General features: G+C 69.6%; 58 protein-coding genes and 2 pseudogenes (2 of these 60 cut by a window edge). 30 read left to right on the plus strand and 30 right to left on the minus strand.

Annotated elements, in window-relative coordinates; translation table 11 throughout:
* From LX14_RS04025 to deoC, 4 genes are all read left to right on the plus strand, one after another.
* Positions 1–1185 carry the 3' portion of a cryptochrome/photolyase family protein gene (locus tag LX14_RS04025; RefSeq protein ID WP_253645979.1) on the plus strand. 339 nt of this gene lie to the left of the window's left edge, so only the last 1185 of its 1524 coding nucleotides appear in the window; its start codon lies off the left edge, out of view; the stop codon is at positions 1183–1185.
* Between the two features lie 87 nt (positions 1186–1272).
* Positions 1273–1524, plus strand: a complete 252-nt coding sequence (locus tag LX14_RS04030; RefSeq protein WP_253645980.1) for a hypothetical protein — start codon at positions 1273–1275, stop codon at positions 1522–1524.
* A 78-nt stretch (positions 1525–1602) separates the two neighbouring features.
* Complete coding sequence (locus LX14_RS04035) at positions 1603–2949, plus strand: MFS transporter (protein ID WP_253645981.1); 1347 nt, start codon at positions 1603–1605, stop codon at positions 2947–2949.
* A 48-nt stretch (positions 2950–2997) separates the two neighbouring features.
* Positions 2998–3639, plus strand: a complete 642-nt coding sequence (deoC, locus tag LX14_RS04040; protein WP_253647878.1) for a deoxyribose-phosphate aldolase — start codon at positions 2998–3000, stop codon at positions 3637–3639.
* A 13-nt stretch (positions 3640–3652) separates the two neighbouring features.
* Here the strand turns inward: deoC and LX14_RS04045 are convergent, their stop codons facing one another.
* The 6 genes from LX14_RS04045 to LX14_RS04070 all read right to left on the minus strand — a co-directional run bounded on the left by LX14_RS04045 (position 3653) and on the right by LX14_RS04070 (position 8232).
* Complete coding sequence (locus LX14_RS04045) at positions 3653–4723, minus strand: alpha/beta fold hydrolase (RefSeq protein ID WP_253645982.1); 1071 nt, start codon at positions 4721–4723, stop codon at positions 3653–3655.
* A gap of 28 nt (positions 4724–4751) precedes the next feature.
* Positions 4752–5486, minus strand: coding sequence for a MerR family transcriptional regulator (locus LX14_RS04050; RefSeq protein WP_253645983.1), 735 nt, complete (start codon positions 5484–5486; stop codon positions 4752–4754).
* Between the two features lie 54 nt (positions 5487–5540).
* Positions 5541–6461, minus strand: a complete 921-nt coding sequence (locus LX14_RS04055; RefSeq protein ID WP_253645984.1) for an AurF N-oxygenase family protein — start codon at positions 6459–6461, stop codon at positions 5541–5543.
* Between the two features lie 145 nt (positions 6462–6606).
* The gene (locus LX14_RS04060) at positions 6607–6918 is read right to left on the minus strand and encodes a DUF2516 family protein (protein WP_253645985.1); all 312 of its coding nucleotides are present in this window, start codon (positions 6916–6918) and stop codon (positions 6607–6609) included.
* 112 nt (positions 6919–7030) lie between these two features.
* Positions 7031–7747, minus strand: coding sequence for a heparin-binding hemagglutinin (locus LX14_RS04065; protein ID WP_253645986.1), 717 nt, complete (start codon positions 7745–7747; stop codon positions 7031–7033).
* Positions 7748–7797: 50 nt separating this feature from the next.
* Positions 7798–8232, minus strand: a complete 435-nt coding sequence (locus LX14_RS04070; RefSeq protein WP_253645987.1) for a helix-turn-helix domain-containing protein — start codon at positions 8230–8232, stop codon at positions 7798–7800.
* Positions 8233–8305: 73 nt separating this feature from the next.
* Between LX14_RS04070 and LX14_RS04075 the strand changes: the two genes are divergently transcribed.
* Positions 8306–8803, plus strand: a complete 498-nt coding sequence (locus LX14_RS04075; protein WP_253645988.1) for an acyl-CoA-like ligand-binding transcription factor — start codon at positions 8306–8308, stop codon at positions 8801–8803.
* Here LX14_RS04075 and LX14_RS04080 read toward each other — a convergent pair.
* Positions 8773–9990: a DUF445 domain-containing protein gene (locus LX14_RS04080; protein ID WP_253647879.1), complete on the minus strand. Its 1218-nt coding sequence runs from the start codon at positions 9988–9990 to the stop codon at positions 8773–8775. The genes LX14_RS04075 and LX14_RS04080 overlap by 31 nt on opposite strands.
* A 226-nt stretch (positions 9991–10216) precedes the next feature.
* Here LX14_RS04080 and LX14_RS04085 point away from each other — a divergent pair, with 226 nt between their 5' ends.
* Genes LX14_RS04085 through LX14_RS04100 form a run of 4 tightly spaced genes read left to right on the plus strand, consistent with a single transcriptional unit; the run spans position 10217 to position 13045 of the window.
* Entirely contained in the window at positions 10217–11014 is a 798-nt protein-coding gene (locus LX14_RS04085; protein WP_253645989.1) for a TetR/AcrR family transcriptional regulator, read from the plus strand.
* Positions 11014–11325, plus strand: coding sequence for a DUF4873 domain-containing protein (locus LX14_RS04090; RefSeq protein WP_253645990.1), 312 nt, complete (start codon positions 11014–11016; stop codon positions 11323–11325). Before LX14_RS04085 ends, LX14_RS04090 begins: the two co-directional genes overlap by 1 nt.
* 3 nt (positions 11326–11328) lie before the next feature.
* On the plus strand, positions 11329–12192 hold the full coding sequence (locus LX14_RS04095) for an SDR family NAD(P)-dependent oxidoreductase (RefSeq protein ID WP_253645991.1): 864 nt from the start codon (positions 11329–11331) through the stop codon (positions 12190–12192).
* 4 nt (positions 12193–12196) lie between these two features.
* A complete protein-coding gene (locus LX14_RS04100; RefSeq protein ID WP_253645992.1) occupies positions 12197–13045 on the plus strand; it encodes a polyphosphate kinase 2 family protein in 849 nt (282 codons plus the stop codon).
* Between the two features lie 23 nt (positions 13046–13068).
* On the opposite strand, the pseudogene LX14_RS20855 reads toward LX14_RS04100, so the two are convergent.
* From LX14_RS20855 to aceA, 4 genes and pseudogenes are all read right to left on the minus strand, one after another.
* A pseudogene (locus tag LX14_RS20855) lies at positions 13069–13641 on the minus strand (rhomboid-like protein); the annotation flags it as partial.
* A 59-nt stretch (positions 13642–13700) separates the two neighbouring features.
* Positions 13701–16013 (minus strand): 5-methyltetrahydropteroyltriglutamate--homocysteine S-methyltransferase, encoded by a 2313-nt coding sequence (gene metE, locus LX14_RS04105; RefSeq protein WP_253645993.1) that lies wholly within the window; start codon positions 16011–16013, stop codon positions 13701–13703.
* A 6-nt stretch (positions 16014–16019) separates the two neighbouring features.
* Positions 16020–16907 (minus strand): 3-hydroxybutyryl-CoA dehydrogenase, encoded by an 888-nt coding sequence (locus LX14_RS04110; RefSeq protein WP_253645994.1) that lies wholly within the window; start codon positions 16905–16907, stop codon positions 16020–16022.
* 158 nt (positions 16908–17065) lie between these two features.
* Positions 17066–18361, minus strand: a complete 1296-nt coding sequence (gene aceA / locus LX14_RS04115; RefSeq protein ID WP_253645995.1) for an isocitrate lyase — start codon at positions 18359–18361, stop codon at positions 17066–17068.
* A gap of 503 nt (positions 18362–18864) precedes the next feature.
* On the opposite strand from aceA, the gene ramB reads away from it, so the two are divergent.
* The 5 genes from ramB (at position 18865) to LX14_RS04140 (ending at position 23845) form a co-directional block, all read left to right on the plus strand.
* Complete coding sequence (gene ramB / locus LX14_RS04120) at positions 18865–20277, plus strand: acetate metabolism transcriptional regulator RamB (protein ID WP_253645996.1); 1413 nt, start codon at positions 18865–18867, stop codon at positions 20275–20277.
* A 44-nt stretch (positions 20278–20321) separates the two neighbouring features.
* On the plus strand, positions 20322–20852 hold the full coding sequence (locus tag LX14_RS04125; protein WP_253645997.1) for a carboxymuconolactone decarboxylase family protein: 531 nt from the start codon (positions 20322–20324) through the stop codon (positions 20850–20852).
* Positions 20853–20974: 122 nt separating this feature from the next.
* Positions 20975–21601 (plus strand): class I SAM-dependent methyltransferase, encoded by a 627-nt coding sequence (locus LX14_RS04130; protein WP_253647880.1) that lies wholly within the window; start codon positions 20975–20977, stop codon positions 21599–21601.
* 107 nt (positions 21602–21708) lie between these two features.
* On the plus strand, positions 21709–22932 hold the full coding sequence (locus LX14_RS04135) for a PucR family transcriptional regulator (protein WP_253645998.1): 1224 nt from the start codon (positions 21709–21711) through the stop codon (positions 22930–22932).
* Between the two features lie 46 nt (positions 22933–22978).
* On the plus strand, positions 22979–23845 hold the full coding sequence (locus LX14_RS04140) for a glycosyltransferase family 2 protein (RefSeq protein ID WP_253645999.1): 867 nt from the start codon (positions 22979–22981) through the stop codon (positions 23843–23845).
* 4 nt (positions 23846–23849) lie between these two features.
* Here the strand turns inward: LX14_RS04140 and LX14_RS04145 are convergent, their stop codons facing one another.
* Together LX14_RS04145 and lpdA are read right to left on the minus strand one after the other, a co-directional pair.
* Positions 23850–24734, minus strand: coding sequence for a DNA-3-methyladenine glycosylase family protein (locus LX14_RS04145; protein WP_253647881.1), 885 nt, complete (start codon positions 24732–24734; stop codon positions 23850–23852).
* Positions 24735–24760: 26 nt separating this feature from the next.
* Positions 24761–26182 (minus strand): dihydrolipoyl dehydrogenase, encoded by a 1422-nt coding sequence (gene lpdA / locus LX14_RS04150; protein ID WP_253646000.1) that lies wholly within the window; start codon positions 26180–26182, stop codon positions 24761–24763.
* A gap of 114 nt (positions 26183–26296) precedes the next feature.
* Here lpdA and LX14_RS04155 point away from each other — a divergent pair, with 114 nt between their 5' ends.
* From LX14_RS04155 to LX14_RS04165, 3 genes are read left to right on the plus strand one after another with little or no spacing between them, the layout of a single operon-like run.
* Complete coding sequence (locus tag LX14_RS04155; RefSeq protein ID WP_253646001.1) at positions 26297–27517, plus strand: NADH:flavin oxidoreductase; 1221 nt, start codon at positions 26297–26299, stop codon at positions 27515–27517.
* 49 nt (positions 27518–27566) lie between these two features.
* Positions 27567–28502: a cytochrome c oxidase assembly protein gene (locus tag LX14_RS04160; RefSeq protein ID WP_253646002.1), complete on the plus strand. Its 936-nt coding sequence runs from the start codon at positions 27567–27569 to the stop codon at positions 28500–28502.
* 16 nt (positions 28503–28518) lie between these two features.
* Positions 28519–30645 (plus strand): prolyl oligopeptidase family serine peptidase, encoded by a 2127-nt coding sequence (locus tag LX14_RS04165; protein WP_301283156.1) that lies wholly within the window; start codon positions 28519–28521, stop codon positions 30643–30645.
* On the opposite strand, the gene LX14_RS04170 is transcribed toward LX14_RS04165, so the two are convergent.
* The 3 genes from LX14_RS04170 to LX14_RS20860 all read right to left on the minus strand — a co-directional run bounded on the left by LX14_RS04170 (position 30616) and on the right by LX14_RS20860 (position 32916).
* A complete protein-coding gene (locus tag LX14_RS04170; protein WP_253646004.1) occupies positions 30616–31443 on the minus strand; it encodes an O-antigen ligase family protein in 828 nt (275 codons plus the stop codon). The genes LX14_RS04165 and LX14_RS04170 overlap by 30 nt on opposite strands.
* A gap of 33 nt (positions 31444–31476) precedes the next feature.
* The gene (locus LX14_RS04175; RefSeq protein WP_308214068.1) at positions 31477–32658 is read right to left on the minus strand and encodes an HNH endonuclease signature motif containing protein; all 1182 of its coding nucleotides are present in this window, start codon (positions 32656–32658) and stop codon (positions 31477–31479) included.
* Between the two features lie 81 nt (positions 32659–32739).
* Positions 32740–32916 carry a hypothetical protein gene (locus tag LX14_RS20860; RefSeq protein ID WP_308214069.1) on the minus strand — a complete coding sequence of 59 codons (177 nt, stop codon included), beginning with the start codon at positions 32914–32916 and terminating at the stop codon, positions 32740–32742.
* A 175-nt stretch (positions 32917–33091) separates the two neighbouring features.
* On the opposite strand from LX14_RS20860, the gene LX14_RS04180 reads away from it, so the two are divergent.
* Positions 33092–34828 (plus strand): PQQ-binding-like beta-propeller repeat protein, encoded by a 1737-nt coding sequence (locus tag LX14_RS04180; protein WP_253646005.1) that lies wholly within the window; start codon positions 33092–33094, stop codon positions 34826–34828.
* 19 nt (positions 34829–34847) lie between these two features.
* Here the strand turns inward: LX14_RS04180 and ppk2 are convergent, their stop codons facing one another.
* From ppk2 to LX14_RS04200, 4 genes are all read right to left on the minus strand, one after another.
* Positions 34848–35798: a polyphosphate kinase 2 gene (gene ppk2 / locus LX14_RS04185; RefSeq protein WP_372505246.1), complete on the minus strand. Its 951-nt coding sequence runs from the start codon at positions 35796–35798 to the stop codon at positions 34848–34850.
* Between the two features lie 67 nt (positions 35799–35865).
* Positions 35866–36420, minus strand: a complete 555-nt coding sequence (locus LX14_RS04190) for a DUF6764 family protein (RefSeq protein ID WP_253646006.1) — start codon at positions 36418–36420, stop codon at positions 35866–35868.
* A 133-nt stretch (positions 36421–36553) separates the two neighbouring features.
* Complete coding sequence (locus LX14_RS04195) at positions 36554–36994, minus strand: SRPBCC family protein (protein ID WP_253646007.1); 441 nt, start codon at positions 36992–36994, stop codon at positions 36554–36556.
* 63 nt (positions 36995–37057) lie between these two features.
* Positions 37058–37732, minus strand: a complete 675-nt coding sequence (locus LX14_RS04200; protein WP_253646008.1) for a DUF4166 domain-containing protein — start codon at positions 37730–37732, stop codon at positions 37058–37060.
* Between the two features lie 146 nt (positions 37733–37878).
* Between LX14_RS04200 and LX14_RS04205 the strand changes: the two genes are divergently transcribed.
* From LX14_RS04205 to LX14_RS04225, 5 genes are all read left to right on the plus strand, one after another.
* Positions 37879–38817 (plus strand): quinone oxidoreductase family protein, encoded by a 939-nt coding sequence (locus tag LX14_RS04205; protein ID WP_253646009.1) that lies wholly within the window; start codon positions 37879–37881, stop codon positions 38815–38817.
* Positions 38818–38919: 102 nt separating this feature from the next.
* Positions 38920–39669: an acyl-[acyl-carrier-protein] thioesterase gene (locus LX14_RS04210; protein WP_253646010.1), complete on the plus strand. Its 750-nt coding sequence runs from the start codon at positions 38920–38922 to the stop codon at positions 39667–39669.
* A 6-nt stretch (positions 39670–39675) separates the two neighbouring features.
* Complete coding sequence (locus tag LX14_RS04215; RefSeq protein ID WP_253646011.1) at positions 39676–40458, plus strand: acyl-[acyl-carrier-protein] thioesterase; 783 nt, start codon at positions 39676–39678, stop codon at positions 40456–40458.
* Positions 40459–40538: 80 nt separating this feature from the next.
* Complete coding sequence (locus LX14_RS04220) at positions 40539–41306, plus strand: trans-aconitate 2-methyltransferase (protein WP_253646012.1); 768 nt, start codon at positions 40539–40541, stop codon at positions 41304–41306.
* Positions 41303–41680, plus strand: coding sequence for a DUF5313 family protein (locus tag LX14_RS04225; protein ID WP_253646013.1), 378 nt, complete (start codon positions 41303–41305; stop codon positions 41678–41680). The genes LX14_RS04220 and LX14_RS04225 overlap by 4 nt, the downstream gene beginning before the upstream one ends.
* Positions 41681–41694: 14 nt before the next feature.
* Here the strand turns inward: LX14_RS04225 and LX14_RS04230 are convergent, their stop codons facing one another.
* The 4 genes from LX14_RS04230 to LX14_RS04245 are packed head-to-tail and all read right to left on the minus strand — an operon-like array spanning position 41695 to position 45460.
* Positions 41695–42267, minus strand: a complete 573-nt coding sequence (locus LX14_RS04230; protein WP_253646014.1) for an isochorismatase family protein — start codon at positions 42265–42267, stop codon at positions 41695–41697.
* 33 nt (positions 42268–42300) lie between these two features.
* Entirely contained in the window at positions 42301–43212 is a 912-nt protein-coding gene (locus LX14_RS04235) for an MSMEG_6728 family protein (RefSeq protein ID WP_253646015.1), read from the minus strand.
* 29 nt (positions 43213–43241) lie between these two features.
* The gene (locus LX14_RS04240; protein ID WP_253646016.1) at positions 43242–43910 is read right to left on the minus strand and encodes a DsbA family oxidoreductase; all 669 of its coding nucleotides are present in this window, start codon (positions 43908–43910) and stop codon (positions 43242–43244) included.
* Positions 43910–45460: an alpha/beta fold hydrolase gene (locus LX14_RS04245; protein ID WP_253646017.1), complete on the minus strand. Its 1551-nt coding sequence runs from the start codon at positions 45458–45460 to the stop codon at positions 43910–43912. Before LX14_RS04245 ends, LX14_RS04240 begins: the two co-directional genes overlap by 1 nt.
* A gap of 92 nt (positions 45461–45552) precedes the next feature.
* On the opposite strand from LX14_RS04245, the gene LX14_RS04250 reads away from it, so the two are divergent.
* The 5 genes and pseudogenes from LX14_RS04250 to LX14_RS04270 all read left to right on the plus strand — a co-directional run bounded on the left by LX14_RS04250 (position 45553) and on the right by LX14_RS04270 (position 49633).
* The gene (locus LX14_RS04250; protein WP_253646018.1) at positions 45553–45795 is read left to right on the plus strand and encodes a DUF3072 domain-containing protein; all 243 of its coding nucleotides are present in this window, start codon (positions 45553–45555) and stop codon (positions 45793–45795) included.
* Between the two features lie 97 nt (positions 45796–45892).
* Positions 45893–46741: an ABC transporter permease gene (locus LX14_RS04255; protein ID WP_253646019.1), complete on the plus strand. Its 849-nt coding sequence runs from the start codon at positions 45893–45895 to the stop codon at positions 46739–46741.
* Positions 46738–47456: pseudogene (locus tag LX14_RS04260) on the plus strand (ABC transporter ATP-binding protein). The gene LX14_RS04255 and the pseudogene LX14_RS04260 overlap by 4 nt, the downstream one beginning before the upstream one ends.
* Before the next feature lie 39 nt (positions 47457–47495).
* Positions 47496–48521, plus strand: a complete 1026-nt coding sequence (locus LX14_RS04265) for an ABC transporter substrate-binding protein (protein ID WP_253646020.1) — start codon at positions 47496–47498, stop codon at positions 48519–48521.
* Positions 48518–49633, plus strand: a complete 1116-nt coding sequence (locus tag LX14_RS04270) for an LLM class flavin-dependent oxidoreductase (RefSeq protein ID WP_253646021.1) — start codon at positions 48518–48520, stop codon at positions 49631–49633. The genes LX14_RS04265 and LX14_RS04270 overlap by 4 nt, the downstream gene beginning before the upstream one ends.
* 45 nt (positions 49634–49678) lie before the next feature.
* Here the strand turns inward: LX14_RS04270 and LX14_RS04275 are convergent, their stop codons facing one another.
* From LX14_RS04275 to LX14_RS04295, 5 genes are all read right to left on the minus strand, one after another.
* On the minus strand, positions 49679–50044 hold the full coding sequence (locus LX14_RS04275) for a hypothetical protein (RefSeq protein WP_253646022.1): 366 nt from the start codon (positions 50042–50044) through the stop codon (positions 49679–49681).
* The gene (locus tag LX14_RS04280) at positions 50041–50763 is read right to left on the minus strand and encodes a hypothetical protein (RefSeq protein ID WP_253646023.1); all 723 of its coding nucleotides are present in this window, start codon (positions 50761–50763) and stop codon (positions 50041–50043) included. Before LX14_RS04280 ends, LX14_RS04275 begins: the two co-directional genes overlap by 4 nt.
* A gap of 120 nt (positions 50764–50883) precedes the next feature.
* Complete coding sequence (groL, locus tag LX14_RS04285) at positions 50884–52509, minus strand: chaperonin GroEL (protein ID WP_253646024.1); 1626 nt, start codon at positions 52507–52509, stop codon at positions 50884–50886.
* Between the two features lie 268 nt (positions 52510–52777).
* The gene (locus LX14_RS04290; RefSeq protein ID WP_253646025.1) at positions 52778–53122 is read right to left on the minus strand and encodes a GNAT family N-acetyltransferase; all 345 of its coding nucleotides are present in this window, start codon (positions 53120–53122) and stop codon (positions 52778–52780) included.
* Between the two features lie 5 nt (positions 53123–53127).
* On the minus strand, positions 53128–54123 hold the full coding sequence (locus LX14_RS04295) for a pirin family protein (protein ID WP_253646026.1): 996 nt from the start codon (positions 54121–54123) through the stop codon (positions 53128–53130).
* A gap of 79 nt (positions 54124–54202) precedes the next feature.
* Here LX14_RS04295 and LX14_RS04300 point away from each other — a divergent pair, with 79 nt between their 5' ends.
* Positions 54203–54658 (plus strand): carboxymuconolactone decarboxylase family protein, encoded by a 456-nt coding sequence (locus tag LX14_RS04300; protein WP_253646027.1) that lies wholly within the window; start codon positions 54203–54205, stop codon positions 54656–54658.
* Positions 54659–54661: 3 nt separating this feature from the next.
* Here the strand turns inward: LX14_RS04300 and LX14_RS04305 are convergent, their stop codons facing one another.
* Entirely contained in the window at positions 54662–55249 is a 588-nt protein-coding gene (locus LX14_RS04305; RefSeq protein WP_253646028.1) for a TetR/AcrR family transcriptional regulator, read from the minus strand.
* Between the two features lie 105 nt (positions 55250–55354).
* Here LX14_RS04305 and LX14_RS04310 point away from each other — a divergent pair, with 105 nt between their 5' ends.
* Positions 55355–56340 carry the 5' portion of an MFS transporter gene (locus tag LX14_RS04310; protein WP_253646029.1) on the plus strand. 259 nt of this gene lie beyond the right edge of the window, so only the first 986 of its 1245 coding nucleotides appear in the window; it begins with the start codon at positions 55355–55357; the stop codon falls past the right edge of the window.

The raw sequence follows: 56340 nt of genomic DNA on the forward strand, positions 1-56340 counted from the left end.
GGCCTGGTCTCGGAGATCCTCCCGAACCCGACTTTCGCGTTGTCCCGCGAGGACTTCACCACCTGGGCCGGCGACGGCGAGAACTTCCGGATGGAGAACTTCTACCGCGACCAGCGTCGCCGGTTCGACATCCTCATGGACGGCCTCTCCCCGGCCGGCGGCAAGTGGAACTACGACGCGCAGAACCGCGACAGTCCACCCAAGACGCAGAAGACCCTTGGAGTCGACCCGCCGTGGTGGCCGGAGGAGGACCAGATCGACGAGGAGGTCCGCGCCGACCTCGACGCCCTCGTCGCCGATCGGCCCGACGTGTCGTTCTCAGGCGTCGACGGTCCCCGGCAGTTCGCCGTGACCGGCGACGAGGCGCAGAAGGCGTTGCGCACCTTCATCGATCACCGACTCGCGACGTTCGGCCGGTGGGAGGACGCCATCATGGGCGCCGACTGGACCATGTCGCACTCGCTGCTGTCGGTACCGCTGAACCTGTCGCTGCTCGATCCGCTCGACGTCGTGCACGCGGCGGAGTCCGCAGCACGCGACGGATCGGTCGACCTCGCCGCCGCCGAGGGTTTCATCCGGCAGATCCTCGGGTGGCGCGAGTTCGTGTGGCATCTGTACTGGCACTTCGGTGCCGACTACACCTCGAACAACACCCTCGACGCACACGCCCGCATCCCCGACTGGTTCGCCGACCTCGACGCCGACGCCGTCACCTCACGCTGCCTGTCGGACGCGTTGGCCGGTGTCCGCGATCGCGGTTGGGTGCACCACATCCCCCGGCTGATGATCCTCGGCAGCCACGCACTGCAGCGCGGTTACGACCCCGCCGAGCTCACCGAGTGGTTCCGCGCAAACTTCGTCGACGGGTTCGACTGGGTGATGCCGGTCAACGTGATCGGGATGAGCCAGCACGCCGACGGCGGACGGATGGCCACCAAGCCGTACACATCGGGCGGGGCCTACATCAACACGATGTCCGACCACTGTGGCGACTGCGAGTTCGACCCGAAGAAGCGTCTCGGCGAGAAGGCCTGCCCGTTCACCGCGGGGTACTGGTACTTCACCCACCGACACGAGGACCTGTTGCGGCACAACCACCGCACCGCGCGTTCGGTGGCCACGATGAACCGCCTGAAGGACCTCGACGCCGTCCTGGAGCAGGAGCGCAACCGCGAGCGTTTCTGAGGTGCAATTCAGGTGGAGGGGTTACGCTCGGCGTTCCGATCGACCGATTCGACCGACACCGATCAGCTGCACATGAGGTGACACACGATGAGGAACGACATCCACAACCCCACCGCCCTGGCGATCCTCGGATATGCCGGGGTCGTCTACGCCGCAGTGGCCGTCTTCGTGGTGACGCTGTTCGGGGCGTCCGCGGTGGACAGCCACGTCGGCGGCTACACGTTCCCCGCCGACCACTGGATCCTCGCCGCGAGCGCGACCGCCGTGGTCGTCGGGATCGTCCTGTCCGCGGTGCGCTCGATGCTCTACGAGGTGCCGGCGGTCCGTCACCGCCGCTGACCGTTCCCGCGGCGGGTTGAACCCACCGCGATCCTGACCCTCGACCGCGACACGTCCCCGCCCATAACGTTGGCGCGCGTGTCCGCTGTCGACGAGGTCCCCGCCGCCCACGCCGCCCCGCCCGAGCCCACCCGTCACCTCCGACTGGTGATCGCCTCGGCGCTGCTGGGCACCACCATCGAGTGGTACGACTTCTTCCTCTACGCCACTGCGGCGTCACTCGTCTTCAACCGACTCTTCTTCCCCGACACCGACTCCTACGTCGGCACGATGCTGTCGCTGGCGACGTTCGCGGTCGGGTTCCTCGTCCGCCCGATCGGCGGGATCGTCTTCGGCCACATCGGCGACCGCATCGGCCGGAAGAGGACGCTCGCCATCACGATGCTGCTGATGGGCCTGGCCACGGCACTGATGGCGGTCCTGCCGACCGCGGCGCAGGTCGGGGTGTTGGCACCGATCCTGCTGCTGCTCCTGCGGATCGTGCAGGGCTTCGCGCTCGGCGGCGAGTGGGCCGGTGCGGTGCTCATGGCCGTCGAGCACGGGCCGCGGGGGCGCACCGGGTTCTTCGGCTCCGTCCCGCAGATCGGCCTGCCGCTGGGCCTCGGGTTGGGCACCGCGGTGTTCGCGATCCTGCAGACCGTCCTCGACGAGTCCGCGTTCCTGGCCTACGGCTGGCGCATCGCCTTCGGCGTCAGCCTGGTGCTGGTGATCGTCGGGTTCGTGGTGCGGCTCGCGGTCGAGGAGACGCCGTCGTTCCGGGCCGTCGAACAGGCGGTCGCCACGGTGCGCACACCCATCGCGACGATGCTCTCCGACCGCAGCCTGCGGCGGCCGACGCTCCTCGGCCTGCTGTCGCGGTGGGCCGAGGGCGCCGCGTTCAACACCTGGGGCGTCTTCGCGATCACCTACGCCACGGGCACGCTGGGGATGGCGAAGGTGCCGGTCCTGTGGGCGGTGACGCTGGCGTGTGCCGTGATGGCCGCAGTCATCCCCCTGTCGGGTCGCATGGCCGACCGCATCTCCCCGAAGTGGATCTTCGCCTCCGGTGTCGCGCTGTACGGCTGCGCCGTGTTCCCCGTCTTCGCGCTGTTCAGCACCGCCGACATCGTGTGGTTCGCCGTCGGCCTGATCATCGTGTTCGGGTTCGTGCACGGCTGGTTCTACGGGGCGCAGGGCACGTTGTACGCGCTGCTCTACCCGACCCAGGTCCGGTACACGGGCATCTCGTTCATCTACAACGTCGCGGGCGTCTACGCCTCCGGGCTCACGCCGCTGATCCTCACCGCGCTCATCCACAGCGGCGACGGGAGCCCGTGGCGCGCCGCGACCTACCTCGCGGCGACCGGCGTCGTCTCCGCGGTGGCGACGGTGTTCCTGCGCCCGGCGAGCCCGGATGCCGCGCTCGGGCGGGCCGGGACCGCGTGACATATTCGTCGGGTGACTGCCACGCTCACCCGACGCCGGGTCGCCGCCATGGTCGACCACACACTCCTCGCCCCCGAGGCGAGCCGCGACGACGCGCTCGCCTGCGTCGCCGAGGCCAACGAGCTCGGGGTGTACGCGGTGTGCCTGTCACCGTCGATGCTCCCGATCGACACCGGGTCCGCGGTGTCCTGCGTCGTCGCGGGATTCCCCTCCGGCAAACATCATTCGCTGGTGAAGGCGGCCGAGGCACGCATGGCCGTCGACACCGGCGCCCGCGAGATCGACATGGTGATCGACGTCGGGGCGGCCGTCGCCGGGCTCTACGACGAGGTGTTCGCCGACGTGCTGACCGTCCGCGAGGCGATCGGCGCGGACGTGGTCCTCAAGGTCATCATCGAGTCCGCGGCGCTGCTCGCCGGTGGCGGTCCCGACACCGTCACCGCGACCGCCGAGCGAGCGGCCCGCGCAGGGGCCTCCCTGGTGAAGACGTCGACGGGCTTCCACCCGGCGGGCGGGGCGAGCGTGGAGGCGGTCACGCTCATGCGGGCAGCGGTGCCGCCGTCGGTCGGCATCAAGGCATCGGGCGGGATCCGCACCGCCGAGGCGGCCGCCGCGCTCATCGCCGCCGGTGCCACGCGACTCGGCCTGTCGCGCAGCCGCGACGTCCTCGCCGGCTTCCCCGAGGAGTAGCCGTCCGCGCGGGTCAGAGCCGGGTGACGCGGTCCTTCGTGGCGTCGAGCAGGTCGGTCAGCAGACGGTTGTAGGACCCGGAGTCCTCGATGTTCGCCATGTGACCGATGTGCGGCAGGACCAGGTACTCCCGCAACACCCCCTGCTTCTCGAGCTGGGCGACGATGGCGTCGGAATGCTTCCGCGGTGTCAACCGATCGTCGGTGCCGACGACCACGTCCGTCGGGACGGTCAGGTTGACCACGCCCTGCCAGACGTCGAGATCGAGCATCGCCACACCCCATCCGCCGCGCGCTCGCGCGGGGCACTCGCTGATCATGTGGTCGCAGAACTCGACGTGCGCCAGCCGGGCCTGGGTGTTCATCGCGATGTACTGGGCGACCCGCGGCGTCATCGCGGTGTGCGGCAGCGGGACCGGGGCGGTCGCGATCAGGCGGCTCACGCCGCGCTCGAACGGCTTGGTGTAGCGCGGCAGCCCCTCCGGGATCACGGCAAGGTTCTGGATGATCTCCACCGCGGCGGTCGAGGTCAGCACGACACCCCGCGCCAGGTCGTCGACGTCGTCTCCGTGGTCCTTGGCCCACGCCATGACCGACATCCCACCCATGCTGTGACCGGCGACGAGCGCGCGGCGACCGCCGGCCGTCGCGGCCTGCAGCACCGCGTGCAGGTCGGCGCCGAGCAGAGACGTGCTGAGCTTCGTCGTCCCGAGCGGCGTGCGCCCGTGACCCCGCTGGTCGTAGACGATGACGCGGTGGTCCGCCGAGAAGGCGTTGATCTGCGCGTACCAGTGGCGCGTCGAACAGGTCCACCCGTGCGCGAACACCATCGGGTCCGCGTCGGGCGGTCCGTAGGCCTCGACGTGGATCGGGTTCCCGTCGGCGGACCGCACCGCGAGGATCTCCGGGGACGCCGTCGGTGTCGCCAGCAGGGGATCCGGCCCGTCGTCGACGGGAGCGGGCGCGTCGAACGCCGCCTTCAGCAGCGCCGCGAGGATGGTCCCGACGGCAGCGCCGGTCGCCGCCGCGGCGACTCCCCCGCCGATCGCGACGCCCTCGACCGCATGACGCGTGGAACGCTTCATCGACCTGCTCTCTGCTCGTCCCCGTCGATCAGGGGGTGGTGTCGGCCTCGAGGATCTCCGAGGCCTCGCCGATGGCCGAGGAGATCTTGGCGTCGAGTGCACGACGGAACTGGCTGTCCACGATCTCGTGCGCCATGGGACGGACCGCACCGATGAGGTGCGCGACCTTGGCGACCTCGGTCTCCTCCATGTCCAGCAGACGTCCGTCGTCGCCGAAGTACTTGTCGGTGATGATCGCGACGAAGTTGTCGGCGATGTCCTCGATGTCGTGCTGGATCCGCTCCCACTTCCGCAGCAGCGGCTCCAGGTCGATCCCCGCCTTGACCAGCACCTCCGCGCCCTCGAGCAGCTCCGGGCTCTTCACCGCGTACTGGGCGCCCTCCTTGGCGAGCAGGCCCAGCTTCTGGCTCATGGCGATGGTCTTCTCGTCCGCGCCCAACGTCTTGCGCAGCTCGGTCAGGGTGATCGTCGCCGCGCGTTTGAAGGTGCGCCAGCGGCCGCCCCGCGGCTCGCCGTGCAGGACGTGCTCCACCTTCATCCCGTAGTGCGCGGCGAGGAGCAGCTCGCTGATCGTCGCGAAGGTGTAGCCACGCTCCAGCAGACGCGAGATGAGGTTCAGACGAACGAGGTGTTCGGTCGAGTACCAGCCGGTGCGGCCTTTGATCTTGGGCGCCGGGAGGAGTCCGCGGTCCTGGTACACGCGGATGTTGCGGACACTGACGCCCGACACCTCCGCGAGTTCGTTGATCCGGTACTCCGCCACCGGGCGAGTCTATCGGTGCCCGTGATCGATGACCGTGACCGCGCGAGCGGCAGGTCACATGATCGCGCCGCGACGCAACAGATACGTCCCGGGTCCACCGATCAGGCCGCACTCGTCGAGGAACTCGATGGTCTTGGCGCACCCGGTGCGCTTGCGGTCGTTGTAGTGGGTGTTCGCCCGCGCCGCGCGCACGGCCTGCTTGCGGTCGAGACCGGCGGCCTCGTACACCTTCGGGTTCACCAGGCAGTACACGACCATGTACACGATGATCGCCAGGTTCAGCCGGGTGACGGCGCGGCGGAACGGCGTCATCGTCGCGGCGATCCGCTTCGTCTCCTCGCGAGCGAAACGGATGTGGCGGGCCTCCTCCAGCACGTGGATCTTGCTGACCGTCCGGGTGACCGGCTGCACGCGCGGGTCCTTCATGAAGTCGCGCTGCATCATGTCGAGGATCTCCTCGGCGGCCAGGGTGCCACCGAAGGCCAGCGACCCCGAGGCGAGCGCCTTGAACGGCCGGCTCAGGAAGTTGATCCACCGGGGACGCTCGTAGTTGGGGATGCCGAAGTGCTCGGCGGCCTTGGCGAACATCGTCGAGTGTCGGCACTCGTCGGCGATCTCTGTCAGCGCGAACTGGAAGTGGGGCGACGCGGGGTCCTGCTTGTAGGCGTCACGGATGAGCATCTGCATGAGGATGATCTCGAACCAGATGCCGGTGGCGCTGATGCTCGCGGCCTCGTGCTCGGTCAGGGTGATGCGCTGCTCCTGCGTCATCTGGTCCCACATCCCGGTGCCGTAGAGGCTGCACCACTCGGGGGTCATGCCGTAGAAGCTCTCGTGGTCGACCGGTGCGTCCCAGTCGACCTCGATCAGTGGGTCGTAGGACTTGCGGGCGGACGAGGCCAGCAACCGTCGTGCGGTGTCCTGGCGATCGTTCAGCTTCTGACGACTGCCGACGTGCTCCGTGGTGAGCGTCATGGGGTGCTCCTCGACTGCGAGGCGCACCGCTGTGACGTGCACCGTTGTCACTCAACCGTGCACCATGACACTGATCGTTGTCAAGGTAATCAGACAACGAACATTGTCTCGATGCCTGGCGGCATCGAGACCAGCGGGAACGTCGTCAGACCTTCTTGAACCACCGCTTGTTCTGGATACCGTCGACCCGGGGCCGGACGTCGACGAGGTAGATCAGCACCGCCACGATGCCGATGATCCCGAGCAGGCTCAGCAGTCCGAAGAACCAGATGAACAGAGCGCCGACGACGAGGAGCGACACCCAGATCACCTTGGACTGGCGGTCGACGGCGGGGAACGCGTCGGGGCGCTGGACGGCGGCGTGCACCAGGGCCAACACCGCGGCTGCACCCCCGACGATGGTCAGGATGAGCACGATGATGTTCTGCCCGTAGGCCAGGAATGACACGACGTTCACGAGCGACAGACTAATCGGAGTCGGGCAGATCAGACCCGGGCACGGCACCCCACGACGACGAACCGCGCCCCCGGCAGAAGCCGGGGGCGCGGTCGGATCGGTCGAGCTGCGATCAGTTCGCGGTCTTCTTGGCCGGAGCCTTCTTGGCCGGGGTCTTCTTCGCCGGGGTCTTCTTGGCCGGCGTCGTCGTCTTCTTCGCGGTCGTCTTCTTCGCGGGCGACTTCTTGGCCGGGGCCGAGGTCGCGGGCTCCTTCAGCTCATCGAGCACGGCGGCGGGCGAGTCCTTGGACCCGCGAGCCTTCGCCTCGACGGTGCCGGCGGCGCCGGACACCTTGCCGGACGCGAGGTTCGCGAGCTTGGCGGCACGCTCACCGACGGCGCGCGTCTGCGACGAGACCGTGCCGAGCGCGTCCTCGGTGAGGTCGACGGCGTCGTTGTAGGCCTTCTCGACCTTCGAGACGTTCTCCTGGAACTCGGGCTGCGAGCGGAGGCGCTCCACCGTCTCCTCGCCGCGCTCGGCGAGCGAGTTGTAGATGCCGGTCGCGACCTCGATGTAGGCCTCGGCGACCTTGCGCAGTTCCTCGCTGGTGAAACGCGTACGCAGCTCCTCGATGTTGGAGGGGATGTCCTCGGGCAGCGACGTGATGCGCTCCCGGGTCCCCTCGATCCGCTCCCGGGTCTCCTCGACGCGGGCCTGGGCGGTCTCGGTGGCCGACTCGGCGCGCTCCCGCAGCTGCGACAGCACCTCGTTGACCTGCTGCAGTGCCAGGTCACCGGCACCGACGGCGGCGTAGATCGGTGTGGCCAGGCCACGCTCGTTCTTGCTCATGGTTCTCCTCGCTGTGATCTCGTGAGTACCGACCCTCGGGTCGGCTGACGTCATGCTGTGGTCTCGACGGACCCGTTCTCCTTGCGGAACGACTCGTAGATCTCGAGCAGCATCTGCTTCTGCCGCTCGGTGATCTGCGAGTCCGCCAGCAGTGCGTCACGCACGGGGCTCGCGGCTCGTTCCTCGAGGATGCCGGCCCGCACGTACAGCACTTCGGCCGACACACGCAGACCCTTGGCGATCTGCGCCAGCACGTCGGCGGAGGGCTTGCGCAGCCCTCGTTCGACCTGACTGAGGTACGGATTGCTCACCCCGGCCCGTTCCGCCAACTGGCGGAGCGAGACCTCGGCGGCGACCCGCTGAGACCGGATGAAAGAACCGATGTCCTGGGCGGCGTTGACGACGCCCTCGACCGCTCGGGTGGCCAGTTCCTCGGCATCGACGTCGGGTGACGTCGTGTCGGGGTCGTGCGACTCCGAACCCATCGGTTCCTCCTCTCGATTCCGTGACCCACGGTAGGAGGCGGTGCTAGCAAATGCAAGCACTTCAGCTAACACGTTGTCGACGTCACATCACCAGGCCGTTCGCCGAGCGTCAGGCGTCCGGTACTTCTCCGACAAGCGCGAGGCCCTCTTCTGGGGGGCCGACGAGTTCGAGACCTCGTTTCTCGACCCCATCGACGCCCTCCCGCCCGACACGCCCGCGATGGCCGTCGTGATGGCGGCGGTCCAGGGCGGCGCCGCGAGATTCACACCCGAGCGGCGGGAGTTCTCCGCGCTGCGCTCCGGGATCGTCGAGGCCACGCCGCAGCTGCGCGAACGGGAGCGGGACAAGTTGGCGCGACTGGCGCGGCTCATCGCTGCGCGGCTGGTCGCCCGCGGGGTCGGTGCGACCGACGCCGAACTGGCCGCCCAGAGCGGGGTGACGGTGTTCGTGGCGGCCTTCGACCGGTGGGTCGTCGGCGACGAGGAGTCACCGGAGTCGTTGTGTCGACGGCTCTTCGACGACCTGGCCCGCCTGGCGGGTCAGCTGAACAACAGCACCGAGACCGTGTAGATGGCCAGACCGGCCAGCGACCCGACGACCGTGCCGTTGATGCGGATGAACTGCAGGTCTCGGCCGACCTGCAGTTCGATCTTGCGGCTCGTGTCGTCGGCGTCCCAGCCACGGACGGTCTCGGTGATCACCGAGATGATCTCGCCGGAGTAGTTCTGCGCCACGTGCCGTGCGACCCGCACGGTCCAGAAGTTCATCTTGTCCTGGAGCACGTCGTCGGCGCTGATGCGGGTCGCCACGCGGATGACGCCGTCGGCCAACGCCGTCCGCAGGGTGCTGTCGGGGTCGTCGAGGGCCTGCTCGAGGACGGCCTTCGCCGCCGTCCACGCGGTCGACGCGGCGCCGGCCACCTCGTCACGTCCGATGAACTCGTCCTTGATCTCCTCGACCTTCGCGATCGTCTCCGGGTCGTGCTGAAGGTCGTTCGCGAAGTTGACGGCGAGCTCGCGCAGGGCGCGACGGATGTCGTGGTCGGGATCGGAGGCGATCTTGGCGGTGTACTCGACGAGTTCCCGGTGGATGCGGTCCCCGACGAGGAGGTTGACGAACTTCGGCGCCCAGGCGGGGCCGTCCTTGTCGATGACGCGGTCGATCAACGGTTGACTGTCCTCGGCCCACACACGCGCGCGCTCGCAGAGCATCTGGATGAGCGGTTCGAGCCGCTCCTCGTCGATCAATTGCTCGAGCACGCGACCGGCGGGCGGCCCCCACTGCGGCTCGGCCATCCACCGCATGGCCGAGATGATGAACGCCTCGACGTCCTCGTCGGCGAGCATCTCGCCCGCGAGGCCGATCGCACGGGACGCCTCGTCGCTGATCCGGGGGGCGTTGGCGGGATCGGCCAACCATCGCGAGACGCGTTGCGGCAGATGCAGTTTCTCGACCTGACCCTCGATCACCGAGGGCGTCATGAAGTTCTCCTCGATGAATCCACCGAGCTGGTCGCCGATCTGGTCCTTCTTGCGTCGGATCAGGGCGGTGTGCGGGATCGGGAGACCCAGCGGCTGCTTGAACAGCGCCGTGACGGCGAACCAGTCGGCGAGCGCGCCCACCATGCCCGCCTCCGCCGCGGCGCGCACGTATCCGACCCAGCCGGCCACGTCGGCGCCGTCCCGCGCCTCGACGTAGCGGGTGAATAGGTAGACCAGCGCCGCGGCCCCGAGGAACCCGGTCGCGACGACCTTCATCTTGCGCAGGTCGCGGCGGCGCTGCGCGTCACCCGACGGGTCACCGCCGAGCCCGGCGATGCTCGACCCCGTGGTCGTGCCCCGCGCCGGGTGCTGCCTGTCCTTCAGGGACGTCTCGTTCACCCGGTCAGTCTTACCCGAATCGGACGCACGGTCCTCACCGCGTGTGTCGCGGTCTCCCCCGGCGGACGCGGGTGACGGGCGCCACGACGGATAGTCTGGGGTGATGCCGAGCCGTCAGTCCACCGCCGCGGCGGCCCGTGCCGCGATCACCGCGGCGGCCGCCGCGACGAAGGGACTCGAGGCGGCGTTGCGGGCCACGGCCGACACCGGCAGCGCGCCCGCCGTCGACGGTCGCAAACAGCGGTGGCAGCGGCACAAGGAGGCCCGGCGCGGGGAGTTGGTGGACGGCACCCTCGCGGCCGTCCGCGAACACGGCGCCGACGTGGGCATGGACGAGATCGCCGCGTACATGGGCGTCAGCAAGACCGTCCTCTACCGGTATTTCACCGACAAGAACGACCTGAACACCGCGGCGATGATCCGGTTCATCGAGACCACGCTGCTCCCCCGGCTCACCGAGGCCCTCATCGACGACGTCGACGAGTACACGCTCACACGGACCGTCATCTCGGTGTACGTGGGGACGATCTCCGACGAACCGGAGATCTACCAGTTCGTGACGAGTTCGAAGTCGGCGAGCCCCAGCGTCCTGGCCGACTCCGAGAAGCTCATCGCCGAGGTGGTGGCGTTCGCGATGCACGAGCGTCTCGGTGACCGCGGCCTCGACACCGACGGCTTCCAGACGTGGTCCTACGCGCTCGTCGGCGGCGTGCAGTTGGCCACGCACTGGTGGATGCAGGACCGACGGGTGGCCCGCAGCGACCTCATCGACCAGTTGACGATGCTGGTGTGGACCGCGTTCGTCGGGATCGTGGAGGTCGGCGGTTCCTCCGCGGAGTTCGCACGACGGGACCATCCCCTCCCCCAGTTCCCGAACGCCGCCGGGACGGTGCCGAGCTGATGAGCGACCCCGGCGGCTACACCGGTCCTGCCTCGGTGACCGTGGACGGCCGGGGACCGGCGCAGCTCGGCGTGCAGCTCGTCGGCCACTTCGACCCGATCGCGGGACGGTTCACGTGGCAGGGCCGGATCCGCGGACTCGCCGCCGTCGAGGGTGACCCGGTCGCCGAGGGCACGCCCGTCCGGATCGAGACACCATACGGGGTGGGCGAGGGAACGCTGTCGGCGCAGGACGCGTTCGGCGGTCACATCGTGACCGGCACGGGCGCACCGCCGTTCGCGCAACTCCCCGACGACGACCTCGAGGGCTGACGGGTGACCTCCCCCGATCGGCGGGTCGCCCTGGTCACGGGCGGTGCCGGCGGCGTGGGGCGCGGTGTGGTGACAGCCCTGGCCGCGGCGGGGTGGACGGTGTGGTTCACCGGACGGGGCGGGACGTCCCCGGAGGACCGGCTCGGTCGTCTCGCCACGCGGATCGCCGCGCACGGTGGGGATGCGCGCCCGGTCTCGTGTGACCACACCGACGACGACGCGGTGGCGGCCCTGTTCGACAGGATCGCCGCGGAGAGCGGCGGTCTCGACCTCCTCGTCAACGCGGTCTGGGCGGCACCCGAGGGCTTCGCCGGCTTCACCGCGCCGTTCTGGGAGCGACCGGTGTCGGACTGGGACCCTCTCGTCGGCGTCGGCCTGCGCGCGCACTACGTCGCCACGGTGCACGCCGCGCGGATCATGGTCCCCGCCGGTCGCGGTCTCGTCGTGCACATCTCGTCGTTCGGTTCCCGCGGCCATCTGCACTCGGTCGCCTACGGGGTGAGCAAGACCGGGCTGGACAAGATGGCGGCGGACATGGCGGTCGAGCTCTCGGGAACCGGCGTCAGCGTCGTCAGCCTGTGGCTGGGGCTCATCCGCACCCGCATGCTGGTGGCGTCCGGGCTGACCGAGTTCGCCGGGTTCTCGATCGACCGCGCCGAGGACCCCGGGTTCGTGGGCCGCGTCGTCGACGCGCTGGCGCGGGACCCCGAGATCGGGAAACGCAGTGGCGCAACCCTTGTCAGCGCGGAGATCGGTGCCGCTCTCGGCATCACCAACGACGACGGCACCGTCCCCGACTCGCACCGCGCGGCGTTCGGGGGCGGTGGTCTGTTCGGGCCCGGCGGGACGGTCACGACAGTAGGGTGAGCCGATGGGCACCCCGGACGCACCGCTGTCGGCCGACATCCTGCGCGCGTCGACGATCGGACCGCTCGACGACGTCGACCCGGGCGGCACGCCGGGGTTCGACGGGGGCAAGTCCGCGGGCAAGGCGATCCGCAAGGCCCGCGGCAAGATCCTCGCCGACCTGCAGGAGAAGTTGTACGCCGGTGGCCGCATCGACGACCGGCGCTCGGTGTTGCTGGTGCTGCAGGGGATGGACACCGCGGGCAAGGGTGGGATCGTCCGACACGTGATGGGGATGGTGGACCCGCAGGGCGTCAGCCACTCCTCGTTCGGCAAGCCCACCGACACCGAACTCGCCCACCACTTCCTGTGGCGGATCCGGAACAAGGTCCCCGCGGCCGGTCAGATCGGGGTCTTCGACCGCTCCCACTACGAGGACGTCCTCGTCGTCCGTGTCCACGATCTCGTGCCGCAGGATGTGTGGGAGTCCCGCTACGGCACGATCGTCGACTTCGAGCGCGAGCTCGTCGCCACCGGCACCACCGTCGTCAAGGTGATGCTCCACATCTCGCGGGATGAACAGCGGGATCGGCTGGCCCGCAGGCTCCACCGACCCGACAAGTACTGGAAGTACAACCCCGGGGACGTCGACGAGCGGGAGTTCTGGTCGTCGTATCGCACGGCGTATCAGGCCGTGCTCGACCGCACCGACATCGACGAGGCCCCCTGGTACGTCGTCCCCGCCGACCACAAGTGGTACGCGCGTCTCGCCGTGACCGAGCTCCTCATCGGCGCGTTGAGCGCCATGGACCTCGACTGGCCCGACCCTGACTTCGACATCGAGGTGGAGAAGAAGCGGCTCGCCGCCAGCTGATCGTCGCGCACGAGGATCGGACCGACCACCAACCCGGTGACCAGCGCGGTGAGGTGACCGAGGTTCGTCACGCCGGGGTCGACGACAACCGCGACGGCCAGGATCGAGCACACCGTCGCCACGAACAGACGCCGGTGTGCCCGCGTCACGAAACACGCCGCGCCGCCGACGAAGGCCATCACCGCGTAGCTGACACCGATGTCGCGCATGGACACCTGCGTCGACGACGAGACCCCCAGGGCGATCGCCACCCACAGTGCCCCCTGGCTGACACCCGTCCCGATCACGTGCCCGGCGAGGCCCAGCCCCGCCCACCGCCGGAACCCGAGTCGGCGTTCCATCGGCATGACGACGATCGCGAACATCGCCACGTAGGGCAGCCAGTAGGCGCCGTCGAGCCAGGCGAGACTCGCCGCGAGGACGGTGACCGGGTCGCGGACGAGGTTGTCGAGGTCGGTCGACGAACTCGCGAGCCACGCGGCGACGCGAGCGGGTTCCGCGGTGTGCTGCAGCATCGTCGTCACGAACAGCATGGCCAGCCATACGCACGACGCGGGCGCTGTGCGCACCATCTCCAGGGCCCGACGGATCACCATGACGCCAGTGTGCGGACGTCGGTGCAACGGACGCTGCGCGCTCGCTGTGAGGTCCCTGTCTACGAGGGTGACGACTCCGCTGCGGCGAGAAGGCGACGACGCTGACGGCGCGCAGCGGCGACCATGTTGCGCAGGGACGGCTCGAGCTGCCAGTAGTGGCGGGTCTTGAGACCACCGTCGGGGTTGACCCACAGCCGTTCCGGATCGATCGCGAGGACGGCGCGCTGGATGCGCTCGTCGATCTCGTCGATGTCGGGGATGGCCGCGCTGCGGCTCTCGTAGACACCGGGCCCGACGCCGCGCTGGATCGGCGTGCCGGATTCGACGATCTGGTCCAGCACCCAGTCGATCGACCGTGTGGCCACGATCGACGTGACGTCGGCGTCGAGCGCGTCGAACGCCTCCACCACCTGCGCCTTGCTCGAGTAGCCGAGGTGCGTGTGGATCTGCGTCTCCGGCTTGGCGCCACCGACCGCGAGCTTGAACGCGTTCACAGCCCAGTCGAGGTAGCCCTCGCGGCCGCGCTCGCGCAGCGGCAGCAGCTCGCGGATGGACGGCTCGTCGATCTGGATGATCTTGATGCCCGCACGTTCGAGGTCGGCGACCTCGTCGCGGATGGCCAGTGCCAGCTGCTCGGCCGATTCGTAGAGAGGCTGGTCCTGGCGCACGAACGACCGGGCGAGCATCGTGACCGGTCCGGTGAGGATGGCCTTCACCGGCTTGTCGGTGAGCGACTGCGCGTACCGGATCCACTCGACGGTCATCGGCCCGGAGCGCTTGATGTCGCCGTACATGATCGGCGGCCGCACACACCGCGACCCGTAGACCTGTACCCACCCCATCTGGGTGGCCACGTAGCCGTCCATCAGCTCCGCGAAGTACTGGATCATGTCGTTGCGCTCGGGTTCACCGTGCACCAGGACGTCGAGACCGATGTCCTCCTGGAGCTCGATCACGCGCTTGATCTCGTCGCGGACGCGGCCGGCGTAGTCGTCCCAGGACAACCGGCCCTGCCCGTAGTCGTAGCGGGCCTTGCGCAGGTCCGCGGTCTGCGGGAACGAACCGAGGGTGCAGGTGGGCACCGGCGGCAGACCGAGGACCTCCTGCTGGGCGACCTTGCGCTCCTCGTAGGGGGCGCGCTCGCGCTGGTCGGGACGGATTGCCGCGACCCGCTGACGCACGTCGTGCTTGAGCTTGAAGTGCACGCTGGTGGGACGGGTGTACCAGTGTTCGGGCGCGCCGTTGGTGACGGCCTTGGCCAGCGCGACCACCTCGCCGACCTTCTGCTTGGCGAAGGAGAGACGGTCGGCGACGTCACCGGGGATGTCGGGCTCGATGAGCTTGTCGACCGGCACGTGCATCAGGGAGCACGACGTCGAGACGACGATGTCGGGGATGACCTTCTTGATGGCCAGCAGGTAGTCGAGCTTGCCGCCCTTGGCGGCCTTCCAGACGTTGCGGCCGTCGATCACCCCGGCGTAGAGGCGCTTGCGCTTCAGGCCGGGGATCGCGCCGAGCTGGGCGGGGCTCATGGGAGCGCTGATCAGGTCGAGACCGATGGCCTCGACCTTGGTCGCGGCCAGCACGGCCAGGGCGGGACCGAGGTCGCCGTACTGCCCGGTGACGAGCAGGCGCGGACGCGACGCCACACCCGACAGGCGGTCGTAGACGCGGGCCAGGATCTCGAGCTCCTGCACGGTGCGATCGGTGGCGAACGCCGGCTCGTCGAGCTGAACGCACTTCGCGCCCTGCTTGTAGAGCGCGGCGAGCAACTCGAGGTAGACCTCGACGAGGTCGTCGACGCGGTCGAGAGGGGTGAAGTCCTCGTCCGCGTCGGGACCCGGCTTCGACAGCAGCAGGAGGCTGACCGGGCCGTGCACGACCGGCCTCAGCTCGATGCCGCCGGCCTTCGCCCGGGCGTGCTCGGCGAGGAGGCTCTCCCCGTGCAGCGAGAACGACGTCGCGGGGCTGATCTCGGGCTGGCGGTAGTGGTAGTTGGTGTTGAAGTACTTGATGAGCTCCAGCGGCGGGAAGTCCGGCTTGCCGCGCGCCATCGCGAAGTAGAACTCCAACGGCTCCAACGAGTCCTGCAGCGGCCGGAAGCGTTCGGGCACGGCGCCGAACAGCAGGGCGTCGTCGAGGACGTGGTCGTAGAACGAGAAGATGTTGCCCGGCACCTGCTCGAGGCCGGTCGCCGCCAGCTCCCGCCAGATGTCGTCGCCGAGTTCGCGACCGATGGCCTCGAGCTCGGCGAGCGACGTCCCGTGGTGCCAGTGGTCCTCCAGCGCACGCTTCAACTCACGGCGTGCACCGATCCGGGGGTACCCCAGGATCGATGAGCCGTATTCGATCGAATCCGACGCGCTGGTCATCGTGCGTCAGCGCGCCGTGGCGGCGGCGTCGGCGTACGGGTAGAAGCCGTGGCCCGCCTTCTTGCCGAGCCGGCCCGCCTCGACCATGCGCAGCAGCAGCGGCGGCGGCGAGTATAGCGGCTCCTTGAACTCCTCGTACATCTTGTCCGCGATGGCCTTGACGGTGTCGAGACCGACGAGGTCGGTGAGCTTGAGCGGACCCATCGGGTGCGCACAGCCGAGCACCATCGCCTTGTCGATGTCCTCGACGGTGGCGAAACCGCTCTCCACCATGCGGATGGCCGACAGCAGGTACGGTACCAGCAGCGCGTTGACGACGAAGCCGGAGCGGTCGGTGGAGCGCACGACCTGCTTGCCCAACACGTCGGCGGCGAACTGCTCGGCGCGGGCGGTCACCTCGGCCGACGTCATCAGGGTGGTGATGAGCTCGACGAGCGGCAGCACCGGCACGGGGTTGAAGAAGTGCATGCCGACCACGCGGTGGGCGTTGGCCGTGGCCATGCCGAGCTTCATGATCGGGATGGACGACGTGTTCGACGCCAGCACGGCGGTCGGGTCGGTGACGACCTTGTCGAGTTCCTTGAAGATGGCGGTCTTGACGGCCTCGTCCTCGACGACGGCCTCGCACACCATCTGACGGTCGGCGAAGTCGCCGAGGTCGGAGGTGAAACGCAGTCGCCACGACGACTGCTCGCGCTCACGCTCGGTCAGCTTGCCGCTGCTGACACCACGGTCGAGGGACCGGAGGATGCGCGATCGGCCGGCGGCGGCCAGTTCGCGGGTGGACTCGTAGACCAGCACGTCGGTGTGGGCACGGGCGCAGACCTCGGCGATACCGGCGCCCATCTGGCCGGCACCGATGACGCCGACCCGCGAAATCTTCTCGCTTGCCATGAAAGGCTCCTCGACCTCGAAAACTACTTGTCTTGCTGTGGTTTACCCGTGCCGCCTGACGTCGCGACACAAGACTGTCATATCTGCACCCGGTACGGATCGGGGTGGGCACGACGAGTGTCGTACCCACCCCTGGTCCGTCTCAGGTCACGCTGGGATCAGTGGAACTGACCCTCTTCGGTCGAGCCCTTGAGGGCGGTGGTGGAGCTGGTCGGGTCGACCGTGGTGGCGATCGAGTCGAAGTAGCCCGCGCCGACCTCACGCTGGTGCTTGACGGCGGTGAAGCCACGCTCCTCGGCGGCCTTGAACTCGCGGTTCTGCAGGTCGACGAACGCGGTCATCTGGTTGCGGGCGTAGCCGTAGGCCAGATCGAACATGCCGTAGTTCAGCGAGTGGAAGCCGGCGAGGGTGATGAACTGGAACGTGAAGCCCATCGCGCCGAGCTCGTTCTGGAACTTCGCGATCGTCGAGTCGTCGAGGTGCTTGCTCCAGTTGAACGACGGGCTGCAGTTGTAGGACAGCAGCTGGTCGGGGTACTCGGCCTTGACGGCCTCGGCGAACTTGCGCGCCAGCTCGAGATCGGGGGTGCCGGTCTCCATCCAGATCAGGTCCGCGTAGGGCGCGTAGGACTTCGCACGCTCGATGCAGGGCTCGATGCCGTTCTTCACGTGGTAGTAGCCCTCGGCGGTGCGCTCACCGGTGACGAACTGCTTGTCACGGTCGTCGACGTCGGAGGTGATCAGCGTGGCGGCCTCGGCGTCGGTACGCGCGATGACAACGGTGGGGACACCGGCGACGTCGGCGGCCAGACGGGCCGAGTTCAGCGTGCGGACGTGCTGCTGGGTCGGGATGAGCACCTTGCCACCGAGGTGGCCGCACTTCTTCTCCGACGCGAGCTGGTCCTCCCAGTGGGTGCCGGCGGCACCTGCGGCGATCATCGCCTTCTGGAGCTCGTAGACGTTCAGCGCGCCACCGAAGCCGGCCTCACCGTCGGCGACGATCGGGACGAGCCAGTTGTCGATCGAGGTGTCGCCCTCGACGCGCGAGATCTCGTCGGCGCGCAGCAGTGCGTTGTTGATGCGACGCACGACGTTGGGGACCGAGTTCGCGGGGTACAGCGACTGGTCGGGGTAGGTGTGGCCCGACAGGTTCGCGTCACCGGCGACCTGCCAGCCGGAGAGGTACACGGCCTTCAGGCCGGCGCGCACCTGCTGCACGGCCTGGTTGCCGGTGAGGGCACCGAGCGCGTTGATGTAGCTGCCGTCGCCCTGCGTGACGCCCTCCCAGAGGACCTCCGCGCCGCGACGGGCGAGGGTGTGCTCCTCGACGACGGTGCCCTGCAGCTCGGCGACCTGCTCGGCGGTGTAGTCGCGCGTGACGTTCTTCCAGCGGGGGTTGGTGTCCCAGTCCTGCTGGATCTCCGCTGCGGTCCTCGGCTTGCCGACGTTGCTCATCTGCACTCCACTTCCTTCGTGTGCCCGACCTCGGTCGGTGTATCTCGGAGCTCGACCATGTGGTCGGCGCTCCATCTCCACAGGCGCGGCCGCGTCCCTGCCGTGGCGATCGACCGGGCCGATCGCCTCTGCGTGACCGGCGGGCGGTCATCGGTTTCGCAATCGCCCGGCGTCTGGTCCGCGGCGCCTGCACAGAGGGTGCCACACCACAAACGTGCTGGTCCACACCTTGCGCATGCCAAGCAACGCCACATCTGCAAGGGCTTTTGCAAACTCTGCGAAGATCGGTCTGCGAACAACTGGCCCGACGGGACCCAAAAAGTACGCTCGTACTGCGAGGATGCCGGACGGACGGCCCCACCGGGTGGACGCGGTATCGGACACCACCGACGGCCGAGGACGGCCCGGACCGCGGCATCGAGTGGTGACAGTCACACCCACGCGGGCACCGGCGGCAACTCGGCCCGGTCGTCCCCGCCCCGGGTCGACGTAACCTGTCCGTCGTGAGCAGGACCTACGTCGGATCGAGGGTGCGGCAGTTGCGCTCCGACCGCGGCCTGTCGCAGGTGGCGCTCGCGCAGACGCTCGGCATCTCCCCGTCGTATCTCAACCAGATCGAGCACGACGCCCGGCCGCTGACGGACCCGGTGCTGGTGAAGATCAGCGACGCCTTCGGCCTCGACGCCGACTTCTTCGACTCGCAGGACGACGTCCGGCTGGTCGCGGAGGTGCGGGAGGTGCTCATGGACCCCGACGTGGAGGCCGCCGCGGACACCGCGCTCGCCGCGGCGGACATGGTCCGCACCCATCCCGACGTCGCACGCGCCCTGGTCAACCTGCACCGTCGCTACCGCACGACCACCGATCAGCTCGTCGCCGCCACCGACGACCGCGGCGACGGCTCGATGCGGGGATCCATCACGGCACCCCACGAGGAGGTGCGCGACTACTTCTACCGGCGGCACAACTACCTGCACGAGCTGGACACCGCGGCCGAGGACATGACCACGCGGATGCGGATGCACTCCGGTGACGTCCGTCGCGAGATCTTCGACCGCCTCGAGAAGGTGCACGGGATCTCGATCGTCCGTCGTGTCGACATGGGTGACACGCTGCTCCACCGGTACGACCCGGAGTCGCGACGGCTGGAGATCTCGCGCCACCTCTCCGCCGGACAACGCACGTTCAAACTCGCCACCGAGCTGGCGTACCTCGAATTCGGCGACCTGCTCGACAGCCTCGCCGACGACGGCAACTTCACCAGCGACGAGGCGCGCAGCCTCGCACGTCTCGGCCTGGCGAACTACGCCGCGGCGGCGATGGTGTTGCCCTACGCCCAGTTCCACGGGGCCGCCGAGGACTTCCGCTACGACATCGAACGGTTGTCGGCGTTCTTCCAGGTGTCCTACGAGACGATCTGCCACCGCCTGTCGACGCTGCAGCGTCCCGACCTGCGCGGGGTGCCCTTCTCGTTCGTCCGGGTGGACCGGGCCGGCAACATGTCGAAACGACAGTCCGCCACGGGTTTCCACTTCTCCTCGTCGGGGGGCACCTGCCCGCTGTGGAACGTCTACGAGACGTTCGCGTCCCCGGGCAAGATCCTTACGCAGATCGCGCAGATGCCCGACGGACGCGACTACCTCTGGGTCGCACGCACCGTCGAACGCCGCGCGGCGCGCTTCGGCCAGCCGGGCAAGACGTTCGCGATCGGCCTGGGCTGCGAGCTGCGCCATGCCGGTCGACTCGTCTACGCCGACGGCCTCGAGATCGGGCCGCAGGCCCACGTCACGCCGATCGGTGCGGGCTGCCGGGTGTGCGAGCGTGTCAACTGTGCACAGCGGGCGTTCCCGGCACTGGGTGCGACGCTGCACATCTCCGAACACCGCAGCACGATCTCGCCGTATCTGGTCGACTGAGCGACCGCGCACACCCCTGATCCTCGACCGCCCGAGAGGCCTCCATGACCACCCCTCGTATCGCCCCCGGGAACCTGCGTGAGCTGGGTCCCCTCAACTGGGCGTTCTGCCGCGTCGCGTCCCGGGTCGTCGGCGTCCCCGACATGCACATCTTCTCGACCCTCGGCCGCACCGGCGGACTGTTCCGCGGCTGGCTGCACCACTCGGCGCGGCTGATGCCGTTCGGACCGTTGAGCCGACGCGACACCGAGATGATCATCATCCGTGTCGCCCACCTGCGCGACTGCGCCTACGAACTCGACCACCACCTGCGACTGGGCAAGCGGGCGGGGATCGACGGCGACCTGGCCGAGCGCATCCGGACCGGGCCCGACGCCGTCGGCGGCGACCGTGATCGCGCGATCCTCACCGCCGTCGACGAGCTCGTCGGCAACCGCGACATCGCCGACGCGACCTGGACCGACCTGAGCCGACACCTCACCGAGCGCGAGCGCATCGGCCTGCTGCTGCTGGTCGGCAACTACGACTCCCTCGCGACCACCATCGGGACGCTGCGCATCGAGCGCGACCGGTGACCGACGCCGCCAGCGTCGACGCCGTCCGCGCGTTGCTCACCGACGACGTCCGCGACGACTCCGCCGGCTACCTCGACCTCCTCGAGAAGCAGCGCTCGGGCTCCTCGCCCAGTCAGCGTCTGATGGAGAACCCCGTGTTCGCCGCGGTCTACGAACGCGCGTGGCGGCCCACCTTCACCCGGCTCTTCTCGCTCGGGGGCACCTCGACCCTGATCGCCGGGAAGGAACTGACCGACCGCCTCGCGCGCGGCGGTGACCGCCGCATCCTCGACGTCGCCTGCGGCCCCGGGACGTACACGGCGCAGTTCGCGCGCGACCTCACCGGCGACGGGGTCTGCGTCGGGCTCGACTTCTCCGCCCCGATGCTCGGGCGCGCTGTCGCCGACAACGCCGCACCGCGCGCGGTCTACGTCCGCGGTGACGCGCATCGGCTCCCGTTCGCCGACGGCACCTTCGACACGGTCAGCTGTCTCGCGGCGCTGTACCTCATCTCCGAGCCGATGCAGGTGATCGACGAGATGGTGCGCGTGCTCGCACCGGGCGGCGAGATCGCGATCTTCACGTCGGTGCGCACCGCCCTGACCGCGCTGCCGCCGACCCGCATCGTCGGTGCGATCGGTGGGTATCGGGTGTTCGGTCGCCGCGAGATCACGGCGCGCCTCGCCGCCGCGGGGATGGTCGACATCCGCCAGACGATCACCGGACAGGGCCAGTACGTGGTCGCCACCGCACCGCCCCGCGCGCACTGAGACGGATTCCGCACCCCGTTCCTTCCAACGCTGGCTCAACAGGTGTCAGGTGAGTTACCGTGATCACACACGCCGGGGAGGGTGTGCGAACTCGGGGGTTCGATCTGATGCAGTCCGACAAGGCCATGGCCACCGCGACAACGGGTTTCGGGGCGCTCGCACGAGCGTGCCGCGACCGCGACGACTGGCCCGACATCCTGGGCATGCTCGTCCGCACGGTGGTGGCTGCCGGTGTCGCCGGTGGTCCACCGCGCTCCGGTGACACCGCTCTCGCGCTGACGCGGCAGGGTCGCGCGACCCTCGACGCCGCGGTGCGCCGCACCCTCGACGACGTGTCGTTCCTCCGTCCACACCTCGCGGACGCGACCCCGTGCCGCAGGATCCGCGCCGCGTTCACCGACTGGGCGCGCGCCGGTGTCCCCCTGTCGAGTGCGGTCCTCGTCATCGGCGCCGGTGTCGACGCGGTCGCCGACACGGCCGCCCGCACCATCGACGACGTCGACATCGCGCGCCGCACCATGACGGCGATCGTGGACATCCGCTGCTCGCTGCTGTCGGAGGTCTCGGCGATCGTGGCGGAGGCCTCCGCGCTCGAGCAGTCGCACCCGTCGCGGACACCGCACGAGCAGTTCGTCGCCGCGGTGATCCGCGGTGACGTCGACGTCCGCCGCGCCGCCGATGTCGGGCTGCCCGTCGCCGACCGGTACCAGGTGCTCTCGCTCGCCCCCCTCGACGCCGCGAACGGCACGGGCCCGGCCGGCGCGACGCTCGCAAGGGCGGTGGCCGACGCCCTCGGCCCGGCGGCCCTCTCGGTGATCAGCGGGGCGGGTGGCACCACGGTCATCCCGTTCCGGTCCCGCGAGGACGCGATCTCGCCGGACGTCGTCGAGGCCATCGGTGACGCCATCGCGACACCGTTGCTGTGCACCCTGGTCATCGGCGACGCCGGTGAGGTCCCCGAGCTCGTCGCCCGTGCCGACGAGCTCCTCGACCTGGCGCGCGCGGTGGGTCGTGGGCCCGGCCTGTACACGATGGACGATCTGGTCATCGAGTACCAGATGACCCGACCGGGCCCGGCACGCGACGGTCTCGCCGCCCTCATCGAACCGCTGCGGTCGCACGAGGACCTGCTGACGACCCTGCGGGTCCACATGTCGTGCGGGATGAACCGCCGGGAGACAGCCCGCCGACTCGCGGTGCACCCCAACACCGTCGACAACCGGATGTCACGGGTGGCCGCGACGATCGGGCTCGACATGACGCAGCCGCGGTCGATCACGCAGACGCGATCGGCCATCCTCGCCTTCGACGCCGTCTCCGCAGGCTCGTAGGGCAGTCCGCGGACGAACCGTGCTGCGGCACCCCTATCGTTGGGCGGTGTCGATCTCCGTGGTCATCCCCGCCTTCAACGAGGGCCGCGGGATCGAGCGGTGTCTGCAGCGGGTGTCGCAGCAGGGTGACGACGTCATCGAGATCGTCGTGGTCGACAACGCGAGCACCGACGACACCGCGGACCTGGTGCGGCGAGCCGCCGACACCGACCCACGGATCCGGCTCGTCCACGAGCCACGGCCCGGGGTCGCGCACGCCCGGTACCGCGGTTTCGCCGAGACGCGCGGGGAGATCATCGCGAGTCTCGACTGCGACACACTCGTCGAGCCGGGGTGGGCCGCCGCGGTCGCGGCGACGTTCGCCGGTCACCCCGAGGTCATGGCGGGGACCGCACCCATGCCGATGTGGGATCTCCCGTTCCAGAGGCCCTACCGGTTCCTGCACCGTCGCCTCGAGTCCACGGCGCACGCGCGCCTCGCCCGTGGGATCCCGCTCCGGGCGCCCGGGCTCAGCGGCGCCAACTCCGCGATCCGCCGATCTGCGTGGGAGGACATCGCGGGGCAGGTGAGTACCCGGTCCGACGTGTTCGAGGACCTCGACCGATGGCTGTTGCTGCGCGAGCACGGGCACCACACCGTCGTCGTCCCCGGGATGTCGGCGGTCGTCTCGGGGCGACGGCTCCTGTCCAGCCCGCGCAGCATCATCCGGTACGCGATGTGCGGGCCGCGGACCTACGCCGTCCACGGGCGGTGGGGGATGGTCGGCATCGCCTCCGTCGTCAACACCGTGTCGGTCCTCGTGACGATGGTGAAACTGCCCGTCAACCGCGCCTGGGATCCCCACCACCGACGCTTCTCGCTGCGTCGCGCCGTGGGACGCGACCTGGAGATCCGCGACTCCCCGATCGGCTGAACCGCTACAGACCGCGGTAGTCGCGCACCGACATCCGGGCGCCGTGCCGTTCCGGCCGGACGCCGTACATCTCGATGAGCCGCACCACCCGATACCGTTGTCCCCGATAGGGTTCGAGCAGTTCGAGCATCCCGGCGTCGTCGACGGGACGCCCGATCAGCGTCTGCCCGACCGTCTTGCACACGTGGTAGTCGCCGACGGGGACGACGTCGGGGTCACCGAGAGCTCGACACCGCACCTCGGACTCCGTCCATCGACCGACGCCGTGCAGCGACCGCAGGTGCTCGTGGTGACGCTCGACGTCGACGGTGACGCCGCGTCGGATCGTCCGCATCCGGACCGGCTCCGCGCCGGCCAGATGCCATTCCCACGACGGGATGGCCGCCCAGTCACGCTGCGGCGGGCACACGTGCATGTCGGGGGCACCCGGTGCCGGTTCGCCGAAGCGGCGCAGCAGGTGACGCCAGGCGCGCCACGCCTCCTTGCCGACGACCTTCTGCTCGAGGACCGCGGGTACGAACGCCTCCCACACACGGTCGGTCCGTCCCAGCCGGATGCCCGAGTTCTCCGCACGCCGCATCAGTTGCGCGACAACGGGATCACGGGCGACGAGCGCGGACGGATCGTCGTCGGCGCCGAGCAGCGACGGCAGGTGGTCGAGCAACCACTCGGCACCGGGCCCCCAGCCGTGACCGGTGATGACGCCGGAGCGCCGCGTGATTGCCAACGTGCCCGGGCCGTCGGGCGTGTGGCTGGTCCGCCACACGGATCCGTCGGGCCGTACGCGATAGGCCGGGTCCGACCCACCCCGTTTGTGCAGCCCCAGCGTGCGGCGGATGTCGACGGCGAACCCGGGCGTCCACTCGCGGACGCGGTCGGCACCCGTGATCACCACACCTCCGCCGCCGGATGCCGTCAGAGGTTGATCATGTGACCGATCGCGCCGTGGAACGTCTCCTGCATCGCCTCGGACATCGTCGGGTGCGTGTGCACGTTGCGAGCGAGTTCCTTGGCCGTGAGGTCCCACTTCTGCGCGAGGGTCAGCTGCGGGAGCATCTCGGAGACGTTGTCCCCCACGAGGTGTGCGCCGAGCAGTTCGTCGTTCTCGGTGTCCGTGATGAGCTTGACGAACCCGCCGGGCTCGCCCAGCCCCTGCGCCTTGCCGTTCGCGGTGAACGGGAACGACGTCACCTTGACGTCGTGGCCCTCTTCCTTCGCCTGCGCCTCGGTGAGGCCGAACGACGCGACCTGCGGCTGACAGAAGGTCGCACGAGGCATCATCCGGTAGTCGCCCAGCGGCATGGTCTCCACGCCGGCGATGGTCTCGGCCGCGACGACGCCCTGCGCCTCGGCGACGTGGGCGAGCATGAGCTTCGCGGTGACATCACCGATCGCGTAGATGCCGTCGACGTTGGTGCGCATGAACTCGTCGATCGCGATGGCGCCGCGGTCGGTCAGCTCGACACCGGTCTTGTCGAGGCCGTATCCCTCGACGCGCGGGGCGAACCCGACGCTCATCATCACCTTGTCGACGGTGACGGAGTCGTCGTTGCCCTTCGCGTCGGTGTAGGAGACGACGACCTGCGAGCCCTGGTCGTCGACCTTGTTCACCTTCGTCGACGTCAGGATCTTCACGCCGAGCTTCTTGTACTGCTTGGCGAGCTCCTTCGAGGAGTCGGCGTCCTCGTTGGGCAGCACCCGGTCGAGGAACTCGATGATCGTCACGTCGACGCCATAGTTCGCCAGCACGTAGCCGAACTCCATGCCGATCGCGCCGGCACCCACGATCACGATCGACTCCGGCAGCTCGCGCGTGAGGATCTGCGACTCGTAGGTGACGACGTTGTCGGACAGCTCCACGCCCGGCAGCAGCTTCACGTAGGAGCCGGTGTCGATGATGACGTTGTCGAAGGTGACCTCACGGTCGTCTGTGTCAGGGGCCGAATCCGCTTCGCTGCTCGGACGGACGGTGATCGTCTTGGCGTCGGTGAACACGCCGTAGCCGTCGATCTCGGTGATCTTGTTCTTCTTCATCAGGAAGTGGACGCCCTTGACGATGCCGTCCGACACCTTGCGGCTGCGATCGAACGCCGCGCCGAAGTCGAAGGTGACGTCACCGGACATGCCGAACGTCTTCGCCTGCGTGTGGAAGATGTGCGCGAGCTCCGCGTTCCGCAGGAGCGCCTTCGACGGGATGCACCCGACGTTCAGGCACACACCGCCCCAGTACTTCTCCTCGATGACGGCGACCTTCTGGCCGAGTTGGGCGCACCGGATCGCGGCGACGTACCCACCCGGACCTGCGCCGAGGACAACTGTGTCGAAGTGTTCAGCCACGTCGCTCACCCTACGTTGCGCACCACCTCACACGCAGGCGGGATCGCGCAGGGCGAACACCGTCGTACCCGGTGTTTCTAGAACACGTTCTCGTTCGTGGGTTACCGTCGAGGGATGGTCGCGTCACCGTTCGATCCCGCCCCGCTCGGACCCCTGCATCTGCGCAATCGGCTCATCAAGTGCGCCACGTTCGAGGGACGGACGCCCGACGCCCTGGTGACCGACGAACTCGTCGAGTTCCACCGGGAGGTGGCGGCCGGGGGCGTCGCCATGTCGACCGTCGCCTACCTCGCCATCAGCCCCGAGGGACGCACCGACCGGCACCAGATCTGGCTCCGGCCCGAGGCGGCGCCGGGTCTGCGCCGTCTGACCGATGCCATCCACTCCGAGGGCGCGTTGGCCGCGGCACAGATCGGCCACGCGGGGCCTGTCGCGAACCCGCTCTCCAACCGGGCCCGAGCGCTGGCACCCTCCCGCATACCGGCGCCGATGGGGATGGCGCCGTCGTCGATGGCGGTGTGCCGGCGCCCGTCGCTCGAGGAGATCGGCGAGCTGCTCCGGACGGCGAGGCGTGGCGCACGGATCGCCGTCGACAGCGGCTTCGACGCCCTCGAGCTGCACTTCGGCCACAACTACCTCGCGAGCAGCTTCCTCAGTCCGCTGCTCAACCGCCGCCACGACGGGTACGGCGGATCGGTGGTCGCACGGGCACGGTTCGCACGGGAGATGGCGGAAGCCGTCCGTGAGGAGGTCGGCGACACCGTCGCGGTGTGGGCCAAACTCGGCATGTACGACGGGGTCCCGGGCGGCCTCATGCCCGACGACGCCTGCGAGGTGGCGCGTCTGCTCGAACGCGACGGGCACCTCGACGCCTTCGAGCCCACCGCGGGCAGTTCTCTGCTGAACCCGATGTACCTGTTCCACGGCGACGCACCACGGCGCGAGTTCGCGGCGACCTTCCACGGCGTCCTGCGGTGGGGCCTGCGCGCCGCGGGGCCCGTGTTCCTGCGTCGCTACCCGTACAGCCCGGCCTATCTCCTGCCCCTGGCGCGGCAACTCCGCGAGGCCGTGTCCCTGCCGCTGATCCTGCTCGGCGGCGTCACCGACCGGCCGTCGATGGACCTCGCGCTCGCCGAGGGTTTCGACTTCGTCGCCATGGGCCGCGCCCTGCTGCGCGAGCCGGACCTGCCGCTGCGCATCGCGGCGGATCCGTCGACGCGGTCGCTGTGCACCCACTGCAACCAGTGCATGCCGACCATCTACACCCAGACGCGATGCCCGTTGCGCGAGGACTCCCCGCAGCCGCGCGAGGAGAACGCGACAATCACCGCGTAAGCCCCGCGCCGGTGGCGGCGGGCGCGCAGACCGGCGCACACTCGGTTCCGTGCCACGCCCGTTGACCGTCGAGACCGCCCTCACGACAGGCCATCTCGACCTCGTCACCGCGGCGATCTGTGTGGTCGTCCTCGTCGGCTACTGGTGGTGCTGGCGACGGTCGCAGGTGTCCCTCGGCCGGGGCCTCGTCTTCTCCCTGCTGGGGGTCGGCGTGTGGGCGCTGTCGACGGTGAGTTCTGTCGGCGCCTACGCCGACACCCTGTTCTGGGTCCGCGCATTGCAGGTGGTGCTGCTGCTGCTCGTGGCCCCGTTCGGACTCGCCCTCGGCATGCCGCTGACCGTGCTGCGGGACTCACTCGCCGCCGGCGGGCGCGACCGGTTCGACCGCGTCCTCGGCTCGCGCGCCGCCCGGATGCTCACGCATCCCGCCGTCACGTCGGGGACGATCCTGGTCACGCCATGGCTGTTCTATCTGACGCCCTGGTACACCGCGGTGCTCCGCGGGGACGCACTCGACGTCCTCACGCGACTGTTCTTCGTCGCCGTCGGCCTGGGCTACTTCGTGACCCGCCTCCAGGTCGATCCCGTGCCGCGCCGACGGCCGCAGTCGCTGTCGCTGCTGATCACCCTGGCCGAGACGATCGGCGACGGGTTGCTCGGCGTCGTGATCTGGCAGGGCCCCGACATCGCGCACACCTACTACGCCACCCTCGACCGCACGTGGGGGCCGTCGCTGCGCACCGACCAGATCATCGGGGCCGGGATCCTCTGGGTCCTCGGCGACGTCGTCGGGTTGCCCTTCCTGCTCGCGCTGTTCGGACGGTTCCGCGCCGAGCAGGAGGTCGCGGCAACGGAGGTCGACGCCGCCCTCGACGCGGAGGAGGTCACCGCGGCGGCGGAGCCCGTGTCCGCCGGTGCGGAACCGGCCACCGGCGGACTGTGGTGGGAGGCGGACCCGGAACTGCGGCGGCGCTTCGGTCGGTGATCCGGGCAGGGGGACAATGGACCGGGTGACCGACGCGACGACCACCTCCTCCGCCCCGACCACACTCGTCGACGACGACCCGTACCGCTGGCTGGAGGACGTCACCGGCGACGACGCACTCGAGTGGGTGCGCAGCCACAACCAGCCGACCGTGGAGGCGCTGACCCACTCCCCCCGGTTCACCGAACTCGAGTCCGGTGCGTTGGAGGTCCTCGACACCGACCAGCGCATCCCGTACGTGCGGCGCCGCGGTGAGCACCTGTACAACTTCTGGCGCGACGCGACCAACGTCCGCGGCCTGTGGCGCCGCACGACGATGGAGTCCTACCGGACCGACGCGCCGGAGTGGGAGGTCCTCGTCGACCTCGACGAGGTCGCGGAGGCCGACGGCGAGAACTGGGTGTGGCAGAGCGCGTCGGTGCTCCCGCCCGACCACGAGCGTGCGTTGATCTCGCTGTCGCGCGGCGGGGCGGACGCGGCCGTGGTGCGGGAGTTCGACCTCACCACCCGCACCTGGGTCGACCCCGACGGCGACGACGCCGGATTCGCTCTGCCCGAGGCGAAGTCGGACATCGGCTGGATCGACCGCGACACCGTCTTCGTCGGCACCGACTTCGGAGTCCACGACGACGGCGACCCGTCACTCACCGACTCCGGCTACCCCCGGGTGGTCAAGCGGTGGCGCCGCGGAACGGCCCTCGCGGAGGCGCAGACCGTGTTCGTCGGCGCCACCTCCGACGTCGCCGTCCAGGTCAGCCACGACCACACCCCCGGTCACGAACGGGATTTCGCGGTCCGCGCCGTGGACTTCTTCCACCAGGAGACCGCGGAACTCCGCGCCGACGACGCGGTCCTGGTGCCCGTTCCCGACGACAGCCACACCCTCATCCGCGAGGACTGGCTCTTGGTGTTGACCCGATCGGCATGGGAGCGCGAGGGCACCACCTACGCCGCGGGCACACTCGTCGCCTTCGACTACGAGGCGTTCCTGGCGGGACCGACCCCCGGTACCGTCCTGTTCACACCCGACGCCCACACCAGCCTGCAGGATGTCCGCTGCACCGCAACGCATCTGGTGCTGGTCTCCCTGCACGACGTGCAGACACGCCTGCACACGCTGGTGATCGGCACGTGGGAGCGCGGGGAGATCGCAGGACTGCCCGAGCTGGCCACCATCTCCGTCGTCGACACCGACCCCGACACCAGTGACGAGATCTTCCTGTCCGCCAGCAGCTACACGACGCCGCCCAGCCTGCTGCACGGCACCAGCCACGGGCCGGTCTCGGTGATCAAGCAGACGCCCGAGTTCTTCGACGCGGCCGGCGTCAGCGCGTCGCAGTTCTTCGCCACCTCCGACGACGGCACGCAGATCCCGTATTTCGTCGTCCGCCGCGACGATGTCGAGACGGGCCCTGCCCTGCTCTACGGCTACGGCGGGTTCGAGATCTCGCAGACGCCCGGTTACGCGGCGATCGCCGCACGCAGCTGGATCACGCGGGGCGGCGTGTACGTCGTCGCCAACATCCGCGGCGGCGGCGAATACGGCCCCGAGTGGCACACCGCCGCCCTGAAGGCCGGGCGTCATCTCGCGTACGAGGATTTCGCGGCCGTCGCACGGGACCTCGTCGCCCGGGGGATCACCACCCATCGGCAGCTCGCCGCGCAGGGCGGTTCGAATGGCGGGCTGCTCATGGGGGTGATGACGACGAGTTACCCGGAGCTGTTCGGCGCCATCGTCTGTCAGGTGCCGCTCCTGGACATGCGGCGCTACCACCTGCTCCTCGCGGGCGCGTCCTGGATGGCCGAGTACGGCGACCCCGACGATCCCGACGAGTGGGAGTTCATCCGGGAGTACTCGCCCTATCAGCGCATCCGGGCCGACGTCGACTACCCGGAGCTGCTGGTCACCACCTCCACCCGCGACGACCGGGTCCACCCCGGCCACGCCCGGAAGTTCACCGCGCGGCTGGAGGAGCTGGGCCACCCGGTGCGCTACTACGAGAACATCGAGGGCGGCCACGGCGGCGCGGCGGACAACCGGCAGGCCGCGTTCAAGTCCGCTCTGGCGTACGAGTTCCTGTGGCAGACCGTGGGGGCCGTCGGTGACGACGACTCAGCGGCGACGGCGCTCGAGCAGGAGTGAGCCGAGGATCCCGACAGCGATCACCGCGACGCCCACGCCGCCGGTGATCAGTGCGGTGTGCTGCAGGTCGTCGCCGGCGCGGTCGAGGATGATCCGCGCGACCTGACGAGGTGACGAGTCCGCACCGGAGAACTCGTCCAGCGCACGGTTTCGGAGGATGCCGGTGGCGCCCCAGCTGACCGCTGCGGAGATCACCGCCCCGACCCCGAGGAGAGCCAGCGTCGTCCCCCGGCGACGCGCGGCCATCAGTGCCAGGAGTCCGGCGATGACGACGACGGCCAGGGCGAGCCAGCCGGTGCGGGTCACCTGGTCGCCGGTGTGCGCGTAGCGCCCCGCCTCCAGTCCGTCGCGCTGCGACTCCCCGAGGGGGATGCGGATCGGCCCGTCGAGACGGATCGAGGACGGCAGGCCGAACCGCGCGATCACGCGGTTCACCATCTCGGTCAGGTCGAGTTCGAGCACCCCCGACCGCTCGGCGTCCGTCGTCGGCTCGGTGAACAGGAAGTCGTGCTGTTGGCCCAGGACGTCGGCGAAGTCCGGCGGGAAGAGGTCGCTGCGGGTGTACCTGCGGGTCGCGGGCTCGACCAGGATCGACGGCGCGTCCGTCTGGTCGGTGATCTGCCGGGTCAGCTCGTCGGCGATGAGGTCCTGGATCTGCCGGTCGTGCGCCATCGGTTCGACGAACCCGATGAACCCCGACCGGTCGACGATCCGCTCATGGGTCCACAGCGCGGGAAGTGCGACCACCATGGCCACGATCGCGACGAGGGTGGCCAGTCCGGCTACGAGCGTGCGCATCGGACCAACGCTACCGAGCGTTCCGCGGAACGCTCACGCGGCGGTCTCGGTGGTCTGTCGTCGGCGCCAGGCCCAGGCGGTGTGCAGGACTTCCGTGGTGTAGCCGAGGTCGAGTGTGCCCCCGCCGATGGTGGCGAGTCCGTCTGTCGCGATCGCGCGGTTCGGTGCCCAGCCGGTGGCAGCCCGCGTCGTGGGCGCGTCGGGGAGCAGTGTCCCGTCGGGGGCGTGGAAGCTGAAGAGCTGGTGCCCGCGGGCGGCGATCCCGTATTCGCCGCGGTGCAGCGCCCGGTGGTGGGTCGAGCACAACAGGATCAGGTTGTCGGGATCGGTGGTGCCACCCTCGCTCCAGAACCGCACATGGTGGGCGTGCAGGTGGCGGGTCCTCCCGCAACCGGGGTGGCGACACCCGCGGTCGCGTTCGAACACCAGCCGCAGCAGGCGCCGCGTCGGGAGGCGGCGCCTGCGCCCCCACCGCAACACCACCCCGGGACGTCCCCGCTTGTGGGCGACCGCCCTCCTCGACCCACCACACGACATCTCGTCGACCTCTGCGTCGTCGAGCGCGGGCCCGCCGTCGAGATACGGATCGGCGACAGGACGAGGAGCGCCGCCATCTGACACGGTGTCGTCGCTGGTGTGGACGACGATCTCGGCGCCGGGCACGAACTCGGGCACCGTGATCGCGTCGGCGACGGTGTCGGCCATGACGACCACCGCGGCAGCGATGTCGGTCGGCACACCCCGCCACAGATCAGCCCGCGATGCCGGTTCATCGGACGTCGCATCACCGGTCGTCGGATCGCCGGATCTCGCTTCGGCCGGTGCGCTGTCCGCGGGGCTGGGGACGTCGGCGTCGTCGTGGGTGCGGGTGCGTTCGTACTCCGCGCGGGTCACGCCGGCCAGGAAGCGGGCACCGTCGAGCGGGGCGAGCCGCATGGTCACCGACAGGGTGCCGTCCTCGTTCCACCGCCACCGGCCCTGGGAGTCGATCCGCCGCTCGCGCTGCTCGATGTCGCGACGGTCGATGTGACGCAGGGCCCGCACCAGCGTCTCGACCTGAGATGCCGATGCCGATGCCGACAGTGCGACGTTGCGCAGTTCCTCTTCCCTCTCGGGTGTGGCCACCCGGGTCAGTGCGCGGATCTTCGAGTACGACAACGTGCCCTGCGCGAACGCCGCGTGCAGCAGCGGCAACCCGGCCAGTGCGTGCGCCACCCGCAGATGATCCTGCGCGGTCCGCTGCGACATCCCGGCGCGCCACGACAGCCAGTGCGCACACGACGCGATCCCGTTCCCCTACCAGCCGTGGCGGGTGTCGAACTCGACCAGCAGATCGAAGAACCGCGCCGTCAGAGCTGCGATCTGCCCCGCACATCCGACGATCCGCAGCCCGAGTTGATCATCGGTCAACTCCCCCGGCGCGGTGTCGTCGAACACCAAACCCTCACCGCCCACCGAACGCAACGCCGTCACCGACACGACTCCCCCTCAGCCTCGACCTGCCGACACCGTACAAACGTGCACCGAGAACATCGCGGACGTTCCGCGGAACGCCCGGTGCCCGCGGGCAGTTGCACATCTCTTCCGAACAGTCGTACAGCTATGCTCTCCGACTGTTCTGGTTGCCTGAGCGTCCGGGGAGGAATGCATGTCGGGTCCGGCGGTGTCCTCGAGACGGAGGCGACGCCGCGTTCGGGTCGTCGACGCGGCGGCGCGATCCGTCGCGGTCGGAACCGGGGCGGCGTCTGTCGCCGCGGCTGTGCTCGCTGTCGTCGCAGGTGTGCCGGACGGCGTCGTGCTCACCGACAACTCATCGGTGACCACGACCACCTGGATGATCGTCGTGATGTGCGTGGTGTCGTTCGTCGTGTCGCTGACCGTGGCGGCGGGCACCGATCGACTGCACCGAACCGCGCAGATCCTGACCGCGATGTCGCTGGGTGTGCTGGCACTGGCCGCGCTGTGCTTCTCCGTGGTGACCCTGCGGAATCGCCTCCTCGACGCGTCCGCGGTACTCGACGGGCCGATCGGCTCACCGACCGTGTCGGCCGCGACCATCGCGACCACGCTCGCCGTCGTGTCGCTGATCGCGTCGACCCTGGCCCTCGCGCACGTCACACAGCCCGTCCCGGGACTGACCACGACGGTCACCTCGGTCGTCGTCGCGGTGGTCGTCGCCGCCGTGGCGGTGGGTGTCCCCCAGATCACCACGGGGTCCGTGGAGGTGGAGCGCACGGGTTCGCAGCCGACTGCCGCCACCGGTGACCCGTCGACGGCTGTCGCGGGCGCGCGTGCGGTGGTCTGGCGGGCGTCGACCAGCGTCGACCGCATCGTCGGGGATCGTCTGCTCGTCCTCGACGGCACGACTCTCGCGGCGCACGACCTCCGAACGGGCTCACCGCTGTGGTCGACGGATCGGGAACCGCTGGGTCGTACACCAGCAACTCGTGGACCGCGCGGTTCGTCAATGCAGGCCGACTCGACAAGCGACCACGACGTCGCCCTCGTCCGTGTCGGGTCACGACTCTCCGGGCTCGATGTGCGCACCGGGAGGTTGAGGTGGACGACGGCGTCGACCGCGCAACTCCTCGGCGCGGACTCCGGGACGGCGGTGATCGCCGTGTACGAGGGCGCTCCGGTCCCCGAGCGCGCCGTCGACGACGCGGAGAACGCTCGCCTCGTCGCCGTCGACTCGTGGAGCGGCACCCCGAGATGGTCGGTTCCCCTGAACGGTCGCGACAGTGTCACCTGCGACGTGGACGGGATCGTGCGCGACGGGCACGCGATCTACACCGACTGCGACCAGGTTCCCTGGTCTGTCGACCTCACCACCGGTGCGGCCACCCGGATACGGGGTGCGACGGACCGCGTGCGAACAGTGACCGACGCCGGCTCCGCCGGGGCTCTGCTCGAGATCCGCGGCGCCGACCCGAGAGACGAGACGCGGGCGGTGGTGCCGGTCGGAGCGGATCGGATCGGGCGCACCTACCCGTCCGGGACGGACGTGATCTCCCCCGCGGCCGCCGGCCGCGTCCTGACCACCGACCGAGTCACCGAGACCAGCGCGCTGACCGAGATCGCGTCCGGCAGGCAGATCCCTGTCCCCATCGATCTCGCGGGCCTGGATTCGCGGACGCAGAATTGGACGGCGACGGGCGACACGCTGGCGGGACCCGCCAGCACGAGCGGGGCGTCGTCGCGTCGTGTGCTGGCCTCGGTGGACGCACGCACCGGTGCGCTCACCACAGCCCCGTCACCCTGTGGGGGCGGCAGGCTGACCTCGGCGCGGATCGTGGGCGATCACGTCGTGGCCCACTGCGAGTACGGCGGGCTGGAATCGCCGACGCGCAGAGAAGTCCTCGTCCTCGGACCGGTGATGCGGTGACGTCGACCGGCCGGGATCCCTACTCCCCCAGCAGGTCGCGGGCGCGGCCGACGATGAGCGGGTCGGGGGCACCGACGATCTCGAGGTCCTTGCCGTCGTAGTCGAAAAGGCTCAGGACGTGGCGCATCGCGTTGACGCGGGCACGCTTCTTGTCGTTGCTCTTCACGACGGTCCACGGTGCGAGATCGGTGTCGGTGGCGGCGAACATCTCCTCCTTCGCCGCCGTGTACCGATCCCACTTGTCCAGCGAGGCCAGATCCATCGGGGAGAGTTTCCACTGCCGCACCGGGTCGACCTGGCGGATGGCGAACCGCGTCCGCTGCTCCAGCGCGGTGACCGAGAACCAGAACTTCACCAGATGGACACCGTCGTCGATGAGCATCTGCTCGAAGAGCGGCACCTGCCGGATGAAGCGTTCGTGCGCGCTGTCGCTGCAGAACCCCATGACCCGTTCCACACCGGCACGGTTGTACCAACTGCGGTCGAAGAGGACGAGTTCGCCGGCGGCCGGGAGGTGGGCGACGTACCGCTGGAAGTACCACTGCGTCGACTCCCGCTCCGACGGCTTCTCCAACGCCACGACGCGGGCACCGCGCGGGTTCAGGTGTTCCATGAACCGCTTGATGGTGCCGCCCTTGCCGGCGGCGTCGCGCCCCTCGAAGAGGATGACGTGGCGGGCACCGGTCTCCTTGGACCACTTCTGCAGCTTCAGCAGCTCGATCTGCAGCAGTCGCTTCTCCCGCTCGTACTCCTCGCGCGACATCCGCTCGTCGTAGGGATATCCCTCGCGCCAGGTGTCGACGACGGCGTGGTCGCGCGTGACGATCAGGCGGGGATCGTCGTCGTCGGAGTCGTCGACGACGTACCCCGAGGTGTCGGCCAGGTCGACGAAGCGGGCCAGTTCGTCGCGGCCGACGGATCGGCTCAGGTCGATGGGAGCCGTACGGCCGGTCTCGGTCAGTTCGCTCACGCGCGTGAATCTAGGACCCGGAGGCGACCGGGAGGTTGCGCCCAGGTGAACCGCCGCCGCCCGCGGTTCAGCGGGTGCTGTTGTTCAGGTAGTTGCGGCCCGTGCCGATGCAGTACTTGCCGGTGCGGCTGTCGTACGCGGCGGCGAAGCCACCCGAGCAGCGGACGCCGTCGGGGCCGGCGTAGGTGAGGCCACCGATACCGGCGATCGCGACGGTGAGGCCACCGTTGCGGGCCTGCGACAGCGCGAACCCGCCGGGACCGAAGGTCACCGAGTACGCGGTCGAGTTGTTGCTCGCCCCGGACAGTGCCGTGCCGCCCGGAACGGTGTTGTAGGAGTTGGCATGTCCGCGGTTCGTGGCCGCCGCGACAGCGCTGCCCGCACCCGACTGGTCCTCACCGTGTGCGGAGGACGTCGCGTCGGACTTGGCGCCGCAGGCGCCGTCGCCGACGACTCGGTTCACCTGGTGGTCGCCCGTGGTGTCGCAGACCAGGGGCGCGGCGCTCGCGCTGCCCGCACCCAGCACACCGAGCACGCCCGCCGCACTCGCACCGATGAAACCCAGAGCCGCGGCGCGCAGCGCCCGACGGTGACGTGCGGAGTGACCGGAATGCCCGAACATGTTCAACCTCAATCGACTTCGGAGAGACCCGCAGGACACCCGGCGGGGACATCCGTACGGTACCCGCGTGCGCCGGCCCCGACCGACGGGACACGCATCGATCCGGTCACGAAGGTCGGTCGCCGACGACCGGTCAGGACGAGCGGCGTTTCGCCTCTGCTGTCAGACCCTTCTTGGCCGTCTCGAGGGCCTTCTTCTGACCCTGCTTCACGACGAGTCCGGGCAGTTTGATCTTGAGGTCCACCTCGAGCTCGAAGTCGACATGGCAAGAGTCCGCAGACTTCTCGGTGACGGTGTACTTCCCCTTCTGCGCCTTCAGCTGGTCGCTCTCGACCAGTTCCCACGCGCAGCTGGTGTCGGTCCACGTGTAGGCGAGCACCTCGTTGTCGGTGACGCCCGACATGCTCACCTGCATCTTGGCCTTCGTGGGACGACCGTCGTCGTCGGTCTCCAGGATCTCGGCGCTCTTGTGCGGGCCCGACCAGTCGGGCAGGGACTCCACGTCGAGCAGGATCTCCATGACGAGAGATGCGGGGGCGTCGACGTCGAAGTCGGTGGTTCCATGGACAGCCATGGGGAGCAAACTACCCCGGAAGTGCCTGGCGCCTGCGCGGAATCGCGGCGCCGCGAGAAGGGACTACTCCCGGTCCTCGAGTCGTAGAGGCCATGCCTCGTCGGGGATGTCGTGGATGGTGCACGGCTGATCGCTGGCGGTGAACCATCCGCGGAAGTGCATGATCTCGCCGAGGGTCACGTTGCGGACTGTCGCGTCGAGGCGGAACCGCTGTTCGTCGTCGTCCCACTCCTCCACGTAGCGCATGGAGGTGGAGAACAGTCCGCGCATGCCGAGTCGCGTCCCCCGGCTGAGCATCTGCATCGGTTCGCTCTCGAGGATCAGCGACCCGCCGGGACCCACCCGCGGGTTGAGCGGGATCAACATGTCGGGTCCGTCGCCGAAGTAGTCGACCAGACCCGACGAGCCGTTCACGAGCAACGAGTGGAGCCGCTGTTCGCCGTTGGAGTAGGCGAAGCGGCGGATGACGGCGAGGTTCTCCCGACCCCGCTCGTCGGTGTAGCAGTAGTTGTCCATGAAGAACGGGACCAGGCGGCTCGTCGTCGTCGGCATGACGTTGCGGCGCCGGAACATGCGCAGCACCGGCGGTGTCAGCTTGGAGGTGCAGTAGACCGACTCGACGATGCCGCTCGTCACCTGCGCGACACCGGACGTCGAGTCCACGCCGTAGCGCCACTGGATGTTCGGGTGCAGCTTGAGGAAGTCGCTGCCGAGCGCGGAGCGGTACACGGGCGTCATGCGCTCTCCCCCACCCGGCCCGACATGCTTGAGCAATCTACTACCGCCTCCGACACCCCGGAAGCCACATCAGCACCAACGACACCGCACACGTGCCCCGACCGGCCCAGGGGAAGCCTTCACGGCGACCCCGCGTTCACCGCCACATGAGTGCAACCGTGTTCGCCACCGCCCTGGGCGGTCCCGAGGTCCTCGAGGTCCGCGACGTCGAGGTGCCCGACCCCGCTCCCGGCGAGGTCGTCGTCGACTTCCAAGCGGTCGGCACCAATCCCGTCGACCACAAGATCTACAGCGGCGCGATGGGGACCCCGCCGGACCTGCCGCACCGCGTGGGTTTCGAGGGCGCGGGTGTCATCGCCGCCGTCGGCCCGGACACCGAGGGCCCCTACGGGTCGATCGCCGTCGGTGACGAGGTGGTCGTGTTCCGCGGTTCGGGTACCTACGCGGCGAGCAGCGTGCAACCGGCGTCGGCGATCGTGCCGAAGCCCGCAGGGGTGTCCTGGGAGGTCGCCGCGGGGCTGCTCCTGGTGGCCACGACCGCGCACGACGGTCTCGAGGTCACGGCCGTGACCGAGGGCGACACCGTCGTCGTGCACGGCGGCTCCGGCGCGGTGGGCCTGCTGGTGGTGCAACTGGCACGCATCCGCGGCGCACGGGTCATCGCCACGGCGCGGACGGAGAACCACGACGTCCTGCGCGGACTCGGTGCGGAACCGACGACCTACGGACCCGGCCTGACCGACCGGCTTCGGGAACTGGCCCCCGACGGCATCACCGCCGCCTACGACGCCGTCGGCACCGACGAGGCGATCGACAGCTCGCTCGGGCTCGGGATCGACCGGAGCCGGATCGTCACGGTCGCGGCGTTCGGCCGGGTCGAGTCCGACGGCATCGTCGGTATCGGCGGGTCCGACCCCGACAGTGCCCGTCGTCGGGACGCCGCGCGAGCCGACCTCCTCGGCCTCGTCGAGGCCGGTCGACTCGTCAGCCCGGTCGCCGCGACGTTCCCGCTGTCCGATGTGGCGGACGCGCACCGTCTGCTGCAGGCATCCCATCCGATCGGCAAGATCATCCTGCTGCCCTGAGCCTGTCGTGACCCGTGACAACGGGTCACGAGAGGGCCGTCCGGCCCGTCGTCGCGCGGGTACGTTCAGGCGGACAGCGCGACCGACGTCCCCGGGAGATCCATGCCGCTCACCGAGCAGCTCCAGGCCAAGCCCGATCACGGCTACGTCTTCACGACGCAGTGGCCTGTCCGCACCAGCGACATGAACGAGGCCGAGGTGCTCGGCGCCGACTCCGTCGCCCGCTACCTCCAGGAGGCCGGCGCGCTGCACCTCTCCGACGGGGAGGCGCTCGCCGACCACCAGTTCTGGATCGCGCGCCGGACCGTGATCGACATCATCGAGCCGATCAGCTGGCCCGACACGGTGACGGTCTCCCGCTGGTGTTCGGCACTGTCCAACCGCTGGTGCGACATGCGCGTCCGCATCGAGGGGGAGAACGGCGGCCTCGTGGAGACCGTCGGGTTCTGGATCAACATCAACATCGAGACCCGCGGGATCGGCCGCATGAGCGACCACGTCATCGAGCGTCTGTCCACCACTGCCGACGACACGCGTCTGCGGTGGACGCCGTCCATCCGCGAGCCGATGCCGCCCGAGTCCGACCGCACGTTCCAGATCCGTCGCACCGACACCGACCGATTCGGTCATGTCACCAACGCCATCTACTGGCAGATGGTGGCCGAGGTGTACCCGGAGGTCGCCGAGCTGATCAGCCGCCCGCACCGACTCGTCGTCGAGTTCGACACCCCGATCATGGTCGGCGAGGAGGTCCACATCACCACCGCGCCGATCGAGACCGGTGTGCTGATCTGGATCTCCGTCGACGGCGAGTCCCGGTCCCACGCCTCGATCACGGAGTTGCCAGACTAGGCGGCGATGCCTCTCACCGATCGCCTCGCCGACCTGCCCTCCGAGGGCTACGTCTTCCACACCTCCTGGCCGTTGTCGAGCGCCGACATCGATCAGCACGAGCGGCTCAGCGTCGACGGTGTCGCGCGCTACCTGCAGGAGGCCGGCGCCCAGCACCTGGTCGACGCGGGAGCTTTCGAGTCGCACAAGTTCTGGATCGTCCGCCGCACGGTCATGGACGTCATCCGTCCCATCGCCTGGCCCGACACCGTCCAGTTGTGGCGGTGGTGCGCGGGGATCTCCCCGCGCTGGTGCTCGATGCGCGTGCGCGTCACCGGCGACGGTGTCGACGGGGAGCCGGGCGGTCTCATCGAGACCGAGGGCTTCTGGATCAACATGAACATGGAGACGAAGTCACCCGGCCGCATGGAGGACCGCTTCTTCGAGATGCTGGCGACCACCACCGACGAGCGACGACTGCGGTGGAAGGCGTGGCTCGCGCAGCAGCCCTCGGAAGCCGCGGACGACAGCCGCGTGTTCGCGCTGCGCCACGCCGACACCGACCGGCTCGACCACGTCAACAACTCGATCTACCTGCAGGCGCTGCGCGAGGTGTTCCCCGAGGCCGGCGACCTGGTCGAGAACCCGTATCGGCTGGTCATCGAATACGACAAGCCGATCACCTACGGCGAGACCGTCCACATCGCCACCGAGGCGTTCCACCACGACACCGGCGACGGGATGCTCGTGTGGCTCACCGTCGACGGCGACGTCCGGGCGCGTGCGTCGATCACCCCGTTGGCCGTCTGACCCTTGTGACCGCCTAGCAGTACGCGCATACTGTTTGGGAAGCAGTACGCGCGTACTGCTGGACGTCGCAAGGAGGCGCCATGTGGGACCCCGGGCAGTATCTGACCTTCGCCGATCACCGCGGCCGGCCGTACGGCGAGCTGATCAGCCGTGTCGGGTCGACGTCACCGAGGGTGATCGCCGACCTCGGCTGTGGGCCCGGCAACCTGACGGTGGGCCTGCGTGACCGCTGGCCGCACGCGCGCATCGAGGCGATCGACTCCTCGCCCGAGATGGTCGCCGCGGCGCGTGATCGCGGCCTCGACGCCGTCGTCACCGACGTCGCCACGTGGATGCCGCACGACGAGGTCGATGCGATCGTCTCGAACGCGACCCTGCAGTGGATCCCGACGCACCGAGAGCTGCTCGCCCGGTGGGTCGAGGTGATGGCTCCCGGAACGTGGCTGGCGTTCCAGGTGCCGGGCAACTTCGAGGCGCCCTCGCATCGCGCCATCCGTGAACTCGCGGCGTCGCCGGCATGGCGGGATCGCCTCGGCGGTCTCGAACTGCGCGGCGGCGAGACCGTGGAGGACCCGGCCGGGTACGCGGCGATCCTGCAGCGGGCGGGCGCACGCGTCGACGCCTGGGAGACGACATATCTGCAGGAGCTCGAGGGCCCCGACGCGGTGCTCGAGTGGGTCACCGGCACCGCGCTCACCCCGATCCGCGACGTCCTCGACGACGCGGGGTGGGACGAGTTCCGCTCGGACCTGGCGCCGCACCTGCGTGCGGCCTACCCCGAACACTCGCCGGGCCGGACCTGGTTCCCGTTCCGTCGGGTGTTCGTCGTCGCGGAGATCGTGGCATGACGATGGTGCGACCCCCGATGTGGCGCCAGGTGCTCTACGGCTACGGCGCCCGCCTCGACGACCAGTTCCTGCCGTGGGTGACGCACGACCTGGCCGGCAGAGGAGCGGGCCCGAAGATGGTTGCGCGCTGGGCAGTCCCGTGTCTCGTCCTGCTCGCCCCGTTCCTCGTCCTGCCGACCGACTGGGTCGTCAAGGCCATGATGACCATCCCGATCCTGCTGCCCTACGTGTACTTCTCCATCGCGCTGAACCGCGTCTACCGGCGGCATCGTCTCGCCCAGCACGGGCTCGACCCCGCGCTCGTCGACGCGCGCGAGCGGGAACGGAACCGCCCGGCGGAAGAGGCGTACATCCACAAGTACCGGGGGATCTGAGACCCGGTCCCGACTCAGGTGATGTCGGCCCCGGCGTCCGACATCTCCTGCAGCGCCGCGGTGGTCGTCTCGTCGGCGACGCCTGCGACGAGGTCGCGCCGGACTCGCACCGTGACACCGTTCCCGAGTGCGTCGAGCGCGGATGCCCGCACGCAGTAGTCGGTAGCCAGGCCGACGACCTCGATTGCGTCGATCCCGTTCCCGCGGAGCACCTCTGCGAGCGGGACACCGTCATCCGTCGCGCCCTCGAACGCCGAGTACGCGGGTTCGCCGCGACCCTTGTAGATCTCGACGTCGACGGACGAGGTGTCGAGCGCGGGGTGATAGTCGGCGCCGGGGGACCCGGCGACACAGTGCACCGGCCAGGTGGTGGTGTAGTCGGGCTCGCCCACGAGGGCGAAGTGTCCGCCGTTGTCGGAATCGGCGTCATGCCAGTCCCGCGACGCGACCACGAGCGCGTAGTCGTCGCGGTGCTCCCGCAGCAGGTCGGTGACCCCCCGCGCGACGGCAGTCCCACCCGCGACACCGAGTGCGCCGCCCTCGACGAAGTCGTTCTGTACGTCGACGATCAGCAGTGCTGTGGCCATGACCCCAGGGTAGTCAGACCACCGGCGCCCCGATCACGACCCACCCCCGGGCACCGGGAACAGCGTTCGCGGATTCTGGAGCAGCGCAACCGGTTCGATCGCCTCCCGGTCCACGACGTCCGACCACACGACGGACCTCCGATGCGGGACGCGCGTCGTGGCGGATCGCGAGAACCGGTACTCCCCGTCGACAACACCGCGGGCGAGACGACCCGGCTCGTCGGGGATGGGGACGACGACGACGTCCCCGACCTCGACGTGAGCCACGAACTCGGCGAGGACGCGCGTCTCCTTGTTCGGCCGTCGGGGCGGGTCCTGCGCGCGGAGCAGCGCACGCAGTTCGGCGGTTCCCCCCTCCCCCGCGTCGACCTCGATGCCCGATGCCGTGCCGAGGCCGACGATCCCGCGTCGGCGGAACTCGGTGTAGGCATCGGGGTCGGCCGCGCGCAGCACCCACAGATGTGATGCGGGGGCGTCGTCGAGGGGCGTGACCTCGGCGGGCGGTTCGGGCCAGAAATAGGGCAGGTCATCGGGGAGCTCGTCACCGAAGAGCAGCCGGTAGCGGCCGGGGTCCTTGCGCAGGAGGGCCGACCGATGACTGTCGTGCAGTCGGTCGTCGTCGAGCCAGGGCGGCATCAGCCCGTCGGCGGCCAGGTCCGCCTGCGTCCGGTCGACCACGTCCGGGGCGAACTCGGCGATGAGTCCCGCGGTGGTGTCCGCGCGGCCGCCGTCGGTCCACACCTGTGCGACGTCGAGGCCGTACCGGATGAGGGCAGGGGTGTGCCCCCGCCACATACGGACTGCCGGGTGTGTCGACCAGCCGTAGTCGTACAACTCGAGCGAACGGACGATCTGCAGCGTCTCGACCCGTTGCTTGCCGAGCCGTGGGGTGTCGAGCACCTGGGCCGACCGGAGGAAGTCCGCGTAGGGCAGGAAGGTCTGCATGACCGTCGACTACCCCACCGGGGACTGCGTCATTCCTCCGACGTGGGGTCACCCTGTTCGGCACGGACCTGCTCGAGTGCGGCGGTGAAGGTGTCCGGCGACTGCGCCCCGGAGATCCCGTACCGGCCGTCGAGAACGAAGAACGGCACCCCGGTGATGCCGTACGCCCGCGCCTGCTCGATGTCGACGGTGACGGCGTCGGCGTATGTGCCCTCCTCGAGGGCGATGAGGACCTCGTCGCGGTCCAGGCCGACCTCGGCCGCGAGATCGGCCAGTTCGTCGTCGCGTCCGAGGTGCCGGCCCTGCGTGAAGTAGGCGGCGAACAGCCGCTCGGCCAGCTCGCGCTGGACGCCGTCCTCCTTCGCCAGATGGAGCACCTCGTGCGCCTTGCGCGTGTTGGTGTGGCGCAGGGCGTCGAAGTCGTAGCGCAGACCCTCCTGCTGCCCGGTCTCCGCCATCTGTTCGAGCATGCGGCGCACCTGATCCGCGGGAAGGCCCTTGTGATGCACCAGGAAGTCGACCTCGGACCCGTCGAAGTCGACCGGTGTGTCGGGGGAGAGTTCGAAGCTGTGGTAGGTCACGACGACGTCGTCGCGGCCGTCGAATGCCGCCAGCCCGGCCTCGAAGCGGTGCTTGCCGAGGTAGCACCACGGGCACGCGATGTCCGACCAGATGTCGACCGTGACAGGCGATCCCATCAGCGCAGCGAGGTCGTGATCGGACCCTGCGGGGCGGAGGTGACGGCGGTGTGTCCCGTGCGCAGGTACTCGACGACAGCCGCGTCGACCACAGGGTTCGACCGCCCGAACTGGGCGTGGTCTCCACCGGCCACGGTGATCAGCTGCGCACCCATGCGTGCGCGGTGCTCGAGGCTGGGACGGTAGGGCGTCTGCGGATCGCCGAGGGACTGCAACTGCAGAGGCCGCACCCGCAGGCCCTTCCCGGTGATCCCCACCGGACGGCTCGACGGCGCGACGCCCGAGCAGAAGAGGCCCGACGCGAACAGCAGGGCCGGTCCGCCGACGGGATCGGTGACGAGGAAGGTGTCGAGCAGCGACGCGGGGGCCAGGAGCGGGTTCGCCGGCACGGCGTTCTCGTTGCACAGGAGGGTGTTCTGCATCGTGACCGAGTTCAGCTCCTCGCGCTGCGCCTCGGGCGAGACCTTGCGGGCCGGTTGCGGCCCCGCGACGATGCGCTGCGCGATGAGCGGCCACACGTTGCGGTCGGGGGCGCCGGCCCGCGTGAGCCCCACGAGCGCCGACGACGACTGCCGTTTCCCGGTGACCAGGCTCGCCAGGAAGTTCTCGGCCTGGGCACGGGCCGGACCGGTCAGGTTCTGACCGGTGATGTAGGCCTGCACCTGCGACCGCAGTCCGGGCGGGACGTCGCCGACCCGTGCGGGCGGGGGCGAGACCGACGACGGCACGCCCGCCTCGGCGGTGACGACGCGGCTCCACGAGCGGTAGACCGCCAGCGGGGTCCTGCCGAGCCGATAGATGCTGTCGTGGTCGGCGATCCACGTGAACAGGTCGGTGATACGCGCCCGGTACCCCGGGGTCTGGGCGGTGAGCAGCGAGTTCCACTCGAGCCGGGGATCGACGGCGGAGTCGAGGATCAGCCGGTCGGTGTGCTGCGGGAACAGCGTCGCGTACGTCGACATCAGGGTGGTGCCGTAGGAGATGCCGAGCAGGTTCACCCGGTCGCCGAGACCCAGCTGCGTTCGCGCGGAATCGATGTCGCGGGCGGTGTTCGCGGTGGTGACGGTTCGCGCGTAGCCCGGGGCGGTGCGGTCGCAGGCCGCGCGCAGCGCCCCGCCGGCGGCCAGGTACGACGCCGGGTCCGACGGCGACGGGACGGCGCAGCGGAGCTCGCCGGCGTCGATGAGCCCGCGGGGTTGCACGGCGATGAGATCGTACGAATCACGCAGGGCCGCAGGCGTCTGCAGCAGCGAGAACATCCCGATGGCGTCACCGCCCGGGCCGCCCGGGTTGCCCAGCAGCACCCCGCGCCGCTCGCCCCGCGCGGGCAGCTTCGAGACGAGGACGTCGATGGTGCCCGCGGAGGGCCGCGCATAGTCTTTCGGCACTCGGATCGTGGTGCAGACCGTGTCCTTCGACGCACCGTGCAGAGCGGGACACCGCCCCCACGTCGCCGGGGCCGCCTGAGCCGTCGCGGTCGGGGCCAGCACCCCCGCCACGACCGCGAGGAGCGATGTCAGCACGACGAACCGGGTGCGCGAGGTGGTCACGGCGATCACCGTAGCCGGTCATGCGCACGGCTACCGACCCCGCGTGCGCCCGGTCCGTCGACGCCGACGGCGATCGCGCGTACTGTCGGGTCATGACCGAATCGAACTCACGTTCGACATCCGGGACCGGCGAGGTCCTCGGTGCCGACGCAGGCAACACCACGGAGAAGGACCCGCAGGACTGGGTCACCGGCGACGAGCCCATGACCGGGGCGCAGAAAAGCTACCTGGACACGCTCGCCCGCGACGCCGGCGAGACCCTGTCGGCGGATCTGACGAAGGCACAGGCCTCCGAGGAGATCGAGCGTCTGCAGGGCGAGACCGACCGGGGCTGATCGCGCGAGCATGCGTCGGACGGGAGCGTCCGGCGCACATCGGCCCACGGTGAGGGGAACCCTCGTCGGATGACGGCGGGTTCGTGATGGTGGTGCGATGGTCACGTCGTATGCGCAGTCCACCACCGCGGTCGCGCCGGTCCGAGGACCCGTCGCCGACGGTGTGCGGCCTGCCGCCGAGGGCCACTGGTCGCGGCACCGGTGGACCGTCATCCGTGTGTTGTCGCCGGTTGCGCTGCTCGTCCTCTGGCAGATCGGCAGCGCGCTGCGGATCATCCCCGAGCGGATCCTGCCCGCTCCGTCGCTGATCGCCGACGCCGGTGCCGAACTCGTGCGCAACGGCGAACTGGCGGACGCGCTGGTGGTGTCCGGGACGCGTGTCGCCGAGGGCCTCCTGATCGGTGGTGTCATCGGAGTCGCGCTGGGGGCACTCGTCGGGCTGTCGCGCGTCGCCGAGGCGACCGTCGATCCACCCCTGCAGATGCTGCGTGCGCTCCCCCACCTGGGCCTGATCCCGCTCTTCATCCTGTGGTTCGGGATCGGCGAGACGCCGAAGATCCTGCTCGTCGCCCTCGGTGTCGCGTTCCCGCTGTACCTCAACACGTTCTCCGCGATCCGTCAGATAGACCGCCGCCACCTCGAGACCGCGACGGTGCTCGGATTCTCGTGGCGGCAACGCTTCTCGCGGGTCATCCTCCCGAGCATCGCCCCGCAGCTGCTCGTCGGATTCCGACAGTCCCTCGCCATCGCGTGGTTGACCCTGATCGTCGCCGAGCAGGTCAACTCCGACGCGGGACTCGGCTTCATCATCAACCAGGCTCGCGACTTCCTCCAGATCGACACCATCATCTTCGGTCTCGTCGTCTACGCGTTGCTCGGCATCGTCACCGACGGCATCGTGCGGATCCTCGAGGCCCGCGCACTGCGCTACCAGGCCGACCGATGACGGCCACCGACATCGCCGTCGCATCGCTGCGCGGCGTCGACAAGTGGTACGGCGACCACCGGGTCCTGCAGGCGTCGACCTGACCGTCGCCCGCGGCGAGATCGTCGCGCTCGTCGGACGATCCGGCTCGGGCAAGTCCACCATCCTGCGCGTCCTCGCCGGACTGTCCGACGACCACAGCGGCGACACCCACGTCGCCGGCCGACCGGCCGTCGCGTTCCAGGAACCTCGCCTGTTCCCGTGGCGCAGCGTGATCGACAACGTGTCCTACGGACTGAACCCGTCGGGTATCACCGGTGCGCCGGCGGTGCGTGCCGCCGCGGCGACGCTCGCCGAGGTCGGCCTCGACGACAAGGCCGACGCGTGGCCGGCGACCCTCTCGGGTGGGCAGGCTCAGCGAGCGGCCCTTGCCCGCGCCCTCATCGGCGAGCCCGAATTGCTGTTGCTGGACGAACCTTTCGGCGCTCTCGACGCACTGACGAGGCTGTCGATGCAGTCCCTGCTCCTGGACCTGTGGGTGCGCCGCGACTTCGGCGTCCTCCTGGTGACCCATGACGTCGACGAGGCGGTGGCCCTGGCCGACCGTGTCCTCGTCCTCGAGGACGGCGCCGTCGTCGACCAGGTCACGGTCGACCTGCCCCGCCCCCGTGACCGCGGGACAGCCGCGTTCGCGGCATTACGGGCGCATCTGCTCGACGCACTCGGCGTGCACTGACCACCTCTGTTCACCACCGACCGAAGGACTCGATTCTCCATGCGCTGCACCCCGATCCGATCGATCGGCGCCCTCGCCGTCGTCCTCGTCGCGACACTCACCCTCGCGGGCTGTGTGTCCCGGGAGTCCGACGAGCGGACGGCGGCACCCCCGTCGACCGTCGATGCCGCGCAGCTGTCCACGGTGACGCTCAACGTCGGTGACCAGAAGGGCGGTACGCAGGCGCTGCTCCAGGCGTCGGGCCAGCTGTCGGGAACGCCGTACAAGGTCTCGTTCTCGACGTTCACCTCCGGGCCCCCACAGGTGGAGGCCGCCACCGCCGGCCGGATCGATTTCGCGGTCACCGGCAACACCCCACCGATCTTCGGCGCCGCGTCCGACGCCCGCATCAAGGTGGTCAGCGCCTACACCAACGACGCGTCCGGCGACCAGATCCTGGTGCCGAAGACCTCGACCGCGCGCAGCGTCGCCGACCTGCGCGGGAAGCGGATCGCGTTCGGCAAGGGCAGCTCCGCCCACGGGCACCTGCTGTTGCAACTGAGCAAGGCCGGCCTGACGCCTGCCGACGTGCAACTCGTCCCGCTGCAACCCGCCGACGCGCTGACCGCCTTCACCGCCGGACAGGTCGACGCCTGGGCCATCTGGGATCCGTTCACCGCGATCGCCCAGCAGCAGACCGGGGCCCGGACCCTGACCACGGCTCAGGGTGTCGCCAACGGCTACGGCTTCGGCATCGCCTCGCAGCAGGCCCTCGGCGACCCCGCGAAGAACACCGCCCTGGCCGACCTGGTGAGCCGCATCGCGAAGGCGTCCGCGTGGGCGAAGGCCAATCCCACCGAGTGGGCGGCGAAGTACTCGGCCGCGGTGAAGATCGACCCGGTGGCCGGCGAGACCGCCCAGAAACGCAGCCTGCGTCCCGCAATCCCCCTCGACGACAGCATCGTCGCCTCGGAACAGAAGCTGTACGACGCGTTCGTCGCAGCGAAGCAGATCCCCGCGGGCAAGCTGTTCTCCGACTTCGTCGACACGCGTTACGACGCGGCTGTGAAGGAGGCCACCAAGTGAGCGCCCGCGTCTTCTGGTTTTTGCCCACCGCCGGCGACGGGCGATCGATCGTCGGCGCGTCGCACGCGTCGTCGCACCGCGTCGAGCCCGTCGGGTTCCGGGCACCCACCCTCCGGTATCTCACCGAGGTGGCGCAGGCCGCTGACCGTCTCGACTTCGAGGGCGTCCTGACGCCGACCGGAACATGGTGTGAGGACGCGTGGTTGACCACCGCGGCGCTGCTGCAGGCCACCCGTCGCCTGAAGTTCCTCGTCGCGTTCCGGCCCGGCCTCACGCCGCCGACGCTGGCCGCACAGCAGGCCGCGACACTACAGCGGATGTCGGAGGGGCGGCTGCTGCTCAACATCGTGACCGGCGGCGACGACGCCGAACAACGACGGTTCGGCGACTGGGTCGACCACGACCGTCGTTATGCGCGCACCGAGGAGTTCCTCGACCTGGTGCACCGCATCTGGACGAACGACTCCGTCGACCACGAGGGCGAGTTCTACCGCGTCGCCGACGCTCGCGTGTCCCGGGCCCCGGATCCGTTGCCGGAGTTCTGGTTCGGCGGATCGTCGGATCCGGCTCTGGGGGTCGCGGCCCGTCGGGTGCAGACCTACCTCACGTGGGGCGAACCACCGGCCGACGCGAGAGCCAAGATCGATCGGGTGCGGGCTCTGGCCACGGCCGCGGGTCGTCGACTGCGCTACGGCATCCGGCTGCACACCATCAGCCGCGACACCTCGGCCGAGGCATGGGCTGTCGCACAGAAGCTGCTCGACGAACTGCCGACGGAGCAGATCGCCAACGCCCATCAGCTGCACTCGTCGTCGCAGTCCGAGGGTCAGCGCCGGATGGCCGCCCTGCACGGCGGCCGCACCGATTCACTCGAGATCTACCCGAATCTCTGGGCGGGCGTGGGTCTCATCCGCGGCGGGGCGGGGACCGCACTCGTCGGATCGCACGAAGAGGTCGCCGACCTCATCGGCGAATACCACGACGCGGGCTTCACCGAGTTCATCCTCTCGGGCTATCCGCACCTCGAGGAGGCCTACCACTTCGGCGAGGGCGTCCGCCCCATCCTCGACCGTCGCGGCATCACCGCCCCGGCACCCCGGCGAGCCGCCTGACCCGGCTCCCTGCGGACTCGGCGGATCCTCGCGCGGCCTGTGACCTCAGGTCGCGTCGTCCCACTGCACCAACTCCACCTGCACATCCCCCAGCCGGACGGTCGCGTTGCGGCCCGTCGGAACCCGCGTCGGAGGCGCGACGACCCGGTCGATCCGCGGCAGCAGCGCCGACAGCGTCTCGTCGAGATCGTCGACCAGCCAGGTGGTCTGGGTGTCGCGCACCGCGGCGAGGGCGTCGTCGTCGCCCGCGACGACGACGGTATCGTCTGTGATCATCACCTGCAATCCGCGATCGGGCAGGGCGAACCGCCTGCGCACGGTGATGCGTGGCCCCAGCAACTCCCGCGCTGCCACGAAGTCGTCGAGATCGGCGGTGTACACCCGCGCGAACGTCCGCAGAACGGCGCTCAATGGTTCACGTTGATGTCGCGGGACATCGTGAACCCGACTCCGCGGTGAAAACATGTGATCCCCGCGGTGGTCGAGGCGCAGGTGGTGCCGTCGATGGTCACGACCTGGCCGTACTGGAGGACGTTCGCCAAGATCAGTTCGCCGGACGATGTGGAGAAGTATCCCGCGACGAAATTGCGGCGGCCGCAGGCGTTCTGGATGCCACCGGCCTTGAACAGGTAGTTGATGTACTCGCTGTCCTCGGTGTTCCTGCAGTACCCGCCGATAGTGTTCCGGACGGTGACCTTCGCCCCACAGCTCACCGTCCGCGACTTCTCGTCGTCGTCCACGCCGCACTCCACGTTGCCGCTCGGCGACCGGAAGTAGTGTCCTGGAACGTTTCCGGACGGATCGTATCGGAACTCGTCCGCCGACACCGTGTCGTCCGCCGACGACAGGCTGCGTGGGATGCCCTCCACCGCGGGACGGTTCGGCGATCCGGCCGCCTGGTTCGGCGCCTCGTCCGCGGCAGCTGTCGGTCGGTTGGCGGTCGGTTGATCGGAAGCCTCGTCCGACGGTGCGTCGCCCGCTGTCGAGGCCGACTGCGTGACCGTGAGTGTGGACGTACCGGTCGCGCTCGATGTGGCGCCGTCGGAACCGCAGGCGGCCAGTAGCGGAACCGCCATCACCGCGGCCACGACAGCCATGAGTGCGGTGCGTGTGAAAACAGATCGCGTCATGACTTCTCCATGATTCGTTCGGGCGTACACATGGACATCGAATCATGGACGAGACGCCGAAGGCCGACCACCGCGAACGGTGACCGGCCTCCGGTTGTCTGATGAGTCAGACGGACGGGCTCAGAAGCCCATGCCGCCCATCTCGTCGCCACCCGGCATCGCCGGGGCCGGGTTCTTCTCCGGCTTGTCGGCGACAACGGCCTCGGTGGTGAGGAACAGAGCCGCGATCGAGGCTGCGTTCTGCAGCGCCGAGCGGGTGACCTTCACCGGGTCGTTGATGCCGGCGGCGAGGAGATCCTCGTACACGCCGGTGCCGGCGTTGAGGCCGGTGCCCAGCGGGCTGTTGCGGATCTTGTCGGCGACGACGCCGGGCTCGAGGCCCGCGTTGAACGCGATCTGCTTGGCCGGGGCCTCGAGCGCGACGCGCACGATGTTGGCACCGGTGGCCTCGTCACCCTCGAGCGACAGGCCGTCGATGGCCGGCTCCGACTGCAGCAGGGCCACGCCACCACCGGCGACGATGCCCTCTTCGACAGCGGCCTTGGCGTTGCGCACGGCATCTTCGATGCGGTGCTTGCGCTCCTTGAGCTCGACCTCGGTCGCAGCGCCGGCCTTGATGACCGCGACGCCGCCGGCCAGCTTGGCCAGACGCTCCTGCAGCTTCTCGCGGTCGTAGTCGGAGTCGCTGTTCTCGATCTCGCCACGGATCTGCGAGACACGACCGGCGATGGCGTCGGAATCGCCCGCGCCCTCGACGATGGTGGTCTCGTCCTTGGTGACGACGACCTTGCGCGCGGTACCGAGCAGCTCGATGCCCGCGCCCTCGAGCGAGAGGCCGACCTCTTCGCTGATGACCTCGCCACCGGTGAGGATGGCGATGTCGGCCAGCATGGCCTTGCGGCGGTCACCGAAGCCCGGGGCCTTCACGGCGACGGACTTGAAGGTGCCACGGATCTTGTTGACCACCAGGGTCGAGAGCGCTTCGCCCTCGATGTCCTCGGCGATGATCAGCAGCGGCTTGCCGGCCTGGATGACCTTCTCCAGCAGCGGCAGCAGGTCCTTGACCGTCGAGACCTTGCCCGAGACGAGCAGGATGTAGGGGTCCTCGAGGACCGCTTCCTGACGATCGGCGTCGGTCACGAAGTAGCCCGAGATGTAGCCCTTGTCGAAGCGCATGCCCTCGGTGAGCTCGAGCTGCAGGCCGAAGGTCTGAGCCTCCTCGACCGTGATGACGCCTTCCTTGCCGACCTTGTCCATGGCCTCGGCGATGAGCTCGCCGATGGACGGGTCGCCCGCGGAGATACCAGCGGTCGCAGCGATCTGCTCCTTGGTGTCGATCTCCTTGGCGGACTTCAGCAGCGACTCGGTGACGGCCTCGACGGCCTTCTCGATGCCGCGCTTGAGGCCGAGCGGGTTCGCGCCGGCCGCGACGTTGCGCAGGCCCTCACGAACGAGCGCCTGGGCGAGGACGGTGGCGGTGGTGGTGCCGTCGCCTGCGACGTCGTCGGTCTTCTTGGCGACCTCCTTGACGAGCTCGGCACCGATCTTCTCGTAGGGATCCTCGAGCTCGATCTCCTTGGCAATGGACACACCGTCGTTGGTGATGGTGGGGGCGCCCCACTTCTTCTCCAGCACGACGTTGCGACCCTTGGGTCCCAACGTCACCTTGACGGCGTCGGCGAGGCTGTTCAGTCCCCGCTCGAGGCCGCGACGGGCCTCTTCGTCGAACGCGATTTGCTTGGCCATGCGAAGTGATCCTCCGATAGGGGGTGACACTGAAGTTCGTTGGCCGGACTCGGTGCCCGCGACGGACGACCAGGTATCAGCAGGACCCGATCTCACCGTCCCGACCTGGCACTCACGGTCCGCGAGTGCCAACCGCATTTCTAGCACTCGCCCCTGGTGAGTGCAAGGTTACGGGGGCGACGTCCACAACTGACACCGCGGGCAGCCGGCATGTGCGACACGCGTACGCCTCACGCCATCGGTGAGGGTTGTGGACGAGCGGCCGCGCTCAGCCCGTGTGGTCGCGGAGGTAGGCGAGATCGTCGCGGGTCGGGCGGTCGACGATGTCGGCGTAGTCGTCGTGTTTCTCGACGAAGGCCTTGAACAGCGGGCACACCGGCACCACTCGGGTCCCCGCCGCGCGCATCGCGTCGAGTGAGGCGCGGACGAGGACAGTGCCGAGTCCGCGGCCACCGAACGCCTCGTCGACCTCGGTGTGGAAGAAGATGCGGCGACCCGCGTGGTCGCGATAGTGGGCGAACCCGACGACAGCACCGTCGAGGACGATCTCGAAGCGCTGCCGGTCCGGGGCGTCGACGACGTCGACGGCGGCGCCGGTCTTGTCCGTGAGCATCTGCGTCATCCTTCGTCGCGGGGGCGTGCGTGCGGGTCGGGGTTGTGGCGCGGCCGCAACACCGTGGTCGGGAGGGTGGGTGCCGGGATGCGCGGGTGCGGTCCGACGTAGCCGTCGACCACACCGAACCTGTCCGCGTGCGCCTCCCACTCCTGGCGGTATCGGGCGATCTCGTCGTGCGTGCGACCGACGAAGTTCCACCACATGACGATCCGCTCGCCGAACGGTGTCCCCCCGAGGACGAGCACCCGTCCGGGCTCGGTGGAGTCGTTGCCGATCTCGATGCGCTCGGCACCGACACCGACGTATCCCAGCTCGGCGACCGCGAGACGCTCACCCTCGACCGCGATGTCGCCCCGGTCGACCAGGATCCCGTGTTCGAAGGCCGGGTCGACGTCGAGCACCACCCGCGCACCGGGGTCGACGACGAGTTCCGCCCCGACCAGCGGGGTCGCCGTCGGCACCGGCGACGACGAGTCCGCCAGCGAGCCCAGGAACACCCGCAGCGTGCCGCCGTCGAGCGGAACGGGATCCGGGACGTGGTGGTGGAAGTCGCGCCGACCGTCGCGCGCCCCGTCGGGCAACGCCAGCCACAGCTGCGCGCCGTGCAGGATCGTCGTCTCGGGTGTGGACACCTCGGAGTGGCTGATCCCCGCGCCCGCGGTCATCAGGTTGATCTCGCCCGGCCGCACCATCGCGTGGACGCCGGCGCTGTCGCGGTGCTCGACCTCCCCGGAGAACAACCAGCTCACCGTGGCCAGCCCCGTGTGCGGGTGCGGCGCGACGTCCATCCCCGTGGACACCGAGACGTCCTCCGGGCCGTAGTGGTCGATGAAGCACCACGCGCCGATCAGCGACCGGCGACGCTGGGGCAGGGTGCGGCGGACCGCCATCGCGCGTGGTCCACCGAGGGGCACCTCCCGCGCCGTGATGACCTCGACGGCCACCCGCGGGCCGGCGACACATTCCTGCTCGACCGGCTCGGCTTCCAGATTGCTCATACGACCCGCCCTCTATCGTGGTGCGTGCGACGAGGATACGCCCGACCGGCCGTCGCGCCCGGAGCCGAGAGGACCGCCCGTGACGCAGCCGCACGTGTTCATCGACAAGCAGTCACCCGCCGTCTATCGCGCGTTCGGTGCAGCCGCGGCGGCGGTCGGCGACGACGCCGCCGGCGCCGACATCCCCCGCGTCCTCGTCGAGTTGATCAACGTCCGCGTCTCGCAGATCAACGGGTGCGCGTTCTGCCTCGACCTGCACACCCGCCGCGCGCTCGCCGCCGGGGAGACGAGCAACCGACTCGCGACGCTCCCCGCCTGGCGGGACACCGAACTCTTCGACGACACCGAGCGCGCCGCACTGCGGCTGGCGGAGATGGCGACGACCCTGCCCGACCACGGGACGCAGGAGCGGGAGTACGAGCACGCCCGGTCGGTGTTGTCCGACGCCCAGATCTCGGCCGTCGTGTGGACGGCCATCGCGATCAACGCCTTCAACCGGGTGTCGATACTCAGCCGACATCCCGTGCGGCAGTAGCGCTCAGTTCGTCGCCGGGGCCAGGGCGCTCATCGCGACGACGTCGTCCACGAGGCGGTGGGCGTACTCCTCGTCGACCTCGAGACCGAACGCGACGTGGTGGTACAGCGGCGCGATGACGTGGTCGAGGACCTGCATCACGGTCGGCACCGACTCGCCGCGGTCGGCGCCGCGGGCGAGCATGCGGGCGGCCTGCTCGAGCCGGATGTCCCAGCACGGGCACGAACCGGGCACCCCGACGCGCGCGCCGACCATCGCGCGCAGGTAGACGACGCGCTGCGGACGGGTGATGTCGGCGGCAATGATCGCGGCCCAGTCCCGGAGGTCGCCGACGACCGTCCCGGTGTCGGGGAGAGGCTCGTCGCCGGTCAACGCCGCCACCGCGACCTCCGAGAGCAGGGCGTCGATGGTCCCCCACCTGCGGTAGATGCTGGTCGGGTTCACACCCGCGCGTTCCGCCACCTGCGGCACCGTCATCGAGTCGCGGTGTCCGGCACTGACGAGCTCGCCGACGGCGGCGTACACAGACGCCTGCACACGGGCGCTGCGGCCACCGGGACGGCGTACGGAACGACGATCGGGCGAAGGCATGCGACCATTATTGCAAACGGGTTGGCTTTTGGGCACACCATGGCTTACCGTTTCGAAAAGCAAACGCCATTGCTTTAACGAACGCCTGGACCCGGGAGGCCCGCCATGCCCCGACTGCCCCGCCCCGTCGCCTTCTGGACCGTCGCGGTCATGACGACGACGGTGCTGCTCTCGTCGGCCGCGCCGTCCCCGCTGTACCCGGTGTATCAGCAGGTCTTCGGATTCTCCGCGTTCACCCTGACCCTGGTGTTCGCCGTGTACGTGGTCGCCCTCGTCGGCACCCTGCTCACGGTCGGGTCCATCTCGGACCACATCGGGCGGCGTCCCGTCCTCGCCGCGTCGATCGTCCTGCTCATCGTCAGCATGGTGGTGTTCGTCGAGGCCGACGGCGTCGGGATGCTGCTGACCGCGCGCGTCCTGCAGGGACTGGCCACGGGCGCGTTGACGGGTACGGCCAGCGCGGCCCTCGTCGACCTCGCCCCGACCCCCCGCCTCGGCTCCATGATCAGCACCGCCACGCCGCCGCTGGGTCTCGCGACCGGATCCGTGCTCGCCGGCGTCCTGGTGCAGTACGCGCCACTCCCCCGCGAGCTCGTGTACGTCGTCGTCGGGACCGCCCTCGCCGTCCTGCTCGTGACGATCGTGTTCCTGCCGGAGACGTCACCGCTGCACGGGTTCACCTCGCGCCGCCACCTGGCCACGACGATGTCGCCGTCGATGTCGGTCCCGGGCGAGGTCCGTCCGACCTTCTTCGCAGCTGCCCCCGCCATGATGGCCACCTGGTCGCTGGGTGGGTTGTACCTGTCGCTGGGGTCGTCGATCGCGGCGAAGGTGCTGGGCGTCTCGAACCACGCCGCCGCGGGCGCGATCCTCTTCTCCTTCTTCGGCAGCGCGGCGGTGTCCGCGGCCCTGGGCACCCGTTTGCCGTCCCGGATCGCGTTGACCCTCGGCTACGGCGCCCTCGGCGCCGGCGTGCTGGTCAGCATGCGCGCGACGCTCCTGGCCTCCGCACCGCTCTACGTGGTCGGGTCCGTCGTGGCCGGGACGGGGTTCGGCACCACCATGCTCGGGGTGATGACGAACATGGCCAC

This window comes from Williamsia deligens, from assembly GCF_024171765.1.
GTDB lineage: Bacteria > Actinomycetota > Actinomycetes > Mycobacteriales > Mycobacteriaceae > Williamsia_A > Williamsia_A deligens.

Coding starts and splice junctions, on each gene's coding strand:
- LX14_RS04030 (WP_253645980.1), top strand. CDS start 1,273: ATGAGGAACGACATCCACAACCCCACCGCCCTGGCGATCCTCGGATAT.
- deoC (WP_253647878.1), top strand. CDS start 2,998: ATGGTCGACCACACACTCCTCGCCCCCGAGGCGAGCCGCGACGACGCG.
- LX14_RS04045 (WP_253645982.1), bottom strand. CDS start 4,723: ATGAAGCGTTCCACGCGTCATGCGGTCGAGGGCGTCGCGATCGGCGGG.
- LX14_RS04055 (WP_253645984.1), bottom strand. CDS start 6,461: ATGACGCTCACCACGGAGCACGTCGGCAGTCGTCAGAAGCTGAACGAT.
- LX14_RS04065 (WP_253645986.1), bottom strand. CDS start 7,747: ATGAGCAAGAACGAGCGTGGCCTGGCCACACCGATCTACGCCGCCGTC.
- LX14_RS04070 (WP_253645987.1), bottom strand. CDS start 8,232: ATGGGTTCGGAGTCGCACGACCCCGACACGACGTCACCCGACGTCGAT.
- LX14_RS04080 (WP_253647879.1), bottom strand. CDS start 9,990: ATGAAGGTCGTCGCGACCGGGTTCCTCGGGGCCGCGGCGCTGGTCTAC.
- LX14_RS04085 (WP_253645989.1), top strand. CDS start 10,217: ATGCCGAGCCGTCAGTCCACCGCCGCGGCGGCCCGTGCCGCGATCACC.
- LX14_RS04090 (WP_253645990.1), top strand. CDS start 11,014: ATGAGCGACCCCGGCGGCTACACCGGTCCTGCCTCGGTGACCGTGGAC.
- LX14_RS04100 (WP_253645992.1), top strand. CDS start 12,197: ATGGGCACCCCGGACGCACCGCTGTCGGCCGACATCCTGCGCGCGTCG.
- metE (WP_253645993.1), bottom strand. CDS start 16,013: ATGACCAGCGCGTCGGATTCGATCGAATACGGCTCATCGATCCTGGGG.
- LX14_RS04110 (WP_253645994.1), bottom strand. CDS start 16,907: ATGGCAAGCGAGAAGATTTCGCGGGTCGGCGTCATCGGTGCCGGCCAG.
- aceA (WP_253645995.1), bottom strand. CDS start 18,361: ATGAGCAACGTCGGCAAGCCGAGGACCGCAGCGGAGATCCAGCAGGAC.
- LX14_RS04125 (WP_253645997.1), top strand. CDS start 20,322: ATGACCACCCCTCGTATCGCCCCCGGGAACCTGCGTGAGCTGGGTCCC.
- LX14_RS04130 (WP_253647880.1), top strand. CDS start 20,975: ATGGAGAACCCCGTGTTCGCCGCGGTCTACGAACGCGCGTGGCGGCCC.
- LX14_RS04135 (WP_253645998.1), top strand. CDS start 21,709: ATGCAGTCCGACAAGGCCATGGCCACCGCGACAACGGGTTTCGGGGCG.
- LX14_RS04155 (WP_253646001.1), top strand. CDS start 26,297: ATGGTCGCGTCACCGTTCGATCCCGCCCCGCTCGGACCCCTGCATCTG.
- LX14_RS04165 (WP_301283156.1), top strand. CDS start 28,519: ATGGACCGGGTGACCGACGCGACGACCACCTCCTCCGCCCCGACCACA.
- LX14_RS04170 (WP_253646004.1), bottom strand. CDS start 31,443: ATGCGCACGCTCGTAGCCGGACTGGCCACCCTCGTCGCGATCGTGGCC.
- LX14_RS04180 (WP_253646005.1), top strand. CDS start 33,092: ATGTCGGGTCCGGCGGTGTCCTCGAGACGGAGGCGACGCCGCGTTCGG.
- LX14_RS04190 (WP_253646006.1), bottom strand. CDS start 36,420: ATGTTCGGGCATTCCGGTCACTCCGCACGTCACCGTCGGGCGCTGCGC.
- LX14_RS04195 (WP_253646007.1), bottom strand. CDS start 36,994: ATGGCTGTCCATGGAACCACCGACTTCGACGTCGACGCCCCCGCATCT.
- LX14_RS04200 (WP_253646008.1), bottom strand. CDS start 37,732: ATGACGCCCGTGTACCGCTCCGCGCTCGGCAGCGACTTCCTCAAGCTG.
- LX14_RS04205 (WP_253646009.1), top strand. CDS start 37,879: ATGAGTGCAACCGTGTTCGCCACCGCCCTGGGCGGTCCCGAGGTCCTC.
- LX14_RS04210 (WP_253646010.1), top strand. CDS start 38,920: ATGCCGCTCACCGAGCAGCTCCAGGCCAAGCCCGATCACGGCTACGTC.
- LX14_RS04215 (WP_253646011.1), top strand. CDS start 39,676: ATGCCTCTCACCGATCGCCTCGCCGACCTGCCCTCCGAGGGCTACGTC.
- LX14_RS04220 (WP_253646012.1), top strand. CDS start 40,539: ATGTGGGACCCCGGGCAGTATCTGACCTTCGCCGATCACCGCGGCCGG.
- LX14_RS04225 (WP_253646013.1), top strand. CDS start 41,303: ATGACGATGGTGCGACCCCCGATGTGGCGCCAGGTGCTCTACGGCTAC.
- LX14_RS04230 (WP_253646014.1), bottom strand. CDS start 42,267: ATGGCCACAGCACTGCTGATCGTCGACGTACAGAACGACTTCGTCGAG.
- LX14_RS04235 (WP_253646015.1), bottom strand. CDS start 43,212: ATGCAGACCTTCCTGCCCTACGCGGACTTCCTCCGGTCGGCCCAGGTG.
- LX14_RS04240 (WP_253646016.1), bottom strand. CDS start 43,910: ATGGGATCGCCTGTCACGGTCGACATCTGGTCGGACATCGCGTGCCCG.
- LX14_RS04250 (WP_253646018.1), top strand. CDS start 45,553: ATGACCGAATCGAACTCACGTTCGACATCCGGGACCGGCGAGGTCCTC.
- LX14_RS04255 (WP_253646019.1), top strand. CDS start 45,893: ATGGTCACGTCGTATGCGCAGTCCACCACCGCGGTCGCGCCGGTCCGA.
- LX14_RS04265 (WP_253646020.1), top strand. CDS start 47,496: ATGCGCTGCACCCCGATCCGATCGATCGGCGCCCTCGCCGTCGTCCTC.
- LX14_RS04280 (WP_253646023.1), bottom strand. CDS start 50,763: ATGACGCGATCTGTTTTCACACGCACCGCACTCATGGCTGTCGTGGCC.
- groL (WP_253646024.1), bottom strand. CDS start 52,509: ATGGCCAAGCAAATCGCGTTCGACGAAGAGGCCCGTCGCGGCCTCGAG.
- LX14_RS04290 (WP_253646025.1), bottom strand. CDS start 53,122: ATGCTCACGGACAAGACCGGCGCCGCCGTCGACGTCGTCGACGCCCCG.
- LX14_RS04295 (WP_253646026.1), bottom strand. CDS start 54,123: ATGAGCAATCTGGAAGCCGAGCCGGTCGAGCAGGAATGTGTCGCCGGC.
- LX14_RS04305 (WP_253646028.1), bottom strand. CDS start 55,249: ATGCCTTCGCCCGATCGTCGTTCCGTACGCCGTCCCGGTGGCCGCAGC.